Source organism: Gilliamella sp. B2969 (assembly GCF_026536195.1).
Classification (GTDB): Bacteria; Pseudomonadota; Gammaproteobacteria; order Enterobacterales; family Orbaceae; genus Gilliamella.
The window spans coordinates 228,696-286,366 of sequence record NZ_JAFNOP010000002.1; the positions used below are offsets into that span (position 1 = coordinate 228,696).

General features: G+C 35.7%; 54 protein-coding genes, 2 tRNA genes and 8 pseudogenes (2 of these 64 cut by a window edge). 18 read left to right on the plus strand and 46 right to left on the minus strand.

Going from position 1 to position 57,671, the window contains the following annotated elements; translation table 11 throughout:
• From J3U66_RS02580 to J3U66_RS02645, 14 genes are all read right to left on the minus strand, one after another.
• Window positions 1-337, minus strand: partial view of a TIGR03756 family integrating conjugative element protein gene (locus J3U66_RS02580; RefSeq protein ID WP_267347845.1) — the start only. Its footprint begins 596 nt before the window's first position; 337 of the gene's 933 nt are visible here — the first part of the coding sequence; its start codon is at window positions 335-337; its stop codon lies off the left edge, out of view.
• Window positions 337-741 (minus strand): TIGR03757 family integrating conjugative element protein, encoded by a 405-nt coding sequence (locus tag J3U66_RS02585; protein WP_267347847.1) that lies wholly within the window; start codon window positions 739-741, stop codon window positions 337-339. The genes J3U66_RS02580 and J3U66_RS02585 overlap by 1 nt, the downstream gene beginning before the upstream one ends.
• Window positions 738-1,130: a hypothetical protein gene (locus J3U66_RS02590; RefSeq protein WP_267347848.1), complete on the minus strand. Its 393-nt coding sequence runs from the start codon at window positions 1,128-1,130 to the stop codon at window positions 738-740. Before J3U66_RS02590 ends, J3U66_RS02585 begins: the two co-directional genes overlap by 4 nt.
• Complete coding sequence (locus J3U66_RS02595; RefSeq protein WP_267347850.1) at window positions 1,130-3,901, minus strand: conjugative transfer ATPase; 2,772 nt, start codon at window positions 3,899-3,901, stop codon at window positions 1,130-1,132. The genes J3U66_RS02590 and J3U66_RS02595 overlap by 1 nt, the downstream gene beginning before the upstream one ends.
• Complete coding sequence (locus J3U66_RS02600; RefSeq protein WP_267347851.1) at window positions 3,901-4,338, minus strand: TIGR03751 family conjugal transfer lipoprotein; 438 nt, start codon at window positions 4,336-4,338, stop codon at window positions 3,901-3,903. The genes J3U66_RS02595 and J3U66_RS02600 overlap by 1 nt, the downstream gene beginning before the upstream one ends.
• Window positions 4,338-5,762 carry a TIGR03752 family integrating conjugative element protein gene (locus J3U66_RS02605; RefSeq protein ID WP_267347853.1) on the minus strand — a complete coding sequence of 475 codons (1,425 nt, stop codon included), beginning with the start codon at window positions 5,760-5,762 and terminating at the stop codon, window positions 4,338-4,340. The genes J3U66_RS02600 and J3U66_RS02605 overlap by 1 nt, the downstream gene beginning before the upstream one ends.
• A 1-nt stretch (window position 5,763) precedes the next feature.
• Window positions 5,764-6,588, minus strand: coding sequence for a TIGR03749 family integrating conjugative element protein (locus J3U66_RS02610; RefSeq protein ID WP_267347855.1), 825 nt, complete (start codon window positions 6,586-6,588; stop codon window positions 5,764-5,766).
• Entirely contained in the window at window positions 6,581-7,249 is a 669-nt protein-coding gene (locus tag J3U66_RS02615; RefSeq protein WP_267347857.1) for a PFL_4703 family integrating conjugative element protein, read from the minus strand. The genes J3U66_RS02610 and J3U66_RS02615 overlap by 8 nt, the downstream gene beginning before the upstream one ends.
• Window positions 7,246-7,629 carry a TIGR03750 family conjugal transfer protein gene (locus J3U66_RS02620; protein ID WP_267347859.1) on the minus strand — a complete coding sequence of 128 codons (384 nt, stop codon included), beginning with the start codon at window positions 7,627-7,629 and terminating at the stop codon, window positions 7,246-7,248. Before J3U66_RS02620 ends, J3U66_RS02615 begins: the two co-directional genes overlap by 4 nt.
• A 16-nt stretch (window positions 7,630-7,645) precedes the next feature.
• A complete protein-coding gene (locus tag J3U66_RS02625; RefSeq protein ID WP_267347861.1) occupies window positions 7,646-8,008 on the minus strand; it encodes a TIGR03745 family integrating conjugative element membrane protein in 363 nt (120 codons plus the stop codon).
• A 23-nt stretch (window positions 8,009-8,031) separates the two neighbouring features.
• Window positions 8,032-8,277: a hypothetical protein gene (locus J3U66_RS02630; RefSeq protein WP_267347862.1), complete on the minus strand. Its 246-nt coding sequence runs from the start codon at window positions 8,275-8,277 to the stop codon at window positions 8,032-8,034.
• Window positions 8,270-8,584, minus strand: a complete 315-nt coding sequence (locus J3U66_RS02635; RefSeq protein ID WP_267347863.1) for an RAQPRD family integrative conjugative element protein — start codon at window positions 8,582-8,584, stop codon at window positions 8,270-8,272. The genes J3U66_RS02630 and J3U66_RS02635 overlap by 8 nt, the downstream gene beginning before the upstream one ends.
• A gap of 245 nt (window positions 8,585-8,829) precedes the next feature.
• Window positions 8,830-9,690, minus strand: a complete 861-nt coding sequence (locus tag J3U66_RS02640) for a broad-spectrum class A beta-lactamase TEM-1 (RefSeq protein ID WP_000027057.1) — start codon at window positions 9,688-9,690, stop codon at window positions 8,830-8,832.
• Between the two features lie 173 nt (window positions 9,691-9,863).
• Window positions 9,864-10,421, minus strand: coding sequence for a recombinase family protein (locus J3U66_RS02645; RefSeq protein WP_152953140.1), 558 nt, complete (start codon window positions 10,419-10,421; stop codon window positions 9,864-9,866).
• A 163-nt stretch (window positions 10,422-10,584) separates the two neighbouring features.
• On the opposite strand from J3U66_RS02645, the pseudogene J3U66_RS02650 reads away from it, so the two are divergent.
• The 3 genes and pseudogenes from J3U66_RS02650 to blaCTX-M all read left to right on the plus strand — a co-directional run.
• Window positions 10,585-10,788, plus strand: a pseudogene (locus tag J3U66_RS02650) (DUF4158 domain-containing protein); the annotation flags it as partial.
• A pseudogene (locus tag J3U66_RS02655) lies at window positions 10,788-11,099 on the plus strand (transposase); the annotation flags it as partial. The pseudogenes J3U66_RS02650 and J3U66_RS02655, both read left to right, overlap by 1 nt.
• A 255-nt stretch (window positions 11,100-11,354) precedes the next feature.
• Window positions 11,355-12,239: a CTX-M family extended-spectrum class A beta-lactamase gene (blaCTX-M, locus tag J3U66_RS02660; RefSeq protein ID WP_267347865.1), complete on the plus strand. Its 885-nt coding sequence runs from the start codon at window positions 11,355-11,357 to the stop codon at window positions 12,237-12,239.
• A gap of 46 nt (window positions 12,240-12,285) precedes the next feature.
• Here the strand turns inward: blaCTX-M and J3U66_RS02665 are convergent.
• Window positions 12,286-12,630 (minus strand): annotated as a pseudogene (locus tag J3U66_RS02665) (WbuC family cupin fold metalloprotein); the annotation flags it as partial.
• A 1-nt stretch (window position 12,631) separates the two neighbouring features.
• Here J3U66_RS02665 and J3U66_RS02670 point away from each other — a divergent pair.
• A pseudogene (locus J3U66_RS02670) lies at window positions 12,632-13,453 on the plus strand (DUF4158 domain-containing protein); the annotation flags it as partial.
• Window positions 13,419-13,781, plus strand: a pseudogene (locus J3U66_RS02675) (transcriptional regulator); the annotation flags it as partial. The pseudogenes J3U66_RS02670 and J3U66_RS02675, both read left to right, overlap by 35 nt.
• Here the strand turns inward: J3U66_RS02675 and tetR(B) are convergent.
• Complete coding sequence (tetR(B), locus tag J3U66_RS02680) at window positions 13,759-14,382, minus strand: tetracycline resistance transcriptional repressor TetR(B) (RefSeq protein WP_000088605.1); 624 nt, start codon at window positions 14,380-14,382, stop codon at window positions 13,759-13,761. The pseudogene J3U66_RS02675 and the gene tetR(B) sit on opposite strands and share 23 nt — an antisense overlap.
• Window positions 14,383-14,463: 81 nt before the next feature.
• Here tetR(B) and tet(B) point away from each other — a divergent pair, with 81 nt between their 5' ends.
• The gene (gene tet(B), locus J3U66_RS02685; RefSeq protein ID WP_001089072.1) at window positions 14,464-15,669 is read left to right on the plus strand and encodes a tetracycline efflux MFS transporter Tet(B); all 1,206 of its coding nucleotides are present in this window, start codon (window positions 14,464-14,466) and stop codon (window positions 15,667-15,669) included.
• A 112-nt stretch (window positions 15,670-15,781) separates the two neighbouring features.
• Here tet(B) and tetC read toward each other — a convergent pair whose 3' ends face one another.
• Window positions 15,782-16,375, minus strand: a complete 594-nt coding sequence (gene tetC / locus J3U66_RS02690; protein ID WP_000428546.1) for a tetracyline resistance-associated transcriptional repressor TetC — start codon at window positions 16,373-16,375, stop codon at window positions 15,782-15,784.
• Window positions 16,376-16,462: 87 nt separating this feature from the next.
• Between tetC and J3U66_RS02695 the strand changes: the two are divergent.
• Both J3U66_RS02695 and J3U66_RS02705 read left to right on the plus strand, forming a co-directional pair.
• Window positions 16,463-16,858, plus strand: a pseudogene (locus J3U66_RS02695) (helix-turn-helix domain-containing protein); the annotation flags it as partial.
• 111 nt (window positions 16,859-16,969) lie between these two features.
• A pseudogene (locus J3U66_RS02705) lies at window positions 16,970-18,367 on the plus strand (Tn3-like element Tn3 family transposase); the annotation flags it as partial.
• Window positions 18,368-18,435: 68 nt separating this feature from the next.
• Here J3U66_RS02705 and J3U66_RS02710 read toward each other — a convergent pair.
• The 20 genes from J3U66_RS02710 to J3U66_RS02805 all read right to left on the minus strand — a co-directional run bounded on the left by J3U66_RS02710 (window position 18,436) and on the right by J3U66_RS02805 (window position 37,189).
• On the minus strand, window positions 18,436-19,134 hold the full coding sequence (locus J3U66_RS02710; protein WP_267347869.1) for a TIGR03747 family integrating conjugative element membrane protein: 699 nt from the start codon (window positions 19,132-19,134) through the stop codon (window positions 18,436-18,438).
• A 5-nt stretch (window positions 19,135-19,139) separates the two neighbouring features.
• On the minus strand, window positions 19,140-21,314 hold the full coding sequence (gene traD, locus J3U66_RS02715) for a type IV conjugative transfer system coupling protein TraD (RefSeq protein ID WP_267347871.1): 2,175 nt from the start codon (window positions 21,312-21,314) through the stop codon (window positions 19,140-19,142).
• A 38-nt stretch (window positions 21,315-21,352) separates the two neighbouring features.
• The gene (locus J3U66_RS02720) at window positions 21,353-21,877 is read right to left on the minus strand and encodes a PFL_4695 family integrating conjugative element protein (protein WP_267359829.1); all 525 of its coding nucleotides are present in this window, start codon (window positions 21,875-21,877) and stop codon (window positions 21,353-21,355) included.
• Entirely contained in the window at window positions 21,877-22,647 is a 771-nt protein-coding gene (locus J3U66_RS02725) for a TIGR03759 family integrating conjugative element protein (protein ID WP_267347872.1), read from the minus strand. The genes J3U66_RS02720 and J3U66_RS02725 overlap by 1 nt, the downstream gene beginning before the upstream one ends.
• A 9-nt stretch (window positions 22,648-22,656) precedes the next feature.
• Window positions 22,657-23,454 (minus strand): hypothetical protein, encoded by a 798-nt coding sequence (locus J3U66_RS02730; RefSeq protein WP_267347873.1) that lies wholly within the window; start codon window positions 23,452-23,454, stop codon window positions 22,657-22,659.
• Entirely contained in the window at window positions 23,451-24,020 is a 570-nt protein-coding gene (locus J3U66_RS02735; RefSeq protein ID WP_267347874.1) for a hypothetical protein, read from the minus strand. Before J3U66_RS02735 ends, J3U66_RS02730 begins: the two co-directional genes overlap by 4 nt.
• A 549-nt stretch (window positions 24,021-24,569) precedes the next feature.
• Window positions 24,570-24,806 (minus strand): hypothetical protein, encoded by a 237-nt coding sequence (locus tag J3U66_RS02740; RefSeq protein ID WP_267347876.1) that lies wholly within the window; start codon window positions 24,804-24,806, stop codon window positions 24,570-24,572.
• 142 nt (window positions 24,807-24,948) lie between these two features.
• Window positions 24,949-26,223: an AAA family ATPase gene (locus tag J3U66_RS02745; RefSeq protein ID WP_267347878.1), complete on the minus strand. Its 1,275-nt coding sequence runs from the start codon at window positions 26,221-26,223 to the stop codon at window positions 24,949-24,951.
• Between the two features lies 1 nt (window position 26,224).
• Window positions 26,225-28,249 (minus strand): DNA topoisomerase III, encoded by a 2,025-nt coding sequence (locus tag J3U66_RS02750; RefSeq protein WP_267347879.1) that lies wholly within the window; start codon window positions 28,247-28,249, stop codon window positions 26,225-26,227.
• 336 nt (window positions 28,250-28,585) lie between these two features.
• The gene (locus tag J3U66_RS02755) at window positions 28,586-28,810 is read right to left on the minus strand and encodes a helix-turn-helix domain-containing protein (protein ID WP_267347881.1); all 225 of its coding nucleotides are present in this window, start codon (window positions 28,808-28,810) and stop codon (window positions 28,586-28,588) included.
• Window positions 28,811-28,873: 63 nt separating this feature from the next.
• The gene (gene ssb, locus J3U66_RS02760; protein ID WP_267347882.1) at window positions 28,874-29,407 is read right to left on the minus strand and encodes a single-stranded DNA-binding protein; all 534 of its coding nucleotides are present in this window, start codon (window positions 29,405-29,407) and stop codon (window positions 28,874-28,876) included.
• A gap of 65 nt (window positions 29,408-29,472) precedes the next feature.
• The gene (locus J3U66_RS02765) at window positions 29,473-29,898 is read right to left on the minus strand and encodes a hypothetical protein (RefSeq protein WP_267347883.1); all 426 of its coding nucleotides are present in this window, start codon (window positions 29,896-29,898) and stop codon (window positions 29,473-29,475) included.
• A gap of 2 nt (window positions 29,899-29,900) precedes the next feature.
• Window positions 29,901-30,434, minus strand: a complete 534-nt coding sequence (locus J3U66_RS02770; RefSeq protein WP_267347885.1) for a DUF3158 family protein — start codon at window positions 30,432-30,434, stop codon at window positions 29,901-29,903.
• Between the two features lie 20 nt (window positions 30,435-30,454).
• Entirely contained in the window at window positions 30,455-31,120 is a 666-nt protein-coding gene (locus tag J3U66_RS02775; protein ID WP_267347887.1) for a PFL_4669 family integrating conjugative element protein, read from the minus strand.
• 123 nt (window positions 31,121-31,243) lie between these two features.
• The gene (locus J3U66_RS02780; protein ID WP_267347889.1) at window positions 31,244-32,503 is read right to left on the minus strand and encodes an STY4528 family pathogenicity island replication protein; all 1,260 of its coding nucleotides are present in this window, start codon (window positions 32,501-32,503) and stop codon (window positions 31,244-31,246) included.
• Between the two features lie 10 nt (window positions 32,504-32,513).
• Window positions 32,514-33,113 carry an STY4526/YPO1902 family pathogenicity island replication protein gene (locus J3U66_RS02785; RefSeq protein ID WP_267347890.1) on the minus strand — a complete coding sequence of 200 codons (600 nt, stop codon included), beginning with the start codon at window positions 33,111-33,113 and terminating at the stop codon, window positions 32,514-32,516.
• A gap of 14 nt (window positions 33,114-33,127) precedes the next feature.
• The gene (locus tag J3U66_RS02790; protein ID WP_267347891.1) at window positions 33,128-34,729 is read right to left on the minus strand and encodes a ParB family protein; all 1,602 of its coding nucleotides are present in this window, start codon (window positions 34,727-34,729) and stop codon (window positions 33,128-33,130) included.
• 60 nt (window positions 34,730-34,789) lie between these two features.
• The gene (locus tag J3U66_RS02795; protein WP_267347892.1) at window positions 34,790-36,121 is read right to left on the minus strand and encodes a replicative DNA helicase; all 1,332 of its coding nucleotides are present in this window, start codon (window positions 36,119-36,121) and stop codon (window positions 34,790-34,792) included.
• Between the two features lie 40 nt (window positions 36,122-36,161).
• Window positions 36,162-37,058, minus strand: coding sequence for a ParA family protein (locus J3U66_RS02800; protein WP_267347894.1), 897 nt, complete (start codon window positions 37,056-37,058; stop codon window positions 36,162-36,164).
• Between the two features lie 54 nt (window positions 37,059-37,112).
• Window positions 37,113-37,189: transfer RNA gene (locus J3U66_RS02805), tRNA-Ile, on the minus strand.
• Between the two features lie 222 nt (window positions 37,190-37,411).
• Here J3U66_RS02805 and J3U66_RS02810 point away from each other — a divergent pair.
• A complete protein-coding gene (locus tag J3U66_RS02810) occupies window positions 37,412-37,774 on the plus strand; it encodes a DUF4156 domain-containing protein (protein ID WP_267347896.1) in 363 nt (120 codons plus the stop codon).
• 54 nt (window positions 37,775-37,828) lie between these two features.
• Here J3U66_RS02810 and serC read toward each other — a convergent pair whose 3' ends face one another.
• From serC to J3U66_RS02840, 6 genes and pseudogenes are all read right to left on the minus strand, one after another.
• The gene (serC, locus tag J3U66_RS02815) at window positions 37,829-38,914 is read right to left on the minus strand and encodes a 3-phosphoserine/phosphohydroxythreonine transaminase (RefSeq protein WP_267347898.1); all 1,086 of its coding nucleotides are present in this window, start codon (window positions 38,912-38,914) and stop codon (window positions 37,829-37,831) included.
• Between the two features lie 159 nt (window positions 38,915-39,073).
• Window positions 39,074-40,447 (minus strand): argininosuccinate lyase, encoded by a 1,374-nt coding sequence (argH, locus tag J3U66_RS02820; RefSeq protein ID WP_267347900.1) that lies wholly within the window; start codon window positions 40,445-40,447, stop codon window positions 39,074-39,076.
• Between the two features lie 205 nt (window positions 40,448-40,652).
• A pseudogene (locus J3U66_RS02825) lies at window positions 40,653-41,870 on the minus strand (argininosuccinate synthase); the annotation flags it as partial.
• A 104-nt stretch (window positions 41,871-41,974) separates the two neighbouring features.
• Window positions 41,975-42,754 (minus strand): acetylglutamate kinase, encoded by a 780-nt coding sequence (gene argB, locus J3U66_RS02830; protein WP_267332651.1) that lies wholly within the window; start codon window positions 42,752-42,754, stop codon window positions 41,975-41,977.
• 91 nt (window positions 42,755-42,845) lie between these two features.
• Window positions 42,846-43,856 (minus strand): N-acetyl-gamma-glutamyl-phosphate reductase, encoded by a 1,011-nt coding sequence (gene argC, locus J3U66_RS02835; protein ID WP_267332650.1) that lies wholly within the window; start codon window positions 43,854-43,856, stop codon window positions 42,846-42,848.
• A 294-nt stretch (window positions 43,857-44,150) separates the two neighbouring features.
• Window positions 44,151-45,614 carry an aminoacyl-histidine dipeptidase gene (locus tag J3U66_RS02840; RefSeq protein ID WP_267332649.1) on the minus strand — a complete coding sequence of 488 codons (1,464 nt, stop codon included), beginning with the start codon at window positions 45,612-45,614 and terminating at the stop codon, window positions 44,151-44,153.
• A gap of 139 nt (window positions 45,615-45,753) precedes the next feature.
• Between J3U66_RS02840 and gpt the strand changes: the two genes are divergently transcribed.
• From gpt to proA, 4 genes are read left to right on the plus strand one after another with little or no spacing between them, the layout of a single operon-like run.
• Window positions 45,754-46,287 carry a xanthine phosphoribosyltransferase gene (gpt, locus tag J3U66_RS02845; protein WP_082209453.1) on the plus strand — a complete coding sequence of 178 codons (534 nt, stop codon included), beginning with the start codon at window positions 45,754-45,756 and terminating at the stop codon, window positions 46,285-46,287.
• 16 nt (window positions 46,288-46,303) lie between these two features.
• Window positions 46,304-47,566 carry an alpha/beta hydrolase gene (locus J3U66_RS02850; RefSeq protein ID WP_267344221.1) on the plus strand — a complete coding sequence of 421 codons (1,263 nt, stop codon included), beginning with the start codon at window positions 46,304-46,306 and terminating at the stop codon, window positions 47,564-47,566.
• Window positions 47,567-47,592: 26 nt separating this feature from the next.
• Window positions 47,593-48,702, plus strand: a complete 1,110-nt coding sequence (gene proB, locus J3U66_RS02855) for a glutamate 5-kinase (protein WP_267347903.1) — start codon at window positions 47,593-47,595, stop codon at window positions 48,700-48,702.
• Between the two features lie 31 nt (window positions 48,703-48,733).
• Window positions 48,734-49,987, plus strand: a complete 1,254-nt coding sequence (gene proA / locus J3U66_RS02860; protein ID WP_267347905.1) for a glutamate-5-semialdehyde dehydrogenase — start codon at window positions 48,734-48,736, stop codon at window positions 49,985-49,987.
• Between the two features lie 56 nt (window positions 49,988-50,043).
• Here the strand turns inward: proA and yegQ are convergent, their stop codons facing one another.
• A complete protein-coding gene (gene yegQ, locus J3U66_RS02865) occupies window positions 50,044-51,387 on the minus strand; it encodes a tRNA 5-hydroxyuridine modification protein YegQ (RefSeq protein WP_267347906.1) in 1,344 nt (447 codons plus the stop codon).
• A 398-nt stretch (window positions 51,388-51,785) separates the two neighbouring features.
• On the opposite strand from yegQ, the gene J3U66_RS02870 reads away from it, so the two are divergent.
• From J3U66_RS02870 to J3U66_RS02880, 3 genes are all read left to right on the plus strand, one after another.
• Window positions 51,786-53,087, plus strand: a complete 1,302-nt coding sequence (locus J3U66_RS02870) for a GntP family permease (RefSeq protein ID WP_267347907.1) — start codon at window positions 51,786-51,788, stop codon at window positions 53,085-53,087.
• A gap of 17 nt (window positions 53,088-53,104) precedes the next feature.
• On the plus strand, window positions 53,105-54,262 hold the full coding sequence (locus tag J3U66_RS02875; RefSeq protein WP_267344226.1) for a glycerate kinase: 1,158 nt from the start codon (window positions 53,105-53,107) through the stop codon (window positions 54,260-54,262).
• A gap of 242 nt (window positions 54,263-54,504) precedes the next feature.
• Window positions 54,505-55,659, plus strand: coding sequence for a sugar diacid recognition domain-containing protein (locus tag J3U66_RS02880; RefSeq protein ID WP_267347908.1), 1,155 nt, complete (start codon window positions 54,505-54,507; stop codon window positions 55,657-55,659).
• 31 nt (window positions 55,660-55,690) lie between these two features.
• On the opposite strand, the gene J3U66_RS02885 is transcribed toward J3U66_RS02880, so the two are convergent.
• Both J3U66_RS02885 and J3U66_RS02890 read right to left on the minus strand, forming a co-directional pair.
• A complete protein-coding gene (locus tag J3U66_RS02885; RefSeq protein WP_267344228.1) occupies window positions 55,691-55,882 on the minus strand; it encodes a hypothetical protein in 192 nt (63 codons plus the stop codon).
• A 327-nt stretch (window positions 55,883-56,209) separates the two neighbouring features.
• Window positions 56,210-56,283 (minus strand) — tRNA-Cys (locus J3U66_RS02890).
• A 405-nt stretch (window positions 56,284-56,688) separates the two neighbouring features.
• Here J3U66_RS02890 and atoD point away from each other — a divergent pair.
• A complete protein-coding gene (atoD, locus tag J3U66_RS02895; protein WP_267347910.1) occupies window positions 56,689-57,345 on the plus strand; it encodes an acetate CoA-transferase subunit alpha in 657 nt (218 codons plus the stop codon).
• Window positions 57,346-57,356: 11 nt separating this feature from the next.
• On the plus strand, window positions 57,357-57,671 hold the start of the coding sequence (locus J3U66_RS02900; RefSeq protein WP_267347912.1) for a 3-oxoacid CoA-transferase subunit B. The gene runs 342 nt beyond the window's last position; only the first 315 of its 657 coding nucleotides appear in the window; it begins with the start codon at window positions 57,357-57,359; its stop codon lies beyond the right edge, outside the window.

Here is a 57,671-nt window from a genome sequence, read left to right on the forward strand (position 1 = left end):
TTGCTTGACGATTATTTGTATCCCCTCCTCCTTGAATATTTGACCCTACTAATGAACTTGCTGATGATGTGATTGTATTAATTTCAGTCCAAGGATTTTTAAATGGTTGTTCATATGTAGACATAACAACATCAGGAATATAATGCTTCACTTTTACAGATGTTCTGATTTTGCATCCGTATGAGCAAAAAAGCCAAAAACATGTCCCTGCAATTTTATATTCAGTACAACTAGTTGAGAGAGCTGATTGAACTATTTGTTGAGTACTAATATAAGTGGCAAAACTCGGCATAGTAATTATGAGTCCAAGTAAACTAAATTTTATTTTTTTTATCATTATTTCCCCTCATTAAAATCATGAATTGCACGTGCCACATCTGTTATTCCGTAAATCACATTTTTTTCATTAATAACAATTGCAGGGTATTTTTTTATACCAAGATTAAATGCTTTTATAACCGTTTTTTGGGCTTCAATTATTTTAGATTCATACGTTTTCCACTCTGAAGAATTCAATTTTTTCTCAACATCCGAATAAGCATCATTAATATCACTAGATAACTCACCAAAAAAAGAATTCAAAAGAATTTCTGTACCATCTAAATCATAAATTTGACAATTATCATGACAATTTTTAATTTGACTTATTTGCTCATGATTAACGAAAACATCAATACTATGAATATCTGCCCCAATACATTGAAAACTTGCAAATACAATCAGTCCTAATATACGTTTCATGCATCAGCCCCCACAGTTAAAGTCATTAAATGTTTAATAAGCAAAAATGCATCAATCCAGTCAACAACATCAATACATAGACGTTTCCCTGTTTCAATATCAGCTAATTGTGGCCAATGGATTTTATTTAAATTAGGATTGCATGATACTTCAATTAAACACGCTGATTTTTTTCCTTCAAAAGCGATTAAAGCATATTGTTTATACAGTATTTCAAATTTGGTATGATCATCTACAGGTATACGGCACAAACGTAATTTAGTCGAAATTATGTCCCCAATTTTTCCTAATAATTCAAAACTGAATTCTTCAAAATCTTTACTATGAACAAGATTAATATTTGATTTTTTTAATGAAGTTGCATTAAATAAAAAAGTATTATCATTCATTATGAATCCTTAGATATTCGTGAACTAATACCTCGAGCTTCATCTAATTTTTCAGATACTTTAATAGCAGCATCTAGTTCGCTGATATTAAATTCTTTCATTAGTTTCATTCTCTCCGCTTTTTCATCCTTTTCGGTCATAGCTAGTGCTAAAAAAAGGCTTGGGGGAACGATTCGGAAAAGGCATTCTACATTTTTTGATAACACAACGCCCTCGGTGTACTGACGAGCAGATTTACAAGCAGAAGTGATCATTGAAATTTGTTCATCTGTTAATGCTTTAAAACGACGTATCTTCTCTGCTTCAGATGATTCTGTTACTAACATTTCCCACCACTCTATCATCGATAACAACTTTGATGCAGCATCAGGAAAATCTTCCATATTTTGAGTTGCTAACCACAACCATACTCCTAATTTACGCCACATTTTTGACGCTTTTGTTAAATAGGCTGCTGTAAGTGGTTTTACGGTAATAATATGTGACTCATCGGTAATATTAACGATAGCTCTTGATTGATGTTGATATTGTTCCCCCATATTATTTATGTGATTAATTAGAGAAATATATGCAATTGATAATTGAGCCTCATAACCTTCACGGGCAAAAGTCGCTAAATCGACATGAATCACATCAACATCAGGCCAAGATGTTCCCTGTTGGTTAAATATTTCACCTTCAAATCCTTGAGTGAACATACTTAATGATTCAGCCATTTCATATGCTTTTGCACGCCGAGCTTCTGGTAAATTTACATCTTTACTTAAAGAAAATAATGCATCTTGAACATCACTTGGAATAGCTTGCCGTTTTTCTGCATATGCAACTTGAGCGGCCATAACGATAGCCTGTCTAATCATTGCCCTATCTGAACGACGAAGCAACTCATCCTCTTTTTCTTCTCCACCTGTGATCATTAAACGTATAGATATTTCTATTTCACCAAGCACATCTCGTTGTGCATCTTCATCATCATTTTGTTCAAGTGCTTCACTAACAATATCATCACTCAAATTGTTTTCATCGATTTCAAACTGAATATCTTTATTTTGTAAAATTAAATGAGAATCAGCTAATGGATTAAGCACTACACCGCTTCCTGGTTTTAAACAAACTCGATAAACGCTTACTCCTTGTTGCTCCATAAAATCAACAAGAAGGCCGAAAGAATTACCCGTCTCGACAATAATCATTCGTGGACGATACATAGCAACAAGCTGAGCTATTTCGATATTTAGTGTTGCTGATTTACCTGCACCGGTTGGACCTAAAATAAGTTTGTGACCATTTTGAGCTTTATCAACCATAGGATCGTAGCTTAACGGCTCACCTCCTCGATTAAAAAAAGTTACGCCTGGATGACCTGTTCCAGTGCTCCTTCCCAAAACAGGTAATAAATTAGCCAAATGTTTGCACCAATTAAATTTAACGTATAATCGTTGTGGGTCATTTTGAGGGTTATAATTCATCGGCAACCATCGTAAAAACGAGGAAGCAGGAGCAACTTCATTAGCTTCAGCTACTGTGACAAGACCATTGTTGTTGAGTACTGAACTCAGTGCTTGTATTCTACGTTTTAATCCACTTATACTTGAATCCTTAACATAAAATGCAACAGAGCTGTAATACATTTTTTTACGTTGACGAATATACTCCATAGCTTCAGCACAATCTTCTTTAACAGACAAAGATTCAGCATTCTCACCAATCGCTTTACCACGAATAAAATTGATATGATCTTCTAGTTTATCTTGAGGATGAGTTACAATTGTTAAACACATCATTGTTGATTCTGGCAATACATCAAAAAGCGCATTTATTCCATCGGCTTTACTTGTCTCACCTGTAATATGGCCAATCTTGGGGGGAAGCTTTAATCTATCGACAACAACAACCGCATGTGGTGTATTATCAAAATGCCAGTAACCTTCTTTAATCTCTGGCTCACTATAAAAAAGGTTTTCTGCAAAATCAGTAATTATAGGTAACTCATCAATCTGTTTTTGCTCATCCATCAACTGCTTAATAAAGTTTTTTCCACCTTGTAACGGTGAGGGATTAAATATTTGAGCTAACCAACGAGAAACCTCATTTTTTCCCAATCTATTGACTACAATTCCTGCTCCTTTCAACGCAAGTGTCAAATTATTACAAACAATATCAAGTGATTCTTGTGGATTTAAATCTTCACGTTCTTTGGTACCGAGATATCGATATATAACCAGCCGAGTTTTTCTAATTTGTCCTCGCCAAAGTGTTTTAGTAACTGTATTATCAAAAAAAAGCCCATCTTTTTTAGTAATATTATCAAGATGCGCTTCCATTATGCTTAGCCATTTTTTTGTAAATTCAGTTTCTTTAGCATGTGGTTTAGGATATTGTCTTAATAAAGAGATATAATCTTGCAAATTATCCTCATCTTGACAAAAATATTGTATGATCCATGGATTAGTATCTCTTTCATCAAAAGTATCCTCGATACTATTTGTTACAATATCACTTATATCACGAAGTTTAGATATTGATTTTGCTTCAGTGCCATACGGAATAATTTCAAATACCGCACCAACAGAGCGACCATCTTCAAGTAAAATTGAATTGTGAACCTCATCAAATTCAACCCAAGGTAAATAATCAATAATTGATTTCTTCCCATTACTGGCATAAATGAAGTTTTTTTTATGCCTATGAGTCAAATTGCCTTGCCTTTTAGGTTTATCACTTACTTGAATTTCTTTTTGTAAACCTTTTTTCTTACTAAATAATTTCATTAGTAATTCTCCACTCTTTCACCATAGTAATTATCCACTCTTTCACCAGGCATAGCATATTGCACATCGCCATAGAATGAGAATGCAGTTGAATATCCTGGTACGGGTAATTTCCCATTAGTCAAATGAGGATAGACATACATAACTAAATCGGGGTTCGGTAAACGTTGAAAGAGATTATTAATTTCTTGTTCTGCTGTTCGTGTATGAGTCATCATTTCAACATTTTGGGTTAAATTATCAACTTCTCGTCTAAGTTGAAGTCGATTATCAAACAATTGAGAAGCACCTCCTCCTGTTTTTTTATTGTAAATATCACTCATTGTCTCACTGCTATGTGGAAACATTTTTTCTTTTGAAGTACTACAACCAGATAAAAATAGAGCTGTGACAAAAGTTAATAAAAGAATAGTCATTTTTTTTTGTTTCTGTTTCATTAATCAAGCACTCCAATTTTTTTAGTATTCATCTCATAATCAACAAGTCTGCCATCAAATAAATAATCAATTTGTAGCTCCTTATTAATGTGAATGGCAATTTCTTTACCTGGTGGAACATAAACTGCATCAAAAGTTTGCCCATAGCGTTTATTTAACCAATCAATCGTCTGATTAATTCCTCCACTCAGTCCTTTTCCTAAAACGTATTGACCATTATTACCAGTAACGGCATTGGTAACATTTGATCCATCTGTTACAACAGTAGTATTTTGTTGTGCCATTGCATCTGCCGCTGCTGCTGCTGTACCTAACCCTATTACAGTTGATAAATATTGGCTGGCATTAGATTTGACTTCACCTGAAACACATGGAATACCATATTCATCAGATAACCACCCAATACTTTCATCTTTATTGCCATTATTTTTTGAGTCAGGAATAGTGATAATTCGCCCATCATCAAAAACAAATGTAATTGATTTAACGTTACCTCTTACGCAAGATAGAACGTAATCACCGGATGCAGTCCCAGAAACAATTGCTCCTTCAACATGTGGTAATTCAATTCCATTTGAAATTAAATTATCTCGCCCTATCACGGCTTTAAACGGATACGGATCTGATACAACACCATCAATAGGAACTCGTCCAAGTAACGCTGTCATTGAAACAGAGCCGATTAGAGTTGAATTTACAGGTACTGTATAAAATGGTTGAAGATCTTTTTCTTCTTTTCGCTCGCCAATAGGCTGATTGATATTATCTTTATGATCTTTCAATTTTGAACGAATTGGGTCCTTCCCATTAAAACTGGACGGGAACTGAAATTCCGGCGCACTTCTACCTTTACTACTAACAATTTGGTCAGCAGGATTAACCCATTGAATTTCATCACTATTAGATATATCAACATTACTACTTGACTGACTTGCTTGTCCTCTTCCTATTGGGATTGAAACTGATTTTGAATCAACCGTTTCATTAGAACTAGATATGGTTGAGGTTGTTGTTAATTTATTAAGCTTATCTGTCAGAATTGAAACTTTTTTTTCTAGCTCTGAAGGCTCATTAGATTTGGAATCATTTGATGGAGGTTCTATCTTATACTGTGGTACTCTTGTTTTTTTCAAATTTTCATTTTCAGATTTTAAATTTTTAATTTCTTTTACTATATCAGCTTGATCCTTTTTTAACGTCTTAACTAGCGTCACTAAAGTCTGAACTGTATCTTTTTCAGTATCCCCAGTAATGCCTAGTACAGATAAATCTTCTTCATTCAAATCTGCTATTTCAACGATTTCATCAGTTACTGATGATGCTTGTTTTTTATTTTTATTCGAAATGACTACAATAAAAATCCCCACTAGGATTAAACTACCAACGATAATTGGTAACAATTTATTACCTTTGATTGTTGCCATATTATTCCCCTCTACCATTTAATTCAGGTAAAAATGCATTGATTACTTTACCTTTAGTAACAATATAAAGCATAGTGGTATCAGCAGGTTCCCCTTGAGGACCCAATATATTGTGTTGAAATGTTGCTGAATAAAAATTACCCTGCAACAGCCTTGCATCTAAATTGACATAACCTTTGCTATAATTAACTAATTTGATGGCTACAACTTCATAATTTTTTAGCCTCCACACTGATTTAGGCTCAGCAGTAATAGGAAGTTGTGGCACAAGCCTGGTTAATATTGGAGGCAAAGACATAGAAATTTGTTTAATACCAGGTACTTTTTCAATTGCTCGCAAGGGGGCATAATAATTTTGTGCTGCATATCGAGTAAGCAAAACTGGAGTAGGTAATGCTTGTTCATCATGTACAGTTGTATAATTTTCTTCTATTTTTTTTAAATTAGCTTCATCTTCAGTCGTGATTTTAATTGTTTCTAATTTCTTTTTGGATGGTCCATTTCCTGTAAGATCAATTAAAATTATTTCACCAGACTCGAGATCTTTTAGCATTAATCGAGTTTCAGTAAATGGCGCATTGCTTTTTAAATATAAAACCCCGCCTAGGCTTTGTACTCGGAGCTTAGCTTGTAACGATATGGGTAATCCGACTGATATATTTCTTTCTAAAATTACCATTCTTTCATCATTCTGATTAATAGTAATTTTGATAGGTGTTCTGTCCCATGTAATTAATTCAACAGCTATAGCATTATTAATTGACAATACAAAAATCAATAATGTCATGATCAATTGAGGAAGTTTTAAAATCATCTGATTATTCATTGTGTTCTCCTACAGACGACGTAAGTCTTAAAGGTTGGCTTGCATAACAATTAAGCTTTAAACCCCAAGGGTTTTCTTCAGGATTTGTATCACTTTTAACAACACTAAGTGGATAACGAACCATTGCTCGTTTAACGGCTTCCCCTTTGTAATATTCATCAATATATAAATCGAATGTTACAATCCACGCTTTATCCGATAAAATTTGTACTCTTGGCTCAAACTGATTCGTTTGATAATTTTTGATCTCTGAATTAATTCCACGTCCGTCAATTTCAGCTACATTTCTAACGCGCTCTCTTAGTTCACCGCCCTGTCGTCTTTCTTCATATTCATTCAATAGTACCACCTTGCATTGTGGTGTTAAGTACGGAGTGAGCTTATTTATATTACGTTTATAATCAATTTCTCCATTGCTTGGCCAGTTATTAAGTTGCTGAAAAATATAAAATGCAAATCCGTATATGTTACTAGGATCTATATCTGACCAAAGCCGAGTACTACCCGACCGAGTATCTGGTGGAATATGAATAGTCAAATCTTTAGGCGCTGAACGCCATCCCCAGGCCATAGCTAAAATAATTACAAGCAATACAATAATCACAAATCTCAGTGATTGGATGTGTTTATCTCTCCCAGTAAGTGCATGTAAATATTTCATTTTTGTTTTACCTTATTATATTTTCGTTTTTTTCGTCTAACGATAAATTGTTCATCATTAAAAATTAGATTATTTCCATTGAATCCTTTCTTTGCGAAAAACAAATCAATAGACCGTGAAAACCAAGTTTCTGGTTTACCTCGCTTTAATTTAGCGATTTTATTTCCACCAAAAAAAAGGGTTGGCAATGGCATGAAAACAATCGCTGAGGGAATTAACACCCAGCGACCAAATAAGATAAATAAGATAATTCCTAACAAACTACCAATAATTGTACCAACTCCAATCATCAATAATAATTCACGGACTGTCATACCTTTGTAAACTACTGGCATCCGATTAAGACGGTCTGGAAGCATTTTAATGTCGTTATCTTTCATCTTATTTATTTATCTATTAATTTAGCAATGTTTCAGCTGCCAATGTTGCAAACCAAATACAAGCAACAACTAATACAACACCTATAACAACTAAAGTACCAAATTTTGCCCACGAGCCTTTACCCTCGCCGATATTGTTATATTCAATTAGGATATTTTTTGCTGCGACAATAAAAGCACCGCCAACGATAATCAACCCTCCAACGGCGAAACCGTCATACATATATGCTTGCATATTGGGTAATAGCCCGCCTTTTTTACCCTGTGATGGGTCATCTATAGATGGCATTTTTGCCATTACATGTTGTCCCCATAAAGCTAACCCAAATAGAAAGATCTTACTTTTTATCTGAAATAATTCTTTTGCTTTTTTAAACATGAATTTTTTCTCCTTAAAAATTTTTATTGAAAATAAATAAAAGATCCCAGTATTAAAACAAAAACAACAGCTCGAATAATAACTGATGGCAACTCATCAATCTTTAGACCTTCATTCCCTAAACCTTTTAAGAGACAAAAAATAATGATAGCTACTATAAATAGAGCTATACCGATACATATTGCACCAAAAAAATTGAAGGATTGATCCATTGTGAATGTTGCACCATCTTCAAAAGCCTTAAGTGTTTTTTCGCTCATATCATTCATTTTGATATTCGCCTTCAATCACTGGAAAGTTAAGCGAACGAGGTTGAGATCTTGTCGGGGATATGTAGCTTTCAATACCTTGCATGACATGATCAATATCATTTTGTATTGCTTTATAGTTAAAATGATAACGTTCTGATTGCTCGGTTCCTGAAACAATTTCACTTTTAAGTAAAGATTGTTTAACTTGTTTGAGTTGTTTTAACACTAATGCGAGTTCTTCTTTTTCGTTTGCTACAGCCAAATCAGAGCTTAACAATAAAGATAAACCAACTATTGAAAGAATTATGTTAGGATGCTTTCGCATGTTTTTTCTCCAGTTTTGAACCGGATTTCTACTATAATGATTAATATGAAAAAAACATCAATTAAATCTTTTTTGATTTTTTAAAAAAAATTGGCTTAGGGGTCTGACGCTCAGTGGAACGAAAACTCACGTTAAGGGATTTTGGTCATGAGATTATCAAAAAGGATCTTCACCTAGATCCTTTTAAATTAAAAATGAAGTTTTAAATCAATCTAAAGTATATATGAGTAAACTTGGTCTGACAGTTACCAATGCTTAATCAGTGAGGCACCTATCTCAGCGATCTGTCTATTTCGTTCATCCATAGTTGCCTGACTCCCCGTCGTGTAGATAACTACGATACGGGAGGGCTTACCATCTGGCCCCAGTGCTGCAATGATACCGCGAGACCCACGCTCACCGGCTCCAGATTTATCAGCAATAAACCAGCCAGCCGGAAGGGCCGAGCGCAGAAGTGGTCCTGCAACTTTATCCGCCTCCATCCAGTCTATTAATTGTTGCCGGGAAGCTAGAGTAAGTAGTTCGCCAGTTAATAGTTTGCGCAACGTTGTTGCCATTGCTGCAGGCATCGTGGTGTCACGCTCGTCGTTTGGTATGGCTTCATTCAGCTCCGGTTCCCAACGATCAAGGCGAGTTACATGATCCCCCATGTTGTGCAAAAAAGCGGTTAGCTCCTTCGGTCCTCCGATCGTTGTCAGAAGTAAGTTGGCCGCAGTGTTATCACTCATGGTTATGGCAGCACTGCATAATTCTCTTACTGTCATGCCATCCGTAAGATGCTTTTCTGTGACTGGTGAGTACTCAACCAAGTCATTCTGAGAATAGTGTATGCGGCGACCGAGTTGCTCTTGCCCGGCGTCAACACGGGATAATACCGCACCACATAGCAGAACTTTAAAAGTGCTCATCATTGGAAAACGTTCTTCGGGGCGAAAACTCTCAAGGATCTTACCGCTGTTGAGATCCAGTTCGATGTAACCCACTCGTGCACCCAACTGATCTTCAGCATCTTTTACTTTCACCAGCGTTTCTGGGTGAGCAAAAACAGGAAGGCAAAATGCCGCAAAAAAGGGAATAAGGGCGACACGGAAATGTTGAATACTCATACTCTTCCTTTTTCAATATTATTGAAGCATTTATCAGGGTTATTGTCTCATGAGCGGATACATATTTGAATGTATTTAGAAAAATAAACAAATAGGGGTTCCGCGCACATTTCCCCGAAAAGTGCCACCTGACGTCTAAGAAACCATTATTATCATGACATTAACCTATAGTATCACGAGGCCCTTTCGTCTTCAAGAATTTTATAAACCGTGGAGCGGGCAATACTGAGCTGATGAGCAATTTCCGTTGCACCAGTGCCCTTCTGATGAAGCGTCAGCACGACGTTCCTGTCCACGGTACGCCTGCGGCCAAATTTGATTCCTTTCAGCTTTGCTTCCTGTCGGCCCTCATTCGTGCGCTCTAGGATCCTCCGGCGTTCAGCCTGTGCCACAGCCGACAGGATGGTGACCACCATTTGCCCCATATCACCGTCGGTACTGATCCCGTCATCAATGAACCGGACTGCCACGCCCTGAGCGTCAAATTCCTTTATCAGTTGGATCATATCGGCAGTGTCGCGGCCAAGACGGTCGAGCTTCTTAACCAGAATGACATCATCTTCCTCCACCTTCATCCTCAGCAAATCCAGCCCTTCCCGATCTGTTGAACTGCCGGATGCCTTATCGGTAAATATACGGTTTGCTTTCACACCTGCGTCTTTGAGTGCTCTGACCTGAAGATCAAGAGACTGCTGACTGGTTGAGACCCGAGCGTAACCAAAAAGTCGCATAAAAATGTACCTTAAATCGAATATCGGACAACTCATGTCTATTATTACAAATTTACGATTTAATAGACATATTAATGTAACAGTTTTACGATGTCCGATAATTTATAACATTTCGTACGGTTGCAAAAATGTTACTAAATGCCCGTCAGGCAGGGAGGCCGATATGCCCGTTGACTTTCTGACCACTGAGCAGACTGAAAGCTATGGCAGATTCACCGGTGAACCGGATGAGCTTCAGCTGGCACGATATTTTCACCTTGATGAAGCAGACAAGGAATTTATCGGAAAAAGCAGAGGTGATCACAACCGTCTGGGCATTGCCCTGCAAATTGGATGTGTCCGTTTTCTGGGCACCTTCCTCACCGATACTATGAAAAGCGTGGTAATGCTGAAAACTATATCAAAGAAGCCAAATACGACATGGCGGTGGGTCATCTCTTGCTAAAGTCATTTTGGGCGAATGAAGCCGTGTTTCAAATGATGATGCTTTCATATAACCTATTTTTGTTGTTCAAGTTTGATTCCTTGGACTCTTCAGAATACAGACAGCAAATAAAGACCTTTCGTTTGAAGTATGTATTTCTTGCAGCAAAAATAATCAAAACCGCAAGATATGTAATCATGAAGTTGTCGGAAAACTATCCGTACAAGGGAGTGTATGAAAAATGTCTGGTATAATAAGAATATCATCAATAAAATTGAGTGTTGCTCTGTGGATAACTTGCAGAGTTTATTAAGTATCATTGCAGCAAAGATGAAATCAATGATTTATCAAAAATGATTGAAAGGTGGTTGTAAATAATGTTACAATGTGTGAGAAGCAGTCTAAATTCTTCGTGAAATAGTGATTTTTGAAGCTAATAAAAAACACACGTGGAATTTAGGGACTATTCATGTTGTTGTTATTTCGTATCTTCCAGAATAAGGAATCCCATGGTTAAAAAATTTAAAAAATCACTGCGCCAGTTCACGCTGATGGCGACGGCAACCGTCACGCTGTTGTTAGGAAGTGTGCCGCTGTATGCGCAAACGGCGGACGTACAGCAAAAACTTGCCGAATTAGAGCGGCAGTCGGGAGGCAGACTGGGTGTGGCATTGATTAACACAGCAGATAATTCGCAAATACTTTATCGTGCTGATGAGCGCTTTGCGATGTGCAGCACCAGTAAAGTGATGGCCGCGGCCGCGGTGCTGAAGAAAAGTGAAAGCGAACCGAATCTGTTAAATCAGCGAGTTGAGATCAAAAAATCTGACCTTGTTAACTATAATCCGATTGCGGAAAAGCACGTCAATGGGACGATGTCACTGGCTGAGCTTAGCGCGGCCGCGCTACAGTACAGCGATAACGTGGCGATGAATAAGCTGATTGCTCACGTTGGCGGCCCGGCTAGCGTCACCGCGTTCGCCCGACAGCTGGGAGACGAAACGTTCCGTCTCGACCGTACCGAGCCGACGTTAAACACCGCCATTCCGGGCGATCCGCGTGATACCACTTCACCTCGGGCAATGGCGCAAACTCTGCGGAATCTGACGCTGGGTAAAGCATTGGGCGACAGCCAACGGGCGCAGCTGGTGACATGGATGAAAGGCAATACCACCGGTGCAGCGAGCATTCAGGCTGGACTGCCTGCTTCCTGGGTTGTGGGGGATAAAACCGGCAGCGGTGGCTATGGCACCACCAACGATATCGCGGTGATCTGGCCAAAAGATCGTGCGCCGCTGATTCTGGTCACTTACTTCACCCAGCCTCAACCTAAGGCAGAAAGCCGTCGCGATGTATTAGCGTCGGCGGCTAAAATCGTCACCGACGGTTTGTAATAGCGGAAACGGAATGGGGAAACTCATTCCGTTTTTGTTTATCGCCTTAGACGGCAAAAGTGCTGTCGCCCACCTGCGCTTGCGCATACCAGGCCATAAGCTCCGTGGTTCCTGGTTCTCCTTCCGCTGGAGCCCAGTGCGCATAGTCATCGGCAGCCACGGGTTGATAGCCACCGTGTTTTACTTCAAAAATTATGCCACCGGTATCCAGCGACAGCACGGCATGCCAGGTTCCTGCGGCCATCTCCAGCACCGTACAGGTTTCCCCCAATATCGCCCGATGGGTGACGGTACCCCGATCGTCAAAATTCAGCACCACGAAACGACCCCTTAATGGCAACAGTAGCTCGAAGGTGTGAGGGTGTCGGTGCGGGCGCACGTAGGTCCCAGGTCATATTCCTTCCGGCGTCCGGCATTTTACCGCCAGACAGCTCGGGATTCGTGATATCACCGTTCTTGCAGAATACGGTCAGAGGGAAAATACCCGCCGTGAGCATGCAGCGCTGATACGTCAGCACTATCAGTATCGTGAATTTGCCTGGCCCTGGACATTTCGCCTTACCCGTCTTTTATATACCCGGAGCTGGATAAGCAACGAACGTCCTGGCCTGCTTTTCGATCTGGCGACAGGGTGGCTTATGCAACATCGTATTATTCTCCCCGGAGCCACTACGCTGACCCGGTTGATTTCAGAGGTAAGGGAAAAGGCGACGTTGCGCCTGTGGAACAAACTGGCACTGATACCGTCAGCCGAACAGCGTTCACAGCTGGAGATGCTGCTGGGGCCAACTGATTGCAGCCGCCTGTCTTTACTGGAATCACTGAAAAAGGGCCCTGTGACCATCAGTGGTCCGGCGTTTAATGAAGCAATTGAACGCTGGAAAACTCTGAACGATTTTGGCCTGCATGCTGAAAACCTGAGTACACTCCCGGCTGTGCGCCTGAAAAATCTCGCACGTTATGCTGGTATGACTTCGGTGTTCAATATTGCCAGGATGTCACCGCAGAAAAGGATGGCGGTTCTGGTTGCCTTTGTCCTTGCATGGGAAACGCTGGCGCTGGATGATGCATTGGACGTTCTGGACGCCATGCTGGCCGTTATCATCCGTGACGCCAGAAAGATTGGGCAGAAAAAACGGCTCCGCTCGCTGAAGGATCTGGATAAATCTGCATTGGCGCTCGCCAGTGCATTTACGAAAAGCACGTACTTGCTATGATCATTTAGCTGGCGAAGTTGCCGTTAAGATCTATGATTCCCTTTGTCAACAGCAATGGATCACTGAAAATGGTTCAATGATCACATTAAGTGGTATTCAATATTTTCATGAAATGGGAATTGACGTTCCTTCCAAACATTCACGTAAAATCTGTTGTGCGTGTTTAGATTGGAGTGAACGCCGTTTCCATTTAGGTGGGTACGTTGGAGCCGCATTATTTTCGCTTTATGAATCTAAAGGGTGGTTAACTCGACATCTTGGTTACCGTGAAGTTACCATCACGGAAAAAGGTTATGCTGCTTTTAAGACCCACTTTCACATTTAAGTTGTTTTTCTAATCCGCATATGATCAATTCAAGGCCGAATAAGAAGGCTGGCTCTGCACCTTGGTGATCAAATAATTCGATAGCTTGTCGTAATAATGGCGGCATACTATCAGTAGTAGGTGTTTCCCTTTCTTCTTTAGCGACTTGATGCTCTTGATCTTCCAATACGCAACCTAAAGTAAAATGCCCCACAGCGCTGAGTGCATATAATGCATTCTCTAGTGAAAAACCTTGTTGGCATAAAAAGGCTAATTGATTTTCGAGAGTTTCATACTGTTTTTCTGTAGGCCGTGTACCTAAATGTACTTTTGCTCCATCGCGATGACTTAGTAAAGCACATCTAAAACTTTTAGCGTTATTACGTAAAAAATCTTGCCAGCTTTCCCCTTCTAAAGGGCAAAAGTGAGTATGGTGCCTATCTAACATCTCAATGGCTAAGGCGTCGAGCAAAGCCCGCTTATTTTTTACATGCCAATACAATGTAGGCTGCTCTACACCTAGCTTCTGGGCGAGTTTACGGGTTGTTAAACCTTCGATTCCGACCTCATTAAGCAGCTCTAATGCGCTGTTAATCACTTTACTTTTATCTAATCTAGACATCATTAATTCCTAATTTTTGTTGACACTCTATCATTGATAGAGTTATTTTACCACTCCCTATCAGTGATAGAGAAAAGTGAAATGAATAGTTCGACAAAGATCGCATTGGTAATTACGTTACTCGATGCCATGGGGATTGGCCTTATCATGCCAGTCTTGCCAACGTTATTACGTGAATTTATTGCTTCGGAAGATATCGCTAACCACTTTGGCGTATTGCTTGCACTTTATGCGTTAATGCAGGTTATCTTTGCTCCTTGGCTTGGAAAAATGTCTGACCGATTTGGTCGGCGCCCAGTGCTGTTGTTGTCATTAATAGGCGCATCGCTGGATTACTTATTGCTGGCTTTTTCAAGTGCGCTTTGGATGCTGTATTTAGGCCGTTTGCTTTCAGGGATCACAGGAGCTACTGGGGCTGTCGCGGCATCGGTCATTGCCGATACCACCTCAGCTTCTCAACGCGTGAAGTGGTTCGGTTGGTTAGGGGCAAGTTTTGGGCTTGGTTTAATAGCGGGGCCTATTATTGGTGGTTTTGCAGGAGAGATTTCACCGCATAGTCCCTTTTTTATCGCTGCGTTGCTAAATATTGTCACTTTCCTTGTGGTTATGTTTTGGTTCCGTGAAACCAAAAATACACGTGATAATACAGATACCGAAGTAGGGGTTGAGACGCAATCGAATTCGGTATACATCACTTTATTTAAAACGATGCCCATTTTGTTGATTATTTATTTTTCAGCGCAATTGATAGGCCAAATTCCCGCAACGGTGTGGGTGCTATTTACCGAAAATCGTTTTGGATGGAATAGCATGATGGTTGGCTTTTCATTAGCGGGTCTTGGTCTTTTACACTCAGTATTCCAAGCCTTTGTGGCAGGAAGAATAGCCACTAAATGGGGCGAAAAAACGGCAGTACTGCTCGGATTTATTGCAGATAGTAGTGCATTTGCCTTTTTAGCGTTTATATCTGAAGGTTGGTTAGTTTTCCCTGTTTTAATTTTATTGGCTGGTGGTGGGATCGCTTTACCTGCATTACAGGGAGTGATGTCTATCCAAACAAAGAGTCATCAGCAAGGTGCTTTACAGGGATTATTGGTGAGCCTTACCAATGCAACCGGTGTTATTGGCCCATTACTGTTTGCTGTTATTTATAATCATTCACTACCAATTTGGGATGGCTGGATTTGGATTATTGGTTTAGCGTTTTACTGTATTATTATCCTGCTATCGATGACCTTCATGTTAACCCCTCAAGCTCAGGGGAGTAAACAGGAGACAAGTGCTTAGTTATTTCGTCACCAAATGATGTTATTCCGCGAAATATAATGACCCTCTTGATAACCCAAGAGGGCATTTTTTACGATAAAGAAGATTTAGCTTCAAATAAAACCTATCTATTTTATTTATCTTTCAAGCTCAATAAAAAGCCGCGGTAAATAGCAATAAATTGGCCTTTTTTATCGGCAAGCTCTTTTAGGTTTTTCGCATGTATTGCGATATGCATAAACCAGCCATTGAGTAAGTTTTTAAGCACATCATCATCATAAGCTTTAAGTTGGTTCTCTTGGATCAATTTGCTGACAATGGCGTTTACCTTACCAGTAATGTATTCAAGGCTAATTTTTTCAAGTTCATTCCAACCAATGATAGGCATCACTTCTTGGATAGGGATAAGGTTTTTATTATTATCAATAATATAATCAAGATAATGTTCAAATATACTTTCTAAGGCAGACCAACCATTTGTTAAATCAGTTTTTGTTGTGATGTAGGCATCAATCATAATTAATTGCTGCTTATAACAGGCACTGAGTAATTGTTTTTTATTTTTAAAGTGATGATAAAAGGCACCTTTGGTCACCAACGCTTTTCCCGAGATCTCATCTATTGAAACAGCTTGATAGCCTTTTTCAACAAACAATATTCGTGCTGAGTTAACCAGTGATTGATAGGTACTCTTAAAATTTTCTTGTTGATGATTTTTATTTTCCATGATAGATTTAAAATAACATACCGTCAGTATGTTTATGGTATCATGATGATGTGGTCGTGACAATCTTAAGAACATTTAGGTTATTTTATGTATATTGAACAGCATTCTCGCTATCAAAATAAAGCTAATAACATCCAATTAAGATATGATGATAAGCAGTTTCATACAACGGTTATCAAAGATGTTCTATTATGGATTGAACATAATTTAGATCAGTCTTTACTGCTTGATGATGTGGCGAATAAAGCGGGTTATACCAAGTGGTATTTTCAGCGGCTGTTCAAAAAAGTAACAGGGGTCACACTGGCTAGCTATATTCGTGCTCGTCGTTTGACGAAAGCGGCTGTTGAGTTGAGGTTGACGAAAAAAACTATCCTTGAGATCGCATTAAAATATCAATTTGATTCCCAACAATCTTTTACACGTCGATTTAAGTACATTTTTAAGGTTACACCAAGTTATTATCGGCGTAATAAATTATGGGAATTGGAGGCAATGCACTGAGAGATCCCCTCATAATTTCCCCAAAGCGTAACCATGTGTGAATAAATTTTGAGCTAGTAGGGTTGCAGCCACGAGTAAGTCTTCCCTTAGCTTGATAGTCGTTACAGACAGGTTGCTGCACGTCTTTGCGAAAATGAGGCTGTCGAACTCGATGTTTCTGGCCCGAAGCCCCGGTTGACAATTTCTCCCCTCGCCAGTCTTGATGAGCCGGACAGTCTGAAACGACTGAGCAAAATGATCAGTGATCTACTCCCTCCGGTGGATTTAACGGAGTTGCTGCTCGAAATTAACGCCCATACCGGATTTGCTGATGAGTTTTTCCATGCTAGTGAAGCCAGTGCCAGAGTTGATGATCTGCCCGTCAGCATCAGCGCCGTGCTGATGGCTGAAGCCTGCAATATCGGTCTGGAACCACTGATCAGATCAAATGTTCCTGCACTGACCCGACACCGGCTGAACTGGACAAAAGCGAACTATCTGCGGGCTGAAACTATCACCAGCGCTAATGCCAGACTGGTTGATTTTCAGGCAACGCTGCCACTGGCACAGATATGGGGTGGAGGAGAAGTGGCATCTGCAGATGGAATGCGCTTTGTTACGCCAGTCAGAACAATCAATGCCGGACCGAACCGCAAATACTTTGGTAATAACAGAGGGATCACCTGGTACAACTTTGTGTCCGATCAGTATTCCGGCTTTCATGGCATCGTTATACCGGGGACGCTGAGGGACTCTATCTTTGTGCTGGAAGGTCTTCTGGAACAGGAGACCGGGCTGAATCCAACCGAAATTATGACCGATACAGCAGGTGCCAGCGAACTTGTCTTTGGCCTTTTCTGGCTGCTGGGATACCAGTTTTCTCCACGCCTGGCTGATGCCGGTGCTTCGGTTTTCTGGCGAATGGACCATGATGCCGACTATGGCGTGCTGAATGATATTGCCAGAGGGCAATCAGATCCCCGAAAAATAGTCCTTCAGTGGGACGAAATGATCCGGACCGCTGGCTCCCTGAAGCTGGGCAAAGTACAGGCTTCAGTGCTGGTCCGTTCATTGCTGAAAAGTGAACGTCCTTCCGGACTGACTCAGGCAATCATTGAAGTGGGGCGCATCAACAAAACGCTGTATCTGCTTAATTATATTGATGATGAAGATTACCGCCGGCGCATTCTGACCCAGCTTAATCGGGGAGAAAGTCGCCATGCCGTTGCCAGAGCCATCTGTCACGGTCAAAAAGGTGAGATAAGAAAACGATATACCGACGGTCAGGAAGATCAACTGGGCGCACTGGGGCTGGTCACTAACGCCGTCGTGTTATGGAACACTATTTATATGCAGGCAGCCCTGGATCATCTCCGGGCGCAGGGTGAAACACTGAATGATGAAGATATCGCACGCCTCTCCCCGCTTTGCCACGGACATATCAATATGCTCGGCCATTATTCCTTCACGCTGGCAGAACTGGTGACCAAAGGACATCTGAGACCATTAAAAGAGGCGTCAGAGGCAGAAAACGTTGCTTAACGTGAGTTTTCGTTCCACTGAGCGTCAGACCCCGCTTACAAATATTTCTTAAATGAACCAAATGTAATGCTAATACTTAGACCAAATAAAAAAGCCATCGGTATAAATATCGTATTGGGATGGATTGAGAAAGGAACTGATAAATAGATAAGCCATGATAAAATTAACATGGGCTTTATCCACGCTTTAGAATGATAATATAGAAAACTTGATTCACGACCCGCTCCAAACCTTCGAATGTCTCGCCGAACAAGCCCATCGACGCAACCAACAATAGATGCAAGTATGAAAATAGGTATTGAAAGAATCAAAATAACTAAGCGAACCAAAAAAACCAATATAACATTAATAATGGCTTTCACGTAAACGCCTACTGAATTAATATATTTATATATAATAGAACTCTCATCGTTCACTGTTCCATCTATTATTTCAATTAATCCAGTTTTGATAGCAATAAATTGATATGCATTAGTAATAATATTTTCTGCAAAAACTAAAGGCTCAGACAAAATAAAACTATCAACAAAGTCTTTAGTCAAGTAACCAAACTCAGTATTAAGCATTTCTTTACTATGACTATCACCTAGTTCTGGCCAAAAAAATGTTATACCAATACATTCAATTACAATGCTTATAAGAAGTGAAAAAAAAAGGGTAGAAATTATAGAGACAATAAATCCTTTTTTTCTTGTTGTATTCGAATTAGTGTCCGATTTTTCAATATTAGCCATGATTCTTATTTATCCGAATTTAAAGTATGTAAAAAAGCTTTTTCATCATCATCAATGTCCAATGCTAAATGAACTGGTAATTCATTTTCCTGAGAACAATTAATTTCTGAATCATTATCTATTTCAGACTTTTCCCATGCTGAATGTGAACTTAACCACCAGTTTTCACCCGTTGAATAACTTTTGGCCATTTCTTTAGAAAGTGTATTGATGGAATCGGGCATCATAATATCTTGCTCTTTAGACGGAAGCGGCATGCGAACTTTATATAAAACCCCTCCGTTAGTCAGGACAAATGCTTGACCTCTAGGCAACTGTATTAGTTCTGACGGCTCTAGTAATGGCATTGACTCAGTGCTAATTCTGTCTTGAGTGCTCGAAGTAAAATCTGTTTTTGTATCAGGACTCGGTGTATCGCTTGCACCTGATACTACCGTATTTTTATAAATATCAACTTTAGGAAGCTGTGACGTAATAAGTTCTGCTGTTTTAGTTTCACGAACTCGTAGCATAATTATATTATTGAAATTACCTTGCACTTGCCCTGCTTTTGCGGCACTCCCCACTTTAACCTCAATATCTGAAATCGTTTGAGTGTATGCAGTAACATTTATTCCTGCCCCTCGGGCTTTGTTCACAAGTGGAATAAACTCATCTCCCATAATTTCATTTACTTCATCAGTATGTAAACACACATTGATTTTAGATCTATTCTCGCCCGGTAACCCATCATCAACACCATATTTATAAATATATCCAGCTATTGATACCAGATCTGCTAGCATTGAGTTTCCAACCGCAGATCCAACCACCGCATCTGACAGCGCATCAAGTCCAATATAGACAATTCCTTTTTTCCGAATAACTTGCTCCCAATCAAAAATTGGTCGTTCATCATTGATATCCAAGTAGTCGGGGGCTAATAATTGTGCAGTTTTTCCTGTTGTCAACTTCTCTAAAAATGGCATTAATGAAGCAACAATTTTATCAAAGTATGTTTTATCGTATTGAATTGCTGAACGCAAACCTTCAAGAACATCATCACGAATTTTTTTAGCAGCTATATAGTCATAAAGTGCTACGACAAATTTATCTCTTCCTCGCATTGCTAGTGAAACATTCTTGTCATTAATTTTTGTTGCCATTTCGCTAATAGTAATCCATGCTTTCGGATCATGTTTTTCAAAATAGTGCTGAGCATATTCTAAAAATAAAACATCCATATTGTTTGTATAACGATTGATTTGTATATAATCTGGTCGACGACCCAACTCAATTAAAGCTTTGGTAACAATATTAACAAATCGCCAAGCAAACTCTTTAAATGCTGCACTGTTCCCCTCTCCTGCCAGTGGAGCCGAAACCCGTTGTGCAACTTCAGTAATTCGACTAAAACGACCAATAGCATTATACCTAGCCGATATTTCTGGATAACCCAAATGAAATACATAAAACTCGTCTAATCTGCCGTTTCGTTTTGCTTCAGCATACATTCTTATTAATACGTCAGCATCTCCTTTAGGATCAATAACAATAACAGGATCACCTCTAGCTATATCTTGTGTAACAAGTACTTCTAACAGTCTTGTTTTTCCGACACCTGTTGTTCCCAGTACTAATGTATGACCTCCTCTATCCACAAATGGCATCATAATATCAATCTCATCAATTTCAACACCATGTAAGAATGGGTTTCCGCCAACTGGTGGTAATGGTTTCAATGGATTAAACCAACGATTTGAACTAGTACACTTTGCTATAAGGCTTTTTTCATGCTTTTGTTCCAATTGTCTAGCAGCCCTATATATAGGTGATGGTTGAACAAAACGTTTATATTCTTCTCGCCGACATAAGATAATTCTTTGTAAGTGTTTTTGCTCCCATTTAAACCCTCTTCCCAGAAAAAGAAATTTTTGGCTAACAGGGATTTGTTCACTTGTCAGAGAATAAAACGGTAAACGTTTTATATTACGTTTATAACGAATAATTTTTATACCTTGCCTAGCTCGATAAATGCCAAACAGAAGAAATGCCCCTGCAACACCAATATTAACAGAGGATGATAATGCTACTGCCCATGGTGCAAAAAGACAGATCCATGCACAAATGATAGATGTAACTGCACTATACATTTCAGAGGCAGGTCTGAATATCGTTTCAATACCGTGTTCATTACTCATGATTTAATATTTATATTATGTTAACATCTAGGAAAAACTTATTGTTCAACGCTTGTTGCTGTAACTAAAGCAGGATATAGTGTTAATTGAAACTTCTCTGCTAACTCATCACCAGGCATGGCATATATAGGGATTTTAGTAATAGATTTTAACATTTTAAGCTGATTGACATCATTTATGTTGACGGCGACCCCCACTAACCCATCAATCGCTTCTAGATCATTATTTCTTGCTTTTAACCACTCAATTGAAAGATCATCAGCACCTAAAATGATAAAAGGATTTAATGTGGGATAATCAACTTGATAAGACTCAAACCTACCTACAGAAAGTTTTTCGCTGTGGACAGGTAAATATGTTCCTTCATCAATTTTCATGTTTTCTGGAGCTAAAAACTGCTGTTGCTGTTTGCTATATTCATCTTGAGGATCTAACATATCATAATATATTCCCATTGAATTCCCGCCATAGTCCCTAATAACATTCAAATCAGCCATTGCAGAATGTGTAGTAGTTATAGAAATGATAAAAATTAAACTCAATGCTCTTTTGAATATAAACATTACAAATCACCCAATTCAATTTGTCTCCACTTACCATCTTGATTTTGTATCAAAATAGGCAAGGTATTTTTTCCTAAGTGTTCCCATTGACCATTATTGTGATTTAATGTAATTTCACCACTCTTTACTCTATCAAGAGGAAGATGATTTAGGTTGGCCCACTTTTGGACCGCTAGATCATCATGTTTGGTATTCAACAAATAAATATCAATTTCCTTGTTAGTTTTCAATGCTTTACCTAATAATATTTCTCCCCTGACATTATCATTAACATCGATAAATAAAACTATTCGTTCCCCCTCATAATTTAGAGGTGCGACAAAATTAGGATTATCATCCAGTTCGATGGGTAATGTGTTTGGATAAAGTTGCTTAAACATACGATTATAAATTCGTTGAAATTCAAGTTCTTTAGCAGTACGTTCAAATTCTTTTTTTACGAGAAGTTTTGCGTAATGTTCTCGTTCTTCTTCTGTTTCAGATTCAACGCCAAGAGTTGTTAGAGGATCAAGATTAGGAGACCAATATCGTCGCCCTTTTTCATTAATAAGGTTTTCATATTTTTGCCATTCTGTAACTGTTAATCCCCAAAAAGATGCTTTTTCTTTAATTTTCTCATCTTGCGTATTCCTAGATTCCTTATCAAATTTTTCAACTGATTCAGATTCAGTGGAATCGGTATTCTTAGAAACTAGGTGAGAATTAGCTAATAAATTCCAAGAAATAAAACTTAATAGCAATAACAAGCATATTTGTTTTTTTAGTATCATATTTACACCTTAATCTATCGTTAGAGTATAAGCTTGTTGCTTACTATTTATTAATTTCACCGAATTCTTATCAATTTTTGCAACTTTCCAAGAATCTAGCTGATCACCTTCATTTACAAATTTTAACGATGATAAAGATGTAGCATCTTTAGGTAGAAATACAGCCACTAACTCACCTGATCTAAATTCAATGCTAGACAATTGATATTTGAAATTTATTAAACTTGCTGCTTTATTCTCTGTATTTTTTCGTGTTGTATCTGTTGATTTATTATTATTTGATAGCATCATTGTGATTTTTTGGATGATTTGTTGTTTAAACTGTTCGAAAGATGTAGCAATACCATCTAATGATTCTTGTTGCATTTTTTGAACATTTTTAACTGCGTCTAATTCAATTTCAATATTTGTTATAGCTGTTTCAAGATTATCTAATTTGCTATCGAGATTTTGATCATTTAGAATTAGTTGTAATGACATTATATCCTGTTGACTACGTGCAGAGCGTGTATTCAAATTATCATAATCTACATTGATTTTTTTTTGCTCTAATTGAATTTCACTTAATTTTTTTTCTAATGCATTGATATTATTTACACTTACATTATTTGTGTTTACTTTTTCCAATAATTCGTTGTAGCTATTGGATATTAATTGATAATTATCATAGTTATTGAGAGATAAAAACAACGTTATCGCTATTAATGTAAAAAAAATTGCAAATACACCACATATCATAATTACCATTTTTTTAGTTATAGTAACTGGTCCGTTTATATTTAATTTATTTACTAACGTATCCTTCATTTTTTACTTCCTCTAATATCAATAGTATTTTTAGAATCTTTTGTTTCTATTATTTTCGGTGGGACTTTATAGGTATCAAGTTGAGGTTCTTGTTTAACTGAGGATATAGGTTGTTGTTTTCGAAAATATCCCTTTTTTAGTTGAAAGCAGATCTCTCGTTCTACATCGTCAACAACTAAATTCCAAGCAGGCCCAGCCATAACATATAGAGCATCATTTAATGAAATTGGTCCAATTTTATATTGAACCTTGGGTAAAGTACTTTCATAAAGAATATTGATATCTGAGTTAGTGCAAAGAGAATAGCCCGATTGGTTTAACACATATTCCATTCCATCTTTAACCGTTAAGTTTAAATTTTTAGGTAGTGAAATATTTATAATTTGCTCTAATACATATTTATGAGTTGGATCGTCTAGTTCAACAATGGTATATCGATCTGTCTGCAAAACTTGGGTAGACTTAGATTCTATTTTAGTTTTAGAGGCAATAGTTTTAGAGTTATTTGTACATCCCATTAATACAAATATTGGAAGTAATGCTAGCATAGAGATAGCGATTTTCATTGTATTTACCCTTAGATATATAATGTGTAGAAAGTAGAAAGGTAAAATGCAATCATGGATGAGTAAACAAATAAATCAATTCTGAGTATAACAAAAAACCCATTTATCAAAATGGGCTTCTTGTTTTTTTGTATATATATAATTAATATAATTAGAATTGAAGATAACTCAATAAAAGTGACGAAATGCACTTTCCCCTCAAAAATCATGCAATTTCATACACATTTTCGATTCGCTATTAAGTAAGCTGAGTTGAACCGAATAAATAAGTCTGTTTCTAAACAGTCTTATTTGGCACGCGTTAACGCACTAAGGGCTACTGATTTTTTACCATTCAGTTTTGGTGTTGTTATTAGTCATTATAGAACAAACAAGGTAAATACCACTGTTTTTCCTGCTACAATGGTATTTACCCTGAACTGAGTTCTTTATTGTATACATTTAAAAAATTGAAAAGTGAATCAAATAAACTCTGATAAACATAAAGCCCTATCGGTTTTTATGCATATGTTGTAACTTACACAGAGTTGTTACAATCATCCGTATATTTTATGGGTTTCTCTCTAGATTTTTCACTGCCTTTTGCATATCACGAAATAATTCAGGATCACCTTTAGTATCCCATATCATTACTGTCTCACCATTTTCAACTTGACTAAAAATCTCAGTAATTTGCAGTTCTATTTGATATTGTAAGATCGCACAAGCACGACAAAAATCAAAATCTTCATAATTATCAAAGTCATTCGGATGAATCCGATGAATATTTGATTTTTTTTGTTTCATAGATCATTTTACTCTCTAATTGGTTTAAGACGTTATATTAAACTTAGCAAAAGTCAATGTAAATAATAAATAAAACTAATGAGAAAAATAAAAAATCAAACTCATAAATCTAATATCAAATCTGATTGAATTAATCTTTATATTAATAGTCCGAATAATCCAACTGTGGTCCATTACGCTCATAAATTTCATTTCGAACATCCGAATCATCATCACATTCCTCTATCGCATTTTTTAATGACTTACTCAGATAGTTTCGGGCTTTAATGAGAGATTCTCCTGTTAAATCATCTTTAGTCACTCTTATCATCCCTAAAGCCACATTAATAATCTCTTTAATTTCGGCTGGAGTTGTTCTATCTAATGCATCCCCTAAGTCTTTATCACTGATATAGCAATCTTGCGGAAGATACATTTTGGCGCACTCAGCTGCAGCTTTACTTCTAAATGCGCTAACAGAAATAATTTTATCAATTCTACCAGGTCGTTTACTTATTCGAGGGTCAATTCTTTTAGGATAGTTAGTTGAAAATATAACATATGTACCAGCTTTATTCCTTGGTGTTAGACTACCATCCAAAAAACTAAGTACTGAAGCATTGGCTTTATATAATTCATCAATTTCCTCGGCAATAATTAGTGCTGGTCTTTGTTTTTTTGCTGCCTCTTCACAAGCTAAGAAAAAACTATCTCCCGTGGCATAAATAACCACAACATCATTTCTATGAATAACAGATAAAGCTTTAGCGATAGTGGTTTTTCCAGTGCCAGGAGGTCCAGTTAACAACACTTTTCTCATACCGGATTGACCATAACGGGTATAAAGATCAATTTCAGTAAAAAATTGGTTAAAATCATCCTCTAAAATTTTATATCTTGGATGATTAGAAAATCGTTTAAATTCTTCTAATGTTTTTGGTTGAACTCTCCAGTAGCAAGCTGAATTATTATAGTAAGATATTTCCCACACACCTTTTTTGGGTAAATTTCTTATGATCTTCTTTGTTCCTGTATCACAAATATCATGTAATAATAACAATGCTTTCTCTGTACCAATTGTGTATTCAATTGATACTTTAGAGTTCAATACAGAGCGTAAAATATGAACTGTATGCTCATTATTAAGTTTAATTCTAAAAAAACCCGATGCATCATTAAACATAAGACGTCGCCCTTTACCTGTTTTTATAACAACAGGTAAAGCATTTGATGACATTAAGGGAGATGGCAATCGCTCTATATCAAGAAGGCTACAAATTTTATTTTTACGTCGATTAATGAGAATATCGCTGATTTTACGAAAATAATCTGCATCTTTTACGAGGACACCAAAATCTTCTGGATAAAGACTTTTATGTAAATCAATGGCGTGTTGCCACATTGGTATTTTTTTTAGTGTTTTAGATTTAACGCTCATACTAATCATCCCTTCTTTTCAAAATAGGCTTACCTTTCTTGTCTGCAAAACATGTAAACTTACAGCCTTCTTTGTAACGTGAGCAACCAAACCACGTATATGATCCTTTTTTACTTTCACCTTTGCGTTTTATCAGTTCACCACTACTGCATTCAGGGCATCGAAACGATATTGCTTTAGTCGCATATGTGTTTTGAGCTAAAACGGTTGTTCTATGTGTTTGTATCAACTGATTTACAAAAATATATTGCTTACGCATAAATTCGCTTTGCTGCTGTTTACCCGAGGCAATATCTTCCAGTTCTTGTTCCCATAACGCAGTCATACCAGGATCTTTTAAAACTGAAGGTAAAGCATCTATCAATGCGTAAGCAATATTCGTTGCGATTATATTTTTCTTTTTTCTCTCAATATAGTTGCGTTTTTCAAGTGTACCGACAATATTGGCTCTTGTAGCTTCAGTTCCTATTCCTGATGTTTCTTTCAACATTTTTTTTAATTTTGGGTTTTCAACATATTTTGCAATTTGCTTCATTGCATCAAGCAAACTACCATCATCAAAATGTGCTGGAGGTTTAGTTTGTAATGCTCTAATATCCGTCTTTGTAATACTACAAATATCACCTGACAATAATGATGCTGGTAATTTTTGCTTATCATCAACATCTTCAGCATTTTCGATGTTTTCATTAACGAATAACATTTTCCAACCACGTTCAACTTGAACCGTTCCACGGGCCTGAAATTTTTCACTAGAGCTTGTTAAATTAACCACTGTTTTATCAACCTCACTATGCACCATGAAGTTAGCTAAATAATGACGTCGAATCAAATCGTAAACTTTAAGTTCATCGTCACTAAGCTGTGATAATTCAGCAATCTTAGCAGTAGGGATTATCCCGTGGTGGGCAGTAACTTTTTTATCATTCCAAACACGAGATTTGAGTTCTAAATTGACGCTTGTCAAAAACTTGGCCATTTCTGGGTCATTTTTCATAATAGCAGAGACTATCGTTCGAGCTTCATCAAACATTGACTCAGGTAAATATCCGCAATCAGTTCTTGGATAAGTTGTAAGTTTATGAGTTTCGTAAAGTGATTGTGCAACATCCAATACTTGCGTCATTTTCATACCGTATTTTTGGGAGCATGCTTTTTGTAAATCGCTTAAACTAAAAGCTAAAGGTGGGGCTATTTTAACTCTCTCAGTGTTAATATCTGTCACTTTTGCTTGTCCAGAATTTTGTATTCTCTGGGCTATTTGTCGTACAAATGATTCATTCAAACATCGCCCAGCATCATCGATATATTCTTTAGGGATCCATTTTGCATTGAATGATTGAGATGTTTTAGATAAATGAATATTAATATCGAAGTAGGGTTTAGGTTTGAAATTCTTAATTTCCCTATCTCTATCAACAATCAATTTCAACACTGGGGTTTGAACTCGTCCTACTGACAATACGCCATTAAATCCTGCATTTCGACCAAGCAAAGTGAATAATCTGGTACTATTTAAACCAACAAGATAATCTGCTTTTGCTCGTGCTTGTGCAGCTAAATATAGTGGATAAGTTTCACTTGCTCCCTTGAGATTGCTTAGTGCTTTTTTTATGGAAACATCATCAAGAGCTGATAACCATAACCGTTTTGTTACACCTCGCCAATTTAATCGTTCAAGAAGTGTCCATGCAATCGCCTCCCCTTCTCTATCTGGGTCTGTAGCAATCACAATCGTTTTTGCTTTTTTTACTAACGATTGAATAACTTTATATTGCTTTGATGTTGTCTTCTTAACATTATATAACCATTCTTGAGGTAAAATTGGCAAATGATCGATATTCCAATTTTTAAATTTTTCATCATAATATTCTGGCTCTGCAAGCTCAAGTAAGTGACCAATACACCAAGTAATACATGCTGAACCATCAGCACTACGATTAAACCCATTATCTTTTATCGTTACTCCGATATGATTTTGAATATCTTTTGCCTGACTAGGTTTTTCGCAAATAAATAAAAGCATAATATATCCTCATATATTTTAATTATATGAGAATATCAATTAGTTTATTGATAACTACATTTAAATAGAAATCAAATTGAATAAATTAAAATAATTTATTCAATTAAAACACATATTAAAATAACCAGCATATAAAAAAAGCGCAAACTTTGCGCATTTTACTTAATTTTAAGAAACGGATTATTCATTCAAGCTTTCATGTTTAGTGTATTATATTTTTTATTCGAGTAACCCGTTACTGTTAGTAATGATAAAATAACTGTAAGTATTAAAATCTTATCCAAAATTTATGATCCTTACTCTAAAATAAAAATGTCTACTGCCAATAACTTTCTCTTAGTCATTATTAGTAACTGGCTTATAACGACTAGGCCAAATTTTTTCTACAGGAACTTTTAAATATTCTGCAATAATTCTTTCGTATTTAGGGCAGTGACGGTATAACGCATTTCTCAATGTATCTGGACTTAAACCACTACTGCGAGACAATCCCCTTAATGTAAAGCCTCTGATTTTTAATTCACCCACTACTCTTGATGGAACCCAGTCTTTATTTCTCATAGCAATCTCCAATTTAAATCCTATCCACACCACTTTTATTGAATCATTAGTCACTTTTAATAACTAAATAACATGAATCATATGCCTTGGATACATCATACCGTATCGAGCAAAAGGTATATCGTCATCAAAATCCATTGACGGTTCATTAGATGGTGTTTCTTGCTGTTGTGCAGCTGCCGGCACTGAGGATTGATTATTTGCACTTTGTCCCAAATTTTGCGATGTAGTATCATCCAACTTACTATTAAGTCTACCTAGAATTTGTAATGTTCCATTAATATTAACCACGACCTCAGTTGTATAACGATCTGTTCCTGATTGATCTTGCCATTTCCGAGTTTGAAGCTGTCCCTCAATATAAACTTGCATCCCTTTTTTAAGATATTCGCCAGCAATTTCAGCTAATTTACCAAACACGACAATTCGATGCCACTCAGTTTTATCTTTTGCTTCACCAGTTTGCTTATCTTTCCAAGTTTCCGATGTTGCAATACTAAAATTTGTAACAGCTCCACCATTGGGTAAATAGTGCACTTCAGGGGTGGTTCCTAAATTGCCTACCAAAATTACTTTATTGATTCCTCGACTTGCCATTTTAATGCTCCTATATATTAAATTTGTTAAAGTTAAATACCATTACTAGGCATATTTTTCCTTATTTACATATCAAAGTGGTTATAGTAAATAACCCCATCAGCACACAACCAACCATTATTTGCAAGTGGAAAAATCAGAAAATTAACAGTCCCTTTTGATATCAATTTGCAATTATTTTCAGTTTTAAATATTAGCCATACATTTTGATTATTAAGTAATCCAAGATGATTACTTTCATTTATTGAATAACTTAAGGAAAATGCCCATGATATTATTAAAATAATAATAGCCAGTAAGTTTGATTTTATGCTTATAAGTAATACAAAAATAAATACAACTAAAAAAATAATATTGAATATGCTTAAAATACTTATTAATTGATGATTGGATAAATCGGTTGTTAGATAAAGAGCAATATTCGAAACTAACATCAATTGTATGCTTACCATAATAATAAAAAAAATTGACCCACTATTCTCTGTTTTCATTTTTACTTATCCATACAGGTTTTATCATCAAATTGATTCAACTCATCAAATTTAGGTAACATTTCATTGATTAAATGCCTGATTCGAATACATATCCTCATTTGAAAATTTAACGTTAAACGATCAACTTCCAGTTGCCGAATAAATTTTTTATCCTCATAACTCAAATTGTTTTGTTCCAAGGCATCTAATATCAATTGTTTTCCTTCAATTTCAGTACGACTGGTTTTACCATCAACAATGACTATTTTCTTATACTTCCAACTTAAATACACTGAACCATTGGATAAGCGTCTTTTTTTTAAATAAAAAGGTAAATACTTAATTGGTAATTTATCCTTTGTGTCATTGATGAGTCTTTCTGCAATATTTTCTAATCTAGAAAGGTAGGATTCAATTTCTTGTAAAATAGTTTCATATTCCCCCTTACCTTTAAAAGGCTTTAAAAGGCCTTTTAGGGATAGATATTGTTCTGCAAATTGATAATCTAATAGAGAAAGTGTATTTGCATATTCATCTTTATAAAACTTATTCATTAGATAAACACCTTATTAAGTTAGTTCATGATTGATATAGTTCTGTCTCGAATTTTATCTGCATTTAATATTTCTTCTGGTACAATTCCGAATAGCTCAATAGCTTTAGTTGCTAACGGGGTATTATCAACAAAATCTTTTCGAGTTACGCCTAGGCGTTTATATTTAGTTATATAAGTAATTAACGAACGTAATTCATGAGCAATCATATTTTGCCTATCTGATGCATCACCACCTTTGATTAATGAAATATGCTTAGCTAGCTGAACTTTTCGGACAAATAAATCAAATTTACACAGTAAAAATACTAATTGATAACCACTAGGTACATTAATAAATAAGCTCAGATCGACGGGTTTAACTGATGTCGCATCACTTATTTTAAAACCAGACGGTACTGATTTAAGTATTTCATCAATACGATAATTCTCAAGCTCTAATAATTTTTCAATTTTAGTAATATGTTCATAGAACTTAGTCAATCTAATGTCTGCATAGGGGTCATCAAGACGTGTTGCTATTTCAATAACTTTTAAATAAGCAATAGCTCTTGTCATACTTTGAATCGGATGCTTATCATCAGTTTTTTTTCTGCCATACCAGATTTGAATTGCGGGAACACTATGAAGCTCTATTCTAATATCGCTTCGTAAAACACCTACTTGATTGGTTTCAATTGTTTCCATGTAAATACTCCTATTTAAATAAAATAAATTTTAAGTAACAGTAAATTAACTACTCAGCTCACTGTTACCCCCCGTAACAGTAAATTAACTACTCAGCTCACTGTTATCCCCCGTAACAGTAAATTAACTACTTAGCTCACTGTTACCCCCCGTAACAACACTTTTAGGGTTAACCTCAAGTAACATATCTTTCAATGGGTTCAAAAGTTCCTCTATCTTTTCTTTGCTAATCACCCTCTTCTCAACAGGTAAGTTACTTAAAATTTTCTGTTTAGGAACTTCATCTGTTGGGGTATTTAACGTGATTAGTGATGTTTTCTGATTACTTGTTGGAATGAGGTTATATTCACCTCGAGCGGCTTTTTGTATATTTGTCACAAGATAAGCAGTCATATTTTTTATTTTAGTAATATCTTTCTGAGAGATCGTTTTAATTACATTATTGGCAATTTGTATATCTAAACTATTTTTAGTTATCGCACTGATAACATCATTCAATCCTTGCCCAAGACAAGCTTTGATATTATCTGGAATATCTAACAAAATATTACTATCAGTAGTACTACTATATAAACTACTAGTACTACTAGATGAATCATAACATGATGATTTTTTTGGTAGTTTCTTTTGGGAACTCTGTGAATTCAGACTCAGTTCACTTTTGGAACTTAGTTGTTTTTTACTTAATTCCTTTTGAAAACTTGGTGTTTTTTCACTTAGTTTCTTTTGGGAACTTAATAAATTCTGTAAATGATTGAGTAACGATGATGCAATATTATTAAAATTGTAATTTATATCGGTTTCAGTTTTTGCATCGTTAATGTGCAAAAAAATGTCTTTTTCTGATTGAGTGCTTTTATTGATATACGTGCTAACTAGATTGTATGCCAACATAGCTAATGATTTTGTAATGCTACTTTTATTTAGCATTGATGTTAAAATATGTATAACACTTTCATCAATTATCTTTTCAAGAGGCAGTGCTGTATTATGAAGAATATAAATATTACCCATAATTTGACCATTACTACTGCTTCGAATCATTCTAAATGACAACCAGCCTGATAAAACTAATCTAGAAAGTATTTCTCGCACAGTTTTTCTAGACAATGTACCTCCTTGGTTCCCCCACAACTTTTGTAAATTATCGTAAGTTGGAAAATAGTTACTGTGCTTGTATTTTTGTAGTTCAATATACAACCGTTGCCAAGCATATTTATCTAATGAAGTAATTGAATCGTCTTCTAATAAAGCTCGAGGCATTGAGTCATATTGATTGCCTGCAAAAAACATAGCAATCTTTTCATCAGAAGAATCGCTTTTTATCTTCTGTTCTACCAACGCATTGCGTAATGAGTTAATTTGATTTTCGAAATCTACCATAATTTTTGATTTACAAATTACTTGAATTAATTAATGGCTCTAGTTCTTTAATTACCGATGTCAATGTTAACGGTTCAATATTATCATCGCTCATTATAGAAACATGTTGAGTAATATCCATATAAACTAATAAACGATTTAAATCATCATTTATTAAAATATCGGAATTTTCATTTTTTTTAAGCTGCCATTGTTCCCAAATAACTATTTTTTCCGCATCGTCAGGTTTCCTAAAACGCCCCTTTGATACAGTTAAATCTTTAAGTTTCCTTGAGCAACTAATATCAGATGTTGATAATCCAAAATATTTATTTAAAATTTCTATAGATGCGCCTAGTGAATATGCTTTATCAATAATATGACTTCTTTCTTCAAATTCTTTTGCTCTTGCCAATACAACATCAAATAATTTTGTATTTATGGTAACTTGTATCAACAGCACTGGTGAGTTTGCAATATAAGTAATTTGTGAATAACTCAATTCTTTCATTTGCTTTAAATGTTCAATAGTAAATCCCATTTCAATTAATGACTGAATTTTTCCTTCATTAATAAAATTATGGACCATATTCAGGATCGCTAAATTTATATTGTTACTGACACTTACCATAATATGCCTCATATTTAATGTTGTTGGTTTAAAAACTCGTTATAAACTCGGAATAAACGAATAATTCGTAAAAATTTAATCACTACAAAATCATTGAATTCAGTGATTAAACAATATAGGCTAGCAGTTTTTTCAGTTGGTTCTGTAAGTAAGGATGATAACAACTCATATGCTATGCATTTTTTACGATCAGCTTCGTCTTCAATAGTAAGCTTGTTAAACGCAATGACGGGTAATTTTGATTTGTCATTCTCATCAATTGAAAATGCAAAAGATTCTTTATTAATTCTTAGCTCATCAAATATATCAAGTACATGCCCTGCTATATCTCGAAAAACATATTCATAATTAGTAGCTTGTTCTGGCAATTTCCATAAATCTAAAATAGGTGTTCTTTCTGTTTTACCATAAGTATTTAAATTAGCACTGAGGCTGTATGCATGTGGATTAATTTTTGCTAAATCTGTAGATTCAATTATTTCTTTTATAACTGAGTTAACATCAGTTCCGTCATGTACAGTAATATCGCCACTCGGTGAAACAGTATAAGAGGGTTCAGGATCATCATCGGATATTATTGTTGGATTTATCTCTTTTTTAAATGAAATTTGGCCAACTTTAGTAGATTGTTGGCTATTAACATCAGTTTCAGATGAAAAATCCTGTTGCAATTCATCTTTTTGTATTGCAGCAACTTTCAATGTATCTACTTCACCTTGTTCAGTATTAGCGTCATTTTTGCTAACATCGATTGGTGACAAGTTTTTCTTTATCCCTTTATGTTTTTTCTCTTCTAATTCAAATTCAAAAAGCTGATAGCTTATGTCCAGCAATTTTGCAAAATAACCAAACATCTCGTCTTGCAAACGGTCATAACTAAATAATTCGGGATCATAATCAAATTCACTTAATACTAAATTAAAACCTTCAACAAAAGCATTGTCATCATCATATTTTTCCGAACGTTTATATATATCCGAACATATACTTCTTAACATTAAAATTTTTTCTATTTGATTTCGACTCAATCCCAATTTCAGGATCTCCGGTATGTAGGGATACAAATAATCAACTGTATTGAGCATTTTAGTGATTAATACATAAGAAATAGGATACCCGTGATTTTTTAACCTTTCACTTAACTCTCGTGAAGAAAGTGTTTTGCCAGCTTCTTCTTCATACAAAACTTTACTCCTAGCAACGCCCAATGCTTTTTCTATAAATGTATAATCATTACGAAGTCCATTTTCGGTTAAATGTCCAACAATAGATTTCAGCTCTCCCCCCCAGGGGCGAAAAAGACAATTAATTGTATAAAAGCGTTTATCACCAGTTTCATCATACAATTCCTTCAAAATTTGTAATCGTGTATTTCCTCCATCTGAAATTACATACCCTTCCTCTCCTGGCATTTTTGTAATTACAGGTGCATTATCAAGTCCTTTTTTGCGAATAGATTCTTTAATATCTTCATATAATTCATTTTTTTTCAAGCGTGGTAATACCTTGCTAGGTCTTAATTCATCTAGATTTACTCGCATAGGCATTTCATTCAATGTAATTTTAGTGGTCGCCCGATCACCGTCGGGAAAACCTGTAGACATACGTTCACGCATAACGTCTACAGCATAACGTCTACAGATGATTTTTGTTCTACCATCATATTAATATATTCCTTAAACTAAATTTTGATAATGCATATATGGCCCATCAAATTTGACTACTACTTTACCTGTAGCAGCATTACGAGCTTTGGCCACAATTAATTCACCTGTTCCTTTACATTCACTGTTTTCGTTATAGACTTCATCTCGATATAACAATATTACTGTTGTCGCATCTTGCTCAAGACTGCCAGATTCTTTCAAATCAGACAAAAGAGGATGTTTATCAGAACGAGATTCAACTGAACGGTTTAATTGTGAAAGCAGAACTAAGGGAATATTGAAATCCTTACAATGAATTTTTAGTTGTCTACTAATATTGCTCACTTCAACAGCACGATTTTCATTGTTTTTTTCACCTGATGACATTAACTGCACATAATCAACTGCTACAAATGTTGGTTGACCATATAAGCGTATATAACGCTGAACTTTACGTCTAAAAATACTAGGAGTTAAATGCGCATTATCATCAATAATAAGAAATTTTTTTAACTTCAATAAAATTGCAATTGCTTGAGAAATTTTTCCGTAATCACTATCGTCAAGATTTTTATTCTTTATATCGATAAACGGTACATGAGCTAATGCAGCTAATAATCGCAACATTAATGATTGTGAATCCATTTCTAAACTAAAAACAAAAATAGGTTGTTTAGGTAAATTTGGATTGTCATTAAGCGCTATTATTTGGTTGTATATCATTGAAATAAGAAACGCGGTTTTCCCCATAGAAGGCCTTGCTGCAATAATCGTAATCTCTTTGGGTTCCAACCCACCTATTTTAGAATCTAAGTTTTTAAAAAATGTTGGAATAAATGGAGAGTGTTCTGTTTCCAAAAATGTCATAAGATTACTCAACATTGCGGGTATAAGTTGCTCATCTTGATTATCTATGGCATGTCCCAGCTGAAAAAGTTCGGATTCAGTTTTTGCTATAATCTGATTACTGCTATCTGAATCACTAAATGATGCTTTTGAAAGATTTTTTATCAATGTTTTCGCAATATTATTAGCACTACGAGCTTTTGTATAATTACGTAAAATTGATACATAGTACTTATAATTTGTTGCTCTTGGTGTATCTCTAGTTAACTCAGCTAAATATGCTAACCCACCACAGCTCCTAAGTTTTTCTTCGGAAAGAGCCTGAGATACTGTCAAAATATCAGCATTCTTACCCTCTTGTATTAAAGAGACTATAGCATCGAAGATCAATTTGTGTTGTGGTATATAAAAATCATCCACTTTTATTTCAAATGAATCATCGATACTGCTATTATCGATTAATAATGCACCTAATACAGATCGCTCAGTATCATTAGAATAAAATTGCTTATTCATATAATCACCTTAATATTTATTAAAAACAGGAATAAAATGATTAATGAGTAATTTCAATTTTCATAAATTCGTCAAACTTTAACTTGTACTTCGGCAATAGGTGTTGACACAAATAATAAATATCTTCTTTGATACTTTGAGCCTGTGCTTTTGTTATTTTATAAGGGTGTTCTACTTTATTTGTTGGTTCGGTATAATGCTGAAACGCTGCTATACCAAGAGATGCAGCAACTTTGTAACTATTTTTCTTTTTAATATCTTTATCTAAAACAGTAATTTGAAAAGGTAGCTGTGACAGAGATTTGATTTGTTGGTTAAAGAGTTCTTTTATACGACGGCAATCGTTATTTTCTTCTACTCGGTTAAAAAAAGTATAGACGGGCGGTAATACAATGCCGTAATCAGTGAAAGGAATCAAACTTCTAAACAAATTAGAAATAGTACCACGTAGGTATTCTCGAACGCCTGGCATGGAAGGATCTAGCGGAGATAAAACCACATCAGAAGCAAGTACTGCCATGTTAACAGTTGGATCAATTGTTCCTACAGTATCAATGACTATAACATCATACTCACTTTTGAGAAGTTTTAAGCATGATTTTAGACGTATAATACCGTCGGCCGAAGCGTTTAAATGTGAAACGATTTCTTGTCTAACGCTGTTTGATGACATAACATCTAAATTTTTTGTTGTCGTCGCAGATATTAGTTTATCTAAATCTGTTTCATGCATTATAAGAAATTCATAAACGCCAAATGGCGCTTCTTTTTGCAATGGAAAATATGAACAAGCTGTTGGCTGCTCTAAGTCAAAATCTAATAATAATGTTTTTAAACCTGAATGAGCTATAAAAGCCGCAATATTAACCGCTGTAGTAGATTTGGTAGAACCGCCTTTCGTATCGGCTATAGTGATAACTGTTGCATTTTTTTTCATGATATTAACCCTTAAAAAATTAAAATTTATTAAACATTAAAATCATGATATTGATGGTGGCCCCTACTGGACTTGAACCAGTGACCAATCGATTATGAGTCGACTGCTCTGACCAACTGAGCTAAGGGGCCATATTGAGAAGTGCTACTTAATTAGTAGGGTTGCGATTATAATAGAGTTATTTTTAATTTGCTACAATTAATTATTAAAATAGGTTGGGTTGCTTAATTATTAATCTTTAACTCGTAGCCATATCTATATTGATTAATAATTACAGATATTTTTTAATCTATTAACCTGATACAATAACTTTATAAATAATTATTCGTTGTTTTATTGGTTGAGGAAATATTATGTCTTTCAAAAAATGTTTACTTATTAGTGCAGCTATTTCAACTGCATTACTTTTAAATGCTTGTAGTAACTCTAACTATCAACTCACCTCTGCGGGTAGACAAGTTCAATTTATTGACACAAAACCTGCCGCTAGTTGTCAATTTGTTGGTAAAGCAGAAGGTCGTCGTAGCTCACTATTTTCTGGCTTAAAAACACACAGTGAGCTTATTCGAGATGCCGCTTCAGATTTAATGAATAAAGCTGCCGCTATGGGTGGAAATGTGATTTATAATGCCCAAGATGCATCATTGAATTATATATCAGAAGTCGCTCCAACAGATGCTATCATGGTTGGTGAAGTTTTCCGCTGCAACAATTAAGCAAAATAAAAAAGGGAGCTTAATGGCTCCCTTTTTTGACAGAGTTTTAAATAATTATCCGTACTGTTTTTCAAAGTGCTTCATAAAATCGATTAAATAGTTAACGCCTTCAAGATCCATTGCATTATAGATTGAAGCCCTCATCCCACCAGCAATTCTGTGACCTTTAATTCCGATAATATTTGCTTGTGTTGCTTCGCTAACAAACTTTTTATCAAGATCGTCATTGGGTGACAAGAAGGTTACATTCATGATGGATCGATTTGAGATAGCCACGGTATTACGATAAAAATCGGATTGATCGATAAATTGGTAAAGTAATTGTGCCTTGGCTTGATTACGTTGCTCGATCGCTTTTAATCCACCTAAATTTTTAATCCATTTGAATACTAAACCTGACATATACCAAGCGAATGTAGGTGGCGTATTAAACATTGAGTCATGATCCATTAAGATTTTATAGTCTAAAACGGAAGGTAATACTTTTTGAGCATGACCAATTAGATCTTCACGAACGATGACAATCGTGATTCCTGAAGGGCCAATATTTTTCTGTGCCCCCGCGTATATAATGCCATAGCGACTTACATCAATCGGTTGAGATAAAATACAAGATGATAAATCAGCAACGACTGTTTTATCGCCAAAATTAGGTTGTTCGAATATTTCCACTCCGTCAATGGTTTCATTAGGGCAATAATGAATATACGCGCTATCATCACTCAATTGCCATTCGGACATGGGTTTGATTGAGGTCATGCCTTGGTTTTTAATCACCACATTTTGTTCAATCACATTACAGTATTTTGTTGCCTCTTTGGCGGCACACTGGCTCCAATAACCACTGTTTACATAATCAGCACTTGTTTTATTACCAAGAATATTCAAAGGTACGGCAGCAAATTGCGCTCTTGCTCCACCTTGGCTAAAGAGAATTTTATAATTATTAGGTACGTTTAGAATATCACGAAGATCGTTGGTTGCTTCAATTGCACAAGCATCAAAATCCTTACCTCGATGACTTAACTCCATGACAGAAGCACCTGTATTATGCCAATCTAATAATTCAGTTTGAACTTGTTTTAAGACATCAGCAGGTAGTTTTGCAGGACCTGCACTAAAGTTATAACTTTTACTCATTGCAATTCACTTTAATCCTTTCAAAAAGAGCTCTATTTTTACACTGTCTTTAAAGATATACAATCATATTTTTAGTAAAAATATTTGTTTAATAAATAGGTTTTTATCAAAATGCCGACTTATCATCGGCAAATTATATAGCTAGATTTAGATAGAAAGTTATAAAACTTGTTGTTTTGCGTTGGCTATCGCTATTTTAACTTGTTGTGGTGATACACCACCTTTGGCTAATCGCTTAGCTAAACATGATTTGAGTGAGAGATTTTCATAAACATCTTGTTCAATAACCGAACTGAAGATTTTTAATTCATCCAAAGAGAGTTCTTCTAATGCTTTTTGTTTTGCTATTGCGCCAATAACCGCTTCGCCGACAATATGATGCGCTTCTCTAAATGGTATCCCTTTTGCCACCAAATAATCGGCAAGTTCAGTTGCATTAGCGTAACCTTGCTTTGCAGCTTGTCGACAAACAGCATAATTGACTTTTATATCTTCAAGCACTAATGCGGCCATATCTAAACACTCATGCCATGTGTCTAGTGCATCAAATAAATGTTCTTTATCTTCTTGCAGATCTTTATTATAAGCAAGAGGTAAGCCTTTAAAGGTTATCATTGCCCCAGTTAGTGCACCTGCAACTCGCCCTACTTTACCTCGAATAAGTTCTAATGCATCAGGATTCTTTTTTTGTGGCATTAATGATGAACCCGAGGTTACACGATCAGACAATTCAATGAAATTGGCTTCACCGCTATTGAAAATGATTAGATCTTCAGCAAATCGAGATAAATGAACCATACCAATTGACGCATTGTTCAATAGCTCTAAAATATGATCACGATCAGAAACAGAATCTAAACTATTATTGGTCGCGCAAGAAAATCCTAACCAATAAGCTAACTCATCACGATCGATTGGATATGCTGTGCCAGCAAGCGCGCCACTACCCAAAGGACTAACATCTAAACGTTTTAATGTATCTTGTAAACGACTTTCATCACGTGTAAGCATTTCATAATACGCTAAGCACCAATGCGCAAACGTAACAGGTTGTGCACGTTGTAGATGGGTATAGCCAGGCATAACCGCATCTTGATGCTGCTCGGCTGTAAGCACTAAGCGTTTTCTGAGTTTGTTAATAGCTGTGATAAGGTGAGCAATTTCATCTTTACACCATAATTTTAGATCGGTTGTTGATTGATCGTTACGGCTACGCCCCGTATGTAATTTTTTACCTAAATCACCAACTTTTTCGATGAGTTTTTGCTCTACCCAACTGTGAATATCTTCCGCATCACTTTGTAGAATTTGTTGTGGGTTTTGCCGTACTGATTCTAATAATTCATTTAAAGCTTTTTCTAATTTTTTTTGTTCATCATAAGATAAAACGTCAACTGTCACCAATGCTTTAGACCATGCAATTGATCCAATGATATCTTGCTCTGCAAGCCGATAGTCAAAGCGTAAAGAATCATTAAAATGTTTAAATCGTTGATCTGCTGCTTGGCTAAAACGCCCACCCCATAATGCCATAATTACCTCAAATATTATCTTTAAATCAATTATAAATTTATAAATTAATTAATAATTCTATAACACCATAAACAATATATACAGGACTTTGCCTGTATATATTATTAAGTTTTATCAAATTTAGTGGTTAAAACTATTTTTTAGTTTTAGTCGCTGTTTTCGATTTGTTTGCTGTTGTTTTAGTATCAGCTTTTTTAGCTGGTTGTTTTTTCTTACCTTCATTTAATGCTCGAATGCGTGAAGATAATGAGAACAAGCGAATAAATCCACCTGCGTGACTGTGGTCGTACACTTCATCTTCACCAAAAGTCGCAAATTCTTCACTATATAAGCTATTAGGTGATTTTTTCTGAACGGCTGTAGCACTTCCTTTATAAAGTTTAACGACAACTTCACCTGTCATATCCTCAGCCAAAACATCAGCTGCCGCTTGAATTGAACGACGGTATGGCGCAAACCAACGACCATCATAAACAACATAAGCCATTTCTAAACCTAACTGTTCACGCCATTTGAAGCTATCACGATCTAAAATTAACTGTTCTAAACCTCGTAATGCAGTCATCATAATTGTGCCGCCTGGGGTTTCATAACAACCACGCGATTTTATACCAACTAAACGGTTTTCAATAATATCAACACGGCCTACACCATGTTTAGCACCAATTTTATTTAAAGTCGCAACACAATTGTATGGTGATAATTTCTTGCCATTGACTGAAACCACTTCACCTTTTTCAATACCAATGGTGACAAGTTCTGGTTTATTTGGTGCATCTTCTGGTGATACTGTCCACGCCCAACAATCTGCATTGGCTTGATTCCATGTACTTTCAAGTACACCACCTTCTGTTGAAATATGCCATGCGTTCTCATCACGACTATAGATTTTTTCAACGGTTGCAGTTGTTGGAATTTTACGTACTTTTAGATAATCAATTAAAGCTTCGCGCGAACGCAAGTCCCATTCACGCCAAGGTGCAATAACTTTAAGTTGTGGAGCAAGTGCAGTATACGTTGTTTCAAAGCGCACTTGGTCATTCCCTTTACCTGTAGCGCCATGACATAATGTATCGGCACCCACCTCTAAAGCATATTCAACTTGCGCTTTAGCAATAATAGGACGAGCCATAGAAGTGCCTAGGTAGTATGTACCTTCATATAAAGCACCTGTTTTTAATACCGGGTAAACATAATCTTTAACAAATTCTTCTCGTAAATCGACAACTTTACAAGCTAATGCCCCAGATGCTTTAGCTTTTTTCTCAACATCTTTTAGCTCTTTAGGATCTTGACCAACATTAGCGACTAGAGCATAAACTTCACAATCGCCATAATTTTCTTTTAACCAAGGAATAATTGCTGATGTATCTAAACCACCTGAATAGGCTAAAACAACTTTTTTTGTTCCACTCTTTTTCATGTTATACCCTTTCTTAATTAACTTACGACAAATAAATGAGTTAAAGACGTTTGTTACTTACTTTAAATATAAATGACCAGTTTAATATACTGTCTGAATTATATTTAAGCAATAATTCTTGTCCCTGTTATTCCTGTTTTTCCATTAAATAAATCAATTAGTTTATCTGCTTGTTTCCAACTGGCTATATCAATAGGTCTACCTAATGCTTTAGCCGCTTCAAAAGCTGAATTTACTTTTACTACCATGCCATCGGTAATCACCCCAGTAGCAATTAAATTATCGGCATTTGATTGAGTTAATGATGCTATTAATTGCTTATTACCATCTAAAACACCAACAACATCAGAAAGTAAAATCAAATCAGCATCTAATGTTTTTGCGAGTGCAACCGCTGCATGATCGGCATTAACATTCATCATTTTACCTTCTTGAGTTATACCAATAGAACTCATAATGGGTAGATAACCTGAATTAAGTAGTAAATTTACTAATCTAGGATCGCCACTGCTAGCTTCCCCAACATAACCTAATTCTTCTGATATCTGTTTAACTTCAACACTATTACCATCTGCTAAACAGAGCCCAACGCTTGGAATAGCTAATTTTTTTGCTTCAGATAACAAGGTAGTATTGGCACTGCCTGCTAAACTTCCAACAATAACATCAATCTGATCAGCAGGCGTAACACGTAATCCATTTCGGCGCACAACAGGTAAGGATAGACGGTCCATTAAAGAATCAACAACACTACCTCCACCATGAACAATAACAAGTGAACGTTGAAAATTCTTCTTATATTTACTAATCACGTCAAATAGATCACTTAATGCATCTTTATTATCGAGTAACACTCCACCAAGTTTAATAATTAATGGTTTCATTTTCATTTCCTATTGATTCAAATTAAGTTAATCATTTTAAAATTGAATAGTTTGCAAATTGTTAATAAGCTTGTCGCTGAATTTATTTCACCTAAAATAATGAAGTTGTTTCTTCAAAACCAAATCGAATATTCATACATTGTACCGCTTGCGCTGCTGCACCTTTTAATAAATTATCTTCGACCGCAATCAAAATAAGATGTCGCCCTTTTAACGCAAATCCAATATCACAAAATGGCAAATCCACTACGGACTTTAAAGCAGGCCAGTCTTTTTGATAAATTCTGACTAACGGTTTATTGTGATAATATTTATTTAAAGCCGCCAAAATATCATCTGATGTAACACCTTCTTTTACAAGGCAAGTAATGGTGGCATGAATACCTTGTTTAAAACTGCCAAGATGGGGAGTAAAAATAACGTCTTGCCTTAAATGTGTGGCAATTTCAGGTTGGTGTCGATGTGTAAATAATCCATAAGCATGCAAGCTCACTTCACAAAATAGATTATTAAGTGAAGGTTTACGACCTGCACCACTAACGCCACTTACAGCATTAATAACAGGCCATTGCGTTTTATCTAGTAGATCTTCCTCAATTAATGGTTTTAACGGTAATTGTGATGCGGTGGGATAACAACCAGGCACTGCAATTAATTGTGCTTGTTTTATTGCCTTATAATTCCATTCTGCCAAACCATATACTGCTTGTTCTAACCATGTTTTATGTTGATGTTCAAAACCATAAAATTGCTTATAAAAAGAAGTATCATTAACACGAAAAGCACCTGATAAATCAATAACAGTGCAACCTCGCTCTAAAAAATAAGGCGCAATATTATGGCTAACTTGATGATCAGTTGCGAGAAAAACAACATCAACCTGCTCGATAAGGGAAGAATAATCATTGGTTGCAATTAAAGGTAAATCAACAATACCTTTTAATTGAGGATATAAATCCCGATCTGAGATACATTTTCCCCCATCTTGGCTATTTTCAGAAACAGTTAAGGCGATAATCTCGATATTAGGGTGCTTATTTAAATAATAAGCAAGTTTAGCACCTGCATAACCACTCGCTCCCACAATTATTGCTTTTAACATATTATTCCTTATTTATTATTTTTAATAATAGACATATAGTAGGATATTTATTATATCAACACAAGCAATAAAATGAATTTTTATTCACTTTTTATGAATTTAATTTCATTTTTAATTTAATCTTTAGCAAACAATTTGGACAGTATAGCGGTTTATGCCACCTAAGACGTTAAAAGATAGATATTTTAGCGTGATTGTATGAATCATCACTCAATTAAAATAAGTGATGTCTAAGAAAAAATTAGAAGTGATACTAAAAAGATCCTGTCGGATAAACACGACAGGATTTTAAAATTATCTTAATTGAGTTGCAGAACGTAACATTGCAATGAGTAATTCCCAATAACGAATTACACTTTGAATATTAACTTTTTCATCAGGTGAATGTGGTGAAACAATGGTTGGACCAATCGAGATCATATCCATGTTTGGATAAGACTGCTTAAATAAACCACATTCTAATCCAGCGTGGATAACCATAATCTTCGGTTTTTGCGAGAAGATTTCATAATACTTATCTTGTGCTAACTGTAAAAGGCTCGAATTTAAATTAGGTTCCCAACCGGAGTATCCCCCTTTTATTTCGTAATTCGCATTAGCTAATTGACTAAGCGAAATAAGTGTTGAAACAACGGCATCTTTTGCACTATCAACTTGTGAACGAATTAAAAAATGAACATACAGTTGGTTATCCTCAATATTCACAATCCCTAAATTTAATGAGGTTTCAACAACACCCTGCAATTGATCACTCATTCGCACTACGCCATTTGGTGCCGAATTTAACCAATTGATAATTTTATTTTGATGTTCTGTCGTTAAAACGCGTTTAATCTTATCGGATTTAACTTCAGTTAAGGTAATTTCTAGGTTTGGCTCGACTTGTCCTAATTCATTTTGTAATGTCGATTTGTATTGATCAATAATAGATTCAAATTTAGATAAATCATCTTTACTTAAACTGATTTCGACAAAAGCTTCCCGTGGAATTGCATTACGGAGTGAACCACCTTTAATATCAGCGAGTCGAAATGAAATATCTTGCGCATATTCAGCTAAAAATCGCGCCATTAATTTAATTGCATTACCGCGCCCTAAATGTATATCACAACCAGAATGCCCTCCTTTTAACCCTTTAAGGGCGATCTGCATATAACAATCATGTTTTTCAGGCATAACGGCATAAGTCACAGCGAAAGTAGAGGTAAAATCGACCCCACCAGCACACCCAGTAAAAATTTCGCCTTCATCTTCAGAATCAGTATTAATCAAATAGTGACTTTTTAACCAATCTGGTTGCAAACCAAATGCACCATGCATACCTGTTTCTTCCGACGTTGTCACTAAAACTTCAATTGGACCGTGTTCAATAGCAGGATCGACTAAAACAGCTAGAGCTGATGCTAAACCAATACCATTATCGGCGCCAAGTGTCGTTCCTTTTGCTTTTACCCATTCGCCATCAACATAGGCTTCAATAGGATCGGTAAAAAAATCATGGACTGTGCCTTCATTTTTTTGTGGAACCATATCCATATGAGCTTGCAATGCAATTGATGGGCAATGTTCCATCCCTTTAGTTGCAGGTTTTGTTAACAAAATATTACCAACTTTATCAAGTTCACAACGGATGTGATGTGAATTGGCAAAATCAACTATATATTTAGTTATCATTTGTTCATGATGAGAAGGATGTGGAATCTTACAAATATCATTAAAAATCTGCCAAACAAATTTTGGCTTTAGTGTAGATAGCATAATTTAACCTCAATATTATGTCATTAATGAATTAATGAGTGGTTTTTTTTGTCTAATCACTCTATAATAAGGTGCAATTTTACATCTATTTCAAGTCCATTAATATTAATTTATTAACGATTAAAATTGCAGGTTACTCATGTCAATAGAACAAACACTAACAGAAGAAGAAATTCAAGCTAAAAAGCAACATAAAGCAGAACTCATCGCTGAAAAAGAAAAATTCAACGTAACATGGGAAATGCTACAATCCTATGGTCGACAACTTTCAAAAAGATTATTACCCGCAAACCAATGGAAAGGTATCATTGCTGTTAGTCGTGGTGGTTTAGTTCCTGCTGCGATTCTTGCTCGTGAACTAAGTATCCGTTATGTCGATACTGTTTGTATTTCAAGTTATGATCATGATCATCAACGCGAAAAGTTAATCTTAAAACAAGCAAATGGCGATGGTGAAGGTTTTATTGTCGTTGATGATTTAGTTGATACAGGTAATACAGCTCATACTATTCGAGATATGTATCCTAAAGCACGCTTTGTTACTATTTTTGCCAAACCAGCAGGTAAACCATTAGTTGATGATTATATTGTGGATATCGAGCAAGATACTTGGATTGAACAACCATGGGATACTGGCGTGATGTTTGTAAAACCGATTAGTGACCACAAATAATAAGGATACTAAGGTTGTGATAACAAATACCGAAAACCTATCAGAAAAGATCTTTAAACCACAATATGATTATCCTGAAACAACCACGCTGGTCAATCGTATTGATTGCAGCGAAGGTAACAGTGTTAGCCCATTAGATGGTGAAGTTGATTCAAAATGGTATCGGATTGTTAATCCTATTTTATGGTATTGGCGTGGTTTACCCAAATTAGAGTTGGAAGAAGTACTATCAAAAATAGCTGCCTCGACCAAACGCCATACCAATGATAACTGGTTAGATTCAGTCATTGGTTATCAACCAGGTAATTGGATTTATGAGTTTTTGAATCAAGCAGCAAAATGGCAAGCCAAAGCGGATTCTATCGATAAATCCAATTTAACTGAAGATAATAAATCTAAATTAAATCAATATTATTTGATTGCTAGTCAATATTGTAGTATTGCAAGCTATCCTCATTTTAAAAATGATGAGCTAGCTATGTATGCGCAAACATGTGCTTACCAAGCTTATCATAAGGCATTAAGCTATTCACCATTTACAAGCAAAGAATTGGAATTTAACGTCGATGGGCGTAATGTTAAAACAATTTTACATTTACCACAAAATTGTGATGGTGTATGCCCTGTCGTCTTAGTATGTAATGCATTGGGTAATTTACAAATCGATTATTACCGATATTTCAGTGAATTTTTAGCACCAAATGGACTAGCGATGTTAACAGTCGATTTACCAACTGTTGGTTTTAGTCGTAACTTCGCTTTAACACAAAATAGTAGCCAAATTTATCAAGCTATTATTGAACAGCTTTCAAACATTCCTTGGATTGATAGTAATCGTGTTATTGTTGCGGGCTTTCGATTTGGCTCACATATTGCAACGCGTTTGGCTTACTTAATGCCCAATAAAATTAGAGGGTTATTTAATTTCACGCCGTTTGTTCATGAAATGTTTGTAAATAAAGAATTACAAAAAAGTCTTCCTAATGTTTATAAAGACATGTTAGCAAGCCGCCTTGGATTACCTTGTGTATCAAACCAGCAATTAGCAGCAGAATTAAATTATTTTTCGCTTAAAAATCAGGGTCTTTTGACCCATGCTTGTTCTTTGCCTGTTATGAATATTGTTTTTGAAGGTGATAAATTAAGTAGTATTAATGAAGCAAAATTAATTCATTCAACTAAGCAAAATAAAATAGTTACAATACAAAAAACACCATTACAAAAAAACTTACATGATGCTCTAACGCAATCGGTAAAATGGATGGAGACTATTTTGTAATACATTATTTTAAAAAGAGTATTGTTATGGACAATAAAAAACAACAAACTGTAGTGGTTAAACTTGGTACCAGTGTATTAACTGGTGGCACGAAAGAATTAGATCGTGCTCGAATAGTTGAGTTGATTCGACAATGCTCTCACTTACATCAAGCCGGACATAAAATTATCATTGTGACATCTGGCGCAATTGCTGCAGGTCGTGAATACCTAAAATTCCCTACTCTTCCTAATACTGTCGCTTCAAAACAATTGTTAGCATCTGTTGGACAAAGCAAGTTAATACAACTTTGGGAACAATTATTTTCGATTTACAAAATTTACATTGGGCAAATGTTACTAACCCGAGCCGATTTAGAAGATCGTGAAAGGTTTTTAAATGCTCAAGATGTCTTAAAGGCAATGTTAGATAACCATATCATTCCTGTAATCAATGAAAATGATGCTGTCGCTACTGCCGAAATCAAAGTTGGAGATAATGATAATTTGTCTGCACTAGCGGCTATTTTAGCCCAAGCAGATAAACTTATATTATTAACAGATATCGAAGGCTTATATACAGCCGATCCGAGATCGGATAAAAATGCAAAATTAATCGCAGAAATTGAACATATTGACGATCATTTACGTAGCATCGCAGGGGATAGTGTTTCAGGTCTTGGCACCGGAGGCATGAGCACTAAAATTCAGGCAGCCGAAGTGGCAGGTAGTGCAGGAATAGAAGTCATCATTGCGGCAGGAAATAAAGAAAATGTGATAATTGATGCCGTCAATAATCAATCGGTTGGAACGCGTTTTTTACCACAAAAAACCCCATTAGAACATCGTAAGCATTGGTTATATGGCGCACCAAATGCTGGAAAAGTGATACTAGATGACGGTGCTGTCAACGCGATTTTGAATAATGGTAGTTCACTCTTACCTAAAGGAATTGTAGCGGTTGAAAAAGATTTTTCGCGTGGAGAAGTCATTGATATCTGTGATAAGTCAGGAAAACGAATCGCTAGAGGTGTAAGTCGTTATAATAGTGATGCATTAAAACAAATTGCAGGACACCATTCTCAAGAAATCAACCAAATCATTGGTTATGAATATGGCGCTGTTGCTGTACATCGTGATGATATGTTAATTAAATAACCTATAAAAATATTATATATAGAGGCAAAAAATGTTACAACAGATGGGAAAAGATGCAAAACAAGCTTCATATCAATTATCACAATGCCCTACTGCCATTAAAAATAAAGTGTTAAGTAGTATTGCTGATTTACTCGAAAAAAACAGCACAATCATCCTTAATGCAAACAAAAAAGATATTGAACTCGCTAAACAACAAGAATTAAGTGAGGCACTACTTGATCGCTTACTTTTAACCCCAGAACGGCTAGCCTCTATCGCAAATGATGTACGAAAAGTCGAATTATTAACCGATCCAATCGGTCAAGTCATTGATGGCTCAACCTTAGAAAACGGATTAAAGTTACAACGTCACCGAGTGCCGCTAGGCGTTATCGGCGTAATTTATGAAGCAAGACCCAATGTAACTATCGATATTGCAGCATTATGTTTAAAAACAGGCAATGCCACAATATTACGTGGCGGTAAAGAAACTATTCACACCAATACCGCTATTATAGCGATTCTTCAACAAGCATTAGAACAAGTTGGACTGCCCAAAACCGCGATACAATTTATTGATAATCCTGATCGTAAATATATCAATGAACTACTAAAGCTCGACCGATATGTTGATATGATTATTCCACGTGGTGGTTCAGCCTTGCATAAATTGTGTCGTGAACACTCCACTATTCCAGTTATTACAGGTGGAATTGGTGTTTGTCATATGTTCATGGATGAAAGTATGGATTTTGATTGTGCATTACCAATAATTATTAATGCAAAAACCCAACGTCCAAGTACTTGTAATACACTTGAAACATTACTTGTTCATACTAATATTGCCAATACATTTTTACCCAAACTAAGTCAAATCATGGCAGATAATAACGTTATATTACATGCCGATACCGATGCATTTAAAATTTTGGAAACAGGCGTTGCCAACGTATTTCCTGTTGAAGATGCAGAGCTTCGCCAAGAATGGCTATCAAAAGATTTAAATGTCGTTATTGTTGATTCATTAACTATGGCTGTTGAACATATTCGCGAATATGGCAGCGGTCATTCCGAAGCTATCTTAACGCGAGATTTAGCTAATGCCGAACAGTTCGTTAATTTAGTTGATGCAGCAGCGGTTTATGTCAATGCATCTACTCGCTTTACAGATGGTGGACAATTTGGCCTTGGTGCTGAAGTTGCCGTAAGTACGCAAAAACTGCATGCGCGCGGACCAATGGGACTTGAGGCATTAACGACTTATAAATGGATAGCTTTTGGTGACGATTTGATTCGTCAATAGTCAGATAGTAAAGGCTGTTCGGCTTGTTTGCCGAACAGTTTTGAATCGTAACTAAATTAATCAAAATTACGCATGAGTAGTGCATAATTTAGGTCAATTTCTTCGGGAATTGGGATATAAACAATATGTCCATCACCAAGACCTGCTGGAACAGGTTGCCCTTTTTTATTTTCCATTCGTTCAATTACAAAATTTTTATTGCCTTTTGGCGTCATCATTTCCACACTATCGCCTACCGAAAACTTATTTTTAACAATCACTTCGGCAAGACCATTTAAACGTTCACAGCTAAACTCACCAACAAATTGTTGCCTTTCTGACACTGAATGACTATGCACATAATTTTGCATATCTTCGTGTTTATGACGGCGTAAAAAGCCTTCGGTATAGCCTCGATGTGCTAAAGAATCCAATTCAGCTAATAAGCGAGGATCAAAAGGTTTACCTTCACTTGCTGCATCAATAGCTTGACGGTAAACTTGAGCAGTCCTGGCACAGTAATAAAAAGACTTAGTTCGCCCTTCGATTTTTAAAGAATGAACACCGATCTTAGTCAAATCACCGACTAACTCAACAGCTCTTAAATCTTTTGAATTCATGATATAAGTGCCATGCTCATCTTCATAGGCTTGCATATATTCACCTGGGCGCCCAGATTCTTCAAGCATAAAAACCTGATTAGTGGTTGGTCCAATACCTAAAGTAGGATCAATTTGCTGAACTGGTATAGGTTCACATTTATGCACAATTTGCCCTATTTCATCCTCTTTGCCTTCAGATACTTTATACTCCCAACGACACGCATTAGTACAAGTACCTTGATTTGAATCTCTTTTATTAATGTAACCGGAAAGCAGACAACGCCCTGAATAGGCCATACACAGTGCACCATGAATAAATACTTCAAGCTCCATTTCAGGTACTTTTTCACGTATTTCAGCTATCTCATCGAGTGATAATTCACGCGATAAAACTACACGGGTTAATCCCATTTTTTGCCAAAATTTTACTGTCGCCCAGTTAACGGCATTCGATTGCACCGATAAATGCACTTCCATTTCAGGAAAATGCTCACGAACCAACATAATCAATCCTGGATCTGACATAATAAATGCGTCAGGCTTCATATTAACGATTGGTTCTAAATCTCGAATAAATGTTTTTAATTTTGAATTGTGTGGCGCAATATTAACAACCACATAGAATTTTTTACCCTGTGCATGGGCTTCATTAATCCCGATAGCTAAATTTTCGTGATTAAATTCATTGTTACGAACGCGCAAACTATAACGTGGTTGACCGGCATAAACCGCATCTGCGCCATATGCAAATGCGTAGCGCATATTTTTTAAAGAACCAGCAGGAGAAAGTAATTCGGGTTTTGCATATAAATTTGTCATTAAAAAATGCCTCTGATTTCAAGTCAGTATTACTTATTAGTAATAGGTTAAGCAAAATAGGTGGGCATTTTACGCTTAAGCGGATCGGTTGGCAAATTTATGTGAATCACTTAATTTAGATAAATGATTTTAAGCATCATGTAAGAATATTTTGTAAAAATCACTAAAAAAAATATAACATCAATCATATATTGAAACATATATTCTAACTTATTGTTAAAATAATAAATATATTACCCAATAATGTGACGTAGCTCACATCAAATTATAACTACGCCCAATTTTATTAAACTTATAACTTATGATTTTTGGGCAATGTTACATAGCTTTAAACTCATCCTAAGATTAAAATTAGCCGAATTCAAATTAATGCTATTTTCAAAACAAGGAGGATTTTAATGACTGAACTGATCAATTGGTACGGTGCACTAATAGGTTTGTTTTTAGCTATTTTTTTAATTTTGCGTGGTATAAATCCTGTTTATTCACTATTCTTTGGCGCTATCATTGGTGCTTTTATTGGTGGCGCAAACTTACTTCAAACAGTATCGATATTAACTAGCGGTACACAAAGTATTATGGGAACGGTGATTCGTGTATTAGCTGCAGGTATTTTAGCTGGTGTGATGATGGAATCGGGCGCTGCAGAAACGATTGCCCAAGCAGTGGTACGAAAATTAGGTGAGAAAAAAGCATTACTCGCTTTAGCGTTAGCAACAGGAATTATTACCGCATCAGGTGTCTTTATACCTGTTGCAGTATTAATCGTAGCCCCTATCGCACTGTCAGTCGGCAATAAAATGGGCATATCACGTTTAGCACTTTTATTGGCACTATCTGGAGGCGGAAAAGCAGGAAATATTATTTCACCAAACCCAAATACTATAGCCGTTGCAAATGGATTTAATTTAAGTTTAAGCGATGTGATGATAGCTGGTTTCATTCCTGCAATATTTGGGTTAATGGCTACAGTTGTTATTGCTTCATTAATAAAAAATAAAGGCGACAAAATCGCGACTCAAGAAGTGCTAATGTTAAAAAATAATACTGAGGAAAAAACCAATAATCCTTCATTAGGAAAAGCTATTGTCGCCCCCGTTACTGCTATCTTATTACTAATGCTAAGTCCAATTGGTAATATTTTTCATATTGATTTTTTAACTAACTTAAAACTAGATGCATTATATGTTTTACCTATTGCCGGTATGGTTGGTATGCTAGCGATGGGTCAGCATCGCAAAATTGCGCTGTACACTAAATCAGGTATCGATAAAATGACGCCGACTGTACTTATTTTGGTTGGAGCTGGTGCTATAGCAGGATTAATTGGTTCATCTAACCTCGCTAAACAAGTTATTGATATTATTGATTCTATGGGGATATCAGGTTATTACCTTTCACCAATTTCAGGTATTTTAATGGCTGCAGCAACCGCTTCAACATCAACAGGGGTAATTCTAGCAACCGGTACATTCGGTACAACCATTACTGATTTAGGAATACCAAGTATAAGCGCTGCTGTCATGATGCATACCGGTACAACGGTAATTGACTCCTTACCTCAAGGTAACTATTTCCATGTCACTGGTAATAGTATGAACATGTCAATTAAACAACGTATGAAATTAATTCCTTTTGAAGCACTTGTTGGTGGCACGATGACAATCGTCGCAACAATTTTATATGACTTTATTATTTAATATCGGGATATTATGTTATGAAACAAAAAACATTTGTACTTGCACCGGATTCTTTCAAGGAAAGTATGACTGCAAAGGAAGTTTGTAAAGCAATGGAATCAGGTTTAAAAAAAGTATACCCTGATGCAAATTTTATTCATGTTCCTATGGCTGATGGTGGTGAAGGAACAACACAATCCTTAGTTGATGCAACAAATGGTACGCTTTATTCTTGTCAAGTAACAGGTCCTTTAGGCGATAAAGTAACTGCACATTATGGAATATTGGGTGATAAAACTACTGCAGTTATTGAAATGGCTTCTGCAAGTGGCATTCAATTAATATCAAAAGAAAAACGTAACCCGTTGATTACCACAACTTACGGTACTGGTGAATTGATTCTAGCTTGCTTAAAACATGACGTAAAGAAAATCATTTTAGGTATTGGTGGAAGTGCAACTAATGATGGTGGAGCTGGAATGGCTCAAGCTTTAGGGGTTAAATTCTATGATAAAGATCATAAAATATTAAGCAAAGGTGGTGGTGCGCTAGCTGAATTGGTAAAAATTGATGTGACTGATATAAATCCAGCACTAAATACAGTTCAGTTTATAGTTGCAAGTGATGTAACTAATCCATTATGTGGAGAAAAAGGTGCTTCAAACGTTTTTGGTCCACAAAAAGGAGCTACCCCTGAAATGGTCAAACAATTAGATAACAATTTAAAACATTATGCCTCGATTATCCAATCTCAACTCGGTAAAGATGTAGCGACTATTCCTGGTGCAGGGGCTGCAGGTGGATTAGGAGCAGGATTAATGGCTTTTACTAACAGTAAGATGGAACGAGGCATTGATATTGTTATCCAATACAGTGGCTTAAAAAACAAATTAAAAGGTGCCGATTTTTGTTTCACTGGCGAAGGTGGTATTGATTTCCAGACAAAATTCGGAAAAACACCTTATGGTGTTGCACAAGTTGCTAAAGACTTAAGTATACCTGTTATTGCATTAGCGGGTACTGTTGGTAAAAATATTAATGAACTATATCCGGAAGGAATTGATGCAATTTTTGGCATCATTCCATGTGCTGCAAATATAGAAGATTTATTGGATTCAGGTTTTTGCAATATTGAACGAACAAGTGAAAATATAGCTCGTTTAATTAATATTGCTCAACTTAAAAACAAAATCTAGGCAACATCCGAAAATAAGTAAAAAGGATAGAGTAAACTAAAAGATAAAATTTAGTTAAACTTTATCCTTTTTTATAAATAAAATTTTCTTTATTAATATAGTAAAGATATTATCGTTTTCATTTTAGAAAATAATTTACATAACTTAAGTTGATATTATTACAATAAGTTTTATACAAAATGCAATTTAGATCCAATATTTTAATGGCTATTTTATTATGAATCTTTTAAGGTATTTGTCCTATGAAATCTAATAATTTCACGCCAACTCTTGCTCAATATATCGTTGAAAAAACAATGAAAATTATCGAGCACAACGTTAATGTCATGAATGGCGAGGGTAAAATTATTGGTAGTGGAGATTTGGATAGAATCGGACAACTACATGAAGGCGCAATGCTTGCCATTTCACAAAAAAGAGTAGTAACCATCGATTCACCTACAGCAAAAAAACTTAAAGGAGTTAAGCCTGGCGTCAATTTTCCACTTAAATTAAACGATGAAATCGTTGGCGTAATCGGCATCACCGGCGAACCGACTAAAATCACACAATTTGCTCAGTTAGTTTGCATGTCAGCCGAAATGATGATGGAACAAGCGCAATTACTTAATCAATTATCACAAGATAATCGCTTAAAAGAAGAATTTATTTTATCCGTAATTCAATCAGAGAATACTGTAGTAGATGTGACAGAATGGAGCAGAAAACTCAATATCGATCTTTCTTTACCGTACGTTGTTGTGATTATTGAGGTTGATAGCGGTCAACTAGGCATACAAACTGCCATGAGTGAATTACAATATATACAAAATGAGATAATTAACATTACTAAGAATAATCTTGTTGCAATAAAATCATTAACAGAAATTGTCATGTTGATGCCGGCACTGAATAAATTTAATCGTTGGGATCTTGCTCGTCATAAACAAAAATTAGAACAATTAGTAAGTCATATCAAATCTTCCAGTAAATTCCTAGTGAGAATTTCATTGGGGAACTATTTTCATCAAAATAAAGATAGGATTGTCCGTTCCTATCAAACAGCTAAAACAGCGCTGTTAGTCGGTAAACAAAGGATGCCACAATGTCGTAACTTTTATTATCAAGAACTTATTTTACCTGTATTACTTGATAGCTTAAATCAAGATTGGCAAGCTGAAGAGTTACTATCACCTTTGAAAAAATTACAATTAGAAGACTCTAATGGAGTACTACAAAAAACACTTTCCACTTGGTTTTGTCATAATTTACAATATAACAAAACTGCAGAAGCATTATTTATTCATCGCAATACATTAGAGTATCGTTTAAATAAAATTGCGGCTTTAACAGGATTTAATTTGGCCAAATTTGACGACCGAGTGTTACTTTATATTGCCCTGCAACTAAATAAATAGATGCTATAGGTTCAAATTTAATAAAAAATGATTAATGATTTGGACCAATTAAAGGTAAATATTCTTGCCAACGATATTCTCTAATTGGCATCGGTTTAGCATCTTTGAAATAGAGAACTAAAGCGGGTTTAATGCCATTCCAATTATCGACAAATTCATAATGAATAAGCATACCATCTTGAATTAATTTTTTTGCTTTTGCATGATAATTGAAATATGCCATAAGTTATTTTCCTTTCTGTGGTCAATACTAAGTGGTTTTTTAGTAACTATAATTCAAACTTGAATCAACGTTACAGAAAAAACATGAATTGTGTGATGCCATCAATAAAAATAACAAGCATACTCACAACATAAAACAAGACCTAAAATTAAACTCAATCAATCACCAAAACAAGTTAATACCTATGACAGAAATGTCAAAGTTACACCGATGTTAAACCCACTCATAAAGAAGATTTATTCTAACTGTATATTCTAAGTATATTCCAAGTGTTTTAATTTTTTGAGTGATTAATTATTTAATTTATTGATTTTCTGGATGTTTTAATGGAGGCGCGTCCCGGAGTCGAACCGAGGTAGACGGATTTGCAATCCGCAGCATGGCCACTCTGCCAACGCGCCGTAGGGGTCTATCTGAATAGGTGGCAAATATTAGCATTGCCTTGTTTAGACGTCAAGTTTAAATAGACTATAATTACAGCAGTCATGTGTTTTGGGGTTAAATTTTTAAAAATAGAATTTATCTGTGAAAAAAGATACGCAATAACATATGTTTTAAAAAATAGTGGCTAGCCCATACCGATGCAGTTCTTGGTCATTTTTCCATTCTTTACTCACGCAATAAATTTTGCACTTATATGCAAATTATTTCGTGAAGTCACTTTTATTTTCAATATAAAAATCAGATTAAATACTTTTAAATCAAATAAATAAATTAAATTCCTATCCTCTTATCTGATGTGGTATGGCATTTGCAATTGAAATTGTAATAACAACTATTTTGGTTTTATACCATGGAGGAAATGGATGAAAAAAAAATTAATAAACTCAGAACAAATTAAAACGCATTTGAAAGATGGCATGTCAATTATGTTTGGAGGATTTATGGGATGTGGCACACCTGAAAAAATCGTCCAAGTCATTTTAGATTCAGGCGTGAAAAATTTGACTTTAATTGGTAATGACACCGCCTTTGTCGATACTGGCGTTGGTCCGTTAATCACCAATAATCGCGTAAAAAGATTAATCGCCTCTCATATTGGTACGAACCCTGAAACCGGAAAAAAAATGATTGCAGGTGAAATCGACGTTGAATTAGTTCCACAAGGTACGCTTGCTGAAAGAATTCGTTCTGCCGGTGCTGGTTTAGGTGGCGTATTAACCCCAACTGGTGTTGGAACAATCGTTGAAGAAGGTAAGCAAATTTTGACCATTAATGGGGTTAAATATTTGTTAGAACTCCCTATCCATGCCGATTTAGCAATTATTCAAGCTTATCAAGGCGATTATAGCGGTAATCTTGTTTATCAATACTCAGCTCGCAATTTCAATCCTTTAATCGCAACAGCCGCAAATACCGTAATTGCTCAGGTGGATAATTTACTCGAAATTGGTCAAATCGACCCAGATGCCGTTATGACGCCAGCAGCACTTATTGATTACATAGTCAGTTCTGATAATTAAGGAGAATCATAATGGATAATAAAGAGTTAATAGCTAGACGTGTCGCACAAGAACTGAAAGATGGCGATGTCGTTAATTTAGGAATTGGTTTGCCAACTCAAGTAGTGAATTACTTGCCGACAGATGTTCATATCACGTTGCAATCGGAAAATGGTTTTTTAGGCTTAGGACCCAAAACAGTTGATCATCCAAACATTGTCAATGCCGGAGGACAACCTTGTGGCATCATCGCAGGTGGTGCGACATTTGATAGTGCATTTTCTTTTGTATTAATTCGAGGTGGTCATGTTGATGCATGCGTGTTAGGTGGTTTAGAAGTTGACCAA

Bases quoted from the DNA above. Each gene is read 5' to 3' on its own strand.
- J3U66_RS02710 (WP_267347869.1), bottom strand. From the start codon at position 19,134: ATGGCTAATATTGAAAAATCGGACACTAATTCGAATACAACAAGAAAA.
- J3U66_RS02880 (WP_267347908.1), top strand. From the start codon at position 54,505: ATGAAATCTAATAATTTCACGCCAACTCTTGCTCAATATATCGTTGAA.
- J3U66_RS02600 (WP_267347851.1), bottom strand. From the start codon at position 4,338: ATGAAACAGAAACAAAAAAAAATGACTATTCTTTTATTAACTTTTGTC.
- atoD (WP_267347910.1), top strand. From the start codon at position 56,689: ATGAAAAAAAAATTAATAAACTCAGAACAAATTAAAACGCATTTGAAA.
- J3U66_RS02595 (WP_267347850.1), bottom strand. From the start codon at position 3,901: ATGAAATTATTTAGTAAGAAAAAAGGTTTACAAAAAGAAATTCAAGTA.
- proA (WP_267347905.1), top strand. From the start codon at position 48,734: ATGTTACAACAGATGGGAAAAGATGCAAAACAAGCTTCATATCAATTA.
- traD (WP_267347871.1), bottom strand. From the start codon at position 21,314: ATGAGTAATGAACACGGTATTGAAACGATATTCAGACCTGCCTCTGAA.
- J3U66_RS02605 (WP_267347853.1), bottom strand. From the start codon at position 5,762: ATGGCAACAATCAAAGGTAATAAATTGTTACCAATTATCGTTGGTAGT.
- J3U66_RS02755 (WP_267347881.1), bottom strand. From the start codon at position 28,810: ATGAGAAATAAAGACTGGGTTCCATCAAGAGTAGTGGGTGAATTAAAA.
- J3U66_RS02750 (WP_267347879.1), bottom strand. From the start codon at position 28,249: ATGCTTTTATTTATTTGCGAAAAACCTAGTCAGGCAAAAGATATTCAA.
- J3U66_RS02620 (WP_267347859.1), bottom strand. From the start codon at position 7,629: ATGAAAGATAACGACATTAAAATGCTTCCAGACCGTCTTAATCGGATG.
- J3U66_RS02730 (WP_267347873.1), bottom strand. From the start codon at position 23,454: ATGAAGGATACGTTAGTAAATAAATTAAATATAAACGGACCAGTTACT.
- J3U66_RS02780 (WP_267347889.1), bottom strand. From the start codon at position 32,503: ATGGTAGATTTCGAAAATCAAATTAACTCATTACGCAATGCGTTGGTA.
- J3U66_RS02875 (WP_267344226.1), top strand. From the start codon at position 53,105: ATGAAACAAAAAACATTTGTACTTGCACCGGATTCTTTCAAGGAAAGT.
- J3U66_RS02630 (WP_267347862.1), bottom strand. From the start codon at position 8,277: ATGAATGATATGAGCGAAAAAACACTTAAGGCTTTTGAAGATGGTGCA.
- J3U66_RS02610 (WP_267347855.1), bottom strand. From the start codon at position 6,588: ATGAATAATCAGATGATTTTAAAACTTCCTCAATTGATCATGACATTA.
- tetC (WP_000428546.1), bottom strand. From the start codon at position 16,375: ATGGAAAATAAAAATCATCAACAAGAAAATTTTAAGAGTACCTATCAA.
- proB (WP_267347903.1), top strand. From the start codon at position 47,593: ATGGACAATAAAAAACAACAAACTGTAGTGGTTAAACTTGGTACCAGT.
- J3U66_RS02720 (WP_267359829.1), bottom strand. From the start codon at position 21,877: ATGTTTATATTCAAAAGAGCATTGAGTTTAATTTTTATCATTTCTATA.
- J3U66_RS02615 (WP_267347857.1), bottom strand. From the start codon at position 7,249: ATGAAATATTTACATGCACTTACTGGGAGAGATAAACACATCCAATCA.
- J3U66_RS02770 (WP_267347885.1), bottom strand. From the start codon at position 30,434: ATGAATAAGTTTTATAAAGATGAATATGCAAATACACTTTCTCTATTA.
- yegQ (WP_267347906.1), bottom strand. From the start codon at position 51,387: ATGACAAATTTATATGCAAAACCCGAATTACTTTCTCCTGCTGGTTCT.
- J3U66_RS02645 (WP_152953140.1), bottom strand. From the start codon at position 10,421: ATGCGACTTTTTGGTTACGCTCGGGTCTCAACCAGTCAGCAGTCTCTT.
- gpt (WP_082209453.1), top strand. From the start codon at position 45,754: ATGTCAATAGAACAAACACTAACAGAAGAAGAAATTCAAGCTAAAAAG.
- J3U66_RS02635 (WP_267347863.1), bottom strand. From the start codon at position 8,584: ATGCGAAAGCATCCTAACATAATTCTTTCAATAGTTGGTTTATCTTTA.
- J3U66_RS02810 (WP_267347896.1), top strand. From the start codon at position 37,412: ATGTCTTTCAAAAAATGTTTACTTATTAGTGCAGCTATTTCAACTGCA.
- J3U66_RS02640 (WP_000027057.1), bottom strand. From the start codon at position 9,690: ATGAGTATTCAACATTTCCGTGTCGCCCTTATTCCCTTTTTTGCGGCA.
- J3U66_RS02795 (WP_267347892.1), bottom strand. From the start codon at position 36,121: ATGAATAAGCAATTTTATTCTAATGATACTGAGCGATCTGTATTAGGT.
- blaCTX-M (WP_267347865.1), top strand. From the start codon at position 11,355: ATGGTTAAAAAATTTAAAAAATCACTGCGCCAGTTCACGCTGATGGCG.
- J3U66_RS02745 (WP_267347878.1), bottom strand. From the start codon at position 26,223: ATGAGCGTTAAATCTAAAACACTAAAAAAAATACCAATGTGGCAACAC.
- J3U66_RS02800 (WP_267347894.1), bottom strand. From the start codon at position 37,058: ATGAAAAAAAATGCAACAGTTATCACTATAGCCGATACGAAAGGCGGT.
- ssb (WP_267347882.1), bottom strand. From the start codon at position 29,407: ATGGCAAGTCGAGGAATCAATAAAGTAATTTTGGTAGGCAATTTAGGA.
- argH (WP_267347900.1), bottom strand. From the start codon at position 40,447: ATGGCATTATGGGGTGGGCGTTTTAGCCAAGCAGCAGATCAACGATTT.
- J3U66_RS02790 (WP_267347891.1), bottom strand. From the start codon at position 34,729: ATGCGTGAACGTATGTCTACAGGTTTTCCCGACGGTGATCGGGCGACC.
- J3U66_RS02735 (WP_267347874.1), bottom strand. From the start codon at position 24,020: ATGAAAATCGCTATCTCTATGCTAGCATTACTTCCAATATTTGTATTA.
- J3U66_RS02765 (WP_267347883.1), bottom strand. From the start codon at position 29,898: ATGAAAACAGAGAATAGTGGGTCAATTTTTTTTATTATTATGGTAAGC.
- J3U66_RS02725 (WP_267347872.1), bottom strand. From the start codon at position 22,647: ATGATACTAAAAAAACAAATATGCTTGTTATTGCTATTAAGTTTTATT.
- J3U66_RS02625 (WP_267347861.1), bottom strand. From the start codon at position 8,008: ATGTTTAAAAAAGCAAAAGAATTATTTCAGATAAAAAGTAAGATCTTT.
- argB (WP_267332651.1), bottom strand. From the start codon at position 42,754: ATGAAACCATTAATTATTAAACTTGGTGGAGTGTTACTCGATAATAAA.
- J3U66_RS02775 (WP_267347887.1), bottom strand. From the start codon at position 31,120: ATGGAAACAATTGAAACCAATCAAGTAGGTGTTTTACGAAGCGATATT.
- J3U66_RS02885 (WP_267344228.1), bottom strand. From the start codon at position 55,882: ATGGCATATTTCAATTATCATGCAAAAGCAAAAAAATTAATTCAAGAT.
- J3U66_RS02590 (WP_267347848.1), bottom strand. From the start codon at position 1,130: ATGAATGATAATACTTTTTTATTTAATGCAACTTCATTAAAAAAATCA.
- serC (WP_267347898.1), bottom strand. From the start codon at position 38,914: ATGAGTAAAAGTTATAACTTTAGTGCAGGTCCTGCAAAACTACCTGCT.
- J3U66_RS02785 (WP_267347890.1), bottom strand. From the start codon at position 33,113: ATGGTAAGTGTCAGTAACAATATAAATTTAGCGATCCTGAATATGGTC.
- argC (WP_267332650.1), bottom strand. From the start codon at position 43,856: ATGTTAAAAGCAATAATTGTGGGAGCGAGTGGTTATGCAGGTGCTAAA.
- J3U66_RS02740 (WP_267347876.1), bottom strand. From the start codon at position 24,806: ATGAAACAAAAAAAATCAAATATTCATCGGATTCATCCGAATGACTTT.
- J3U66_RS02585 (WP_267347847.1), bottom strand. From the start codon at position 741: ATGAAACGTATATTAGGACTGATTGTATTTGCAAGTTTTCAATGTATT.
- J3U66_RS02870 (WP_267347907.1), top strand. From the start codon at position 51,786: ATGACTGAACTGATCAATTGGTACGGTGCACTAATAGGTTTGTTTTTA.
- J3U66_RS02840 (WP_267332649.1), bottom strand. From the start codon at position 45,614: ATGCTATCTACACTAAAGCCAAAATTTGTTTGGCAGATTTTTAATGAT.